Source organism: Rhodococcus sp. B10 (genome assembly GCF_011770055.1).
In the GTDB taxonomy this organism is placed as follows: domain Bacteria; phylum Actinomycetota; class Actinomycetes; order Mycobacteriales; family Mycobacteriaceae; genus Rhodococcoides; species Rhodococcoides kyotonensis_B.
This window is the reverse complement of the sequence record NZ_JAAFYV010000013.1, coordinates 1-54,923: the sequence shown is the minus strand read 5'-3', so window position 1 is coordinate 54,923 and position 54,923 is coordinate 1. Positions and strand designations below refer to the sequence as shown.

The 54,923-nt window shown below is 63.6% G+C and carries 59 protein-coding genes and 1 pseudogene (1 of these 60 running past the window's edge); 38 read left to right on the top strand and 22 right to left on the bottom strand.

Going from position 1 to position 54,923, the window contains the following annotated elements; translation table 11 throughout:
- The 5 genes in view from RhoFasB10_RS10915 to RhoFasB10_RS10895 are tightly spaced (at most 39 nt apart) and all read left to right on the top strand, a layout consistent with a single transcriptional unit that may run on beyond the window.
- Positions 1-183, top strand: the 3' end of a protein-coding gene (locus RhoFasB10_RS10915) for an ABC transporter substrate-binding protein (RefSeq protein WP_068421717.1). The gene continues 981 nt to the left of window position 1, outside the view; only the last 183 of its 1,164 coding nucleotides appear in the window; its start codon lies beyond the left edge, outside the window; its stop codon occupies positions 181-183.
- A gap of 39 nt (positions 184-222) precedes the next feature.
- Positions 223-1,113 carry a branched-chain amino acid ABC transporter permease gene (locus RhoFasB10_RS10910; RefSeq protein WP_068421718.1) on the top strand — a complete coding sequence of 297 codons (891 nt, stop codon included), beginning with the start codon at positions 223-225 and terminating at the stop codon, positions 1,111-1,113.
- Positions 1,110-2,036, top strand: a complete 927-nt coding sequence (locus tag RhoFasB10_RS10905; RefSeq protein ID WP_068421721.1) for a branched-chain amino acid ABC transporter permease — start codon at positions 1,110-1,112, stop codon at positions 2,034-2,036. The genes RhoFasB10_RS10910 and RhoFasB10_RS10905 overlap by 4 nt, the downstream gene beginning before the upstream one ends.
- Positions 2,033-2,860: an ABC transporter ATP-binding protein gene (locus tag RhoFasB10_RS10900; RefSeq protein WP_167676391.1), complete on the top strand. Its 828-nt coding sequence runs from the start codon at positions 2,033-2,035 to the stop codon at positions 2,858-2,860. Before RhoFasB10_RS10905 ends, RhoFasB10_RS10900 begins: the two co-directional genes overlap by 4 nt.
- Positions 2,844-3,560: an ABC transporter ATP-binding protein gene (locus RhoFasB10_RS10895; protein ID WP_068421726.1), complete on the top strand. Its 717-nt coding sequence runs from the start codon at positions 2,844-2,846 to the stop codon at positions 3,558-3,560. The genes RhoFasB10_RS10900 and RhoFasB10_RS10895 overlap by 17 nt, the downstream gene beginning before the upstream one ends.
- Before the next feature lie 77 nt (positions 3,561-3,637).
- Here the strand turns inward: RhoFasB10_RS10895 and RhoFasB10_RS10890 are convergent, their stop codons facing one another.
- The 11 genes from RhoFasB10_RS10890 to RhoFasB10_RS10840 all read right to left on the bottom strand — a co-directional run bounded on the left by RhoFasB10_RS10890 (position 3,638) and on the right by RhoFasB10_RS10840 (position 12,764).
- On the bottom strand, positions 3,638-3,799 hold the full coding sequence (locus RhoFasB10_RS10890; protein ID WP_167674225.1) for a hypothetical protein: 162 nt from the start codon (positions 3,797-3,799) through the stop codon (positions 3,638-3,640).
- On the bottom strand, positions 3,796-5,088 hold the full coding sequence (locus RhoFasB10_RS10885; RefSeq protein ID WP_240931027.1) for an AMP-binding protein: 1,293 nt from the start codon (positions 5,086-5,088) through the stop codon (positions 3,796-3,798). The genes RhoFasB10_RS10890 and RhoFasB10_RS10885 overlap by 4 nt, the downstream gene beginning before the upstream one ends.
- Positions 5,085-5,471 (bottom strand): MaoC/PaaZ C-terminal domain-containing protein, encoded by a 387-nt coding sequence (locus tag RhoFasB10_RS10880; RefSeq protein ID WP_167676389.1) that lies wholly within the window; start codon positions 5,469-5,471, stop codon positions 5,085-5,087. The genes RhoFasB10_RS10885 and RhoFasB10_RS10880 overlap by 4 nt, the downstream gene beginning before the upstream one ends.
- A complete protein-coding gene (locus RhoFasB10_RS10875) occupies positions 5,468-5,932 on the bottom strand; it encodes a MaoC family dehydratase N-terminal domain-containing protein (RefSeq protein ID WP_167676387.1) in 465 nt (154 codons plus the stop codon). Before RhoFasB10_RS10875 ends, RhoFasB10_RS10880 begins: the two co-directional genes overlap by 4 nt.
- A complete protein-coding gene (gene dctP, locus RhoFasB10_RS10870) occupies positions 5,929-7,224 on the bottom strand; it encodes a TRAP transporter substrate-binding protein DctP (protein ID WP_346764378.1) in 1,296 nt (431 codons plus the stop codon). The genes RhoFasB10_RS10875 and dctP overlap by 4 nt, the downstream gene beginning before the upstream one ends.
- Positions 7,217-8,698 carry a TRAP transporter large permease gene (locus RhoFasB10_RS10865; RefSeq protein ID WP_068421732.1) on the bottom strand — a complete coding sequence of 494 codons (1,482 nt, stop codon included), beginning with the start codon at positions 8,696-8,698 and terminating at the stop codon, positions 7,217-7,219. The genes dctP and RhoFasB10_RS10865 overlap by 8 nt, the downstream gene beginning before the upstream one ends.
- Positions 8,695-9,246: a TRAP transporter small permease gene (locus RhoFasB10_RS10860; RefSeq protein ID WP_068421734.1), complete on the bottom strand. Its 552-nt coding sequence runs from the start codon at positions 9,244-9,246 to the stop codon at positions 8,695-8,697. Before RhoFasB10_RS10860 ends, RhoFasB10_RS10865 begins: the two co-directional genes overlap by 4 nt.
- 90 nt (positions 9,247-9,336) lie before the next feature.
- On the bottom strand, positions 9,337-10,092 hold the full coding sequence (locus RhoFasB10_RS10855) for an SDR family NAD(P)-dependent oxidoreductase (RefSeq protein ID WP_240931026.1): 756 nt from the start codon (positions 10,090-10,092) through the stop codon (positions 9,337-9,339).
- Positions 10,077-10,835: a crotonase/enoyl-CoA hydratase family protein gene (locus tag RhoFasB10_RS10850; protein ID WP_068421735.1), complete on the bottom strand. Its 759-nt coding sequence runs from the start codon at positions 10,833-10,835 to the stop codon at positions 10,077-10,079. Before RhoFasB10_RS10850 ends, RhoFasB10_RS10855 begins: the two co-directional genes overlap by 16 nt.
- Complete coding sequence (locus RhoFasB10_RS10845; protein WP_068421741.1) at positions 10,832-11,596, bottom strand: SDR family NAD(P)-dependent oxidoreductase; 765 nt, start codon at positions 11,594-11,596, stop codon at positions 10,832-10,834. Before RhoFasB10_RS10845 ends, RhoFasB10_RS10850 begins: the two co-directional genes overlap by 4 nt.
- Positions 11,597-11,609: 13 nt before the next feature.
- The gene (locus tag RhoFasB10_RS10840; RefSeq protein WP_068421744.1) at positions 11,610-12,764 is read right to left on the bottom strand and encodes a thiolase family protein; all 1,155 of its coding nucleotides are present in this window, start codon (positions 12,762-12,764) and stop codon (positions 11,610-11,612) included.
- A 142-nt stretch (positions 12,765-12,906) separates the two neighbouring features.
- Between RhoFasB10_RS10840 and RhoFasB10_RS10835 the strand changes: the two genes are divergently transcribed.
- Genes RhoFasB10_RS10835 through RhoFasB10_RS10795 form a run of 9 tightly spaced genes read left to right on the top strand, consistent with a single transcriptional unit; the run spans position 12,907 to position 22,834 of the window.
- A complete protein-coding gene (locus RhoFasB10_RS10835) occupies positions 12,907-14,076 on the top strand; it encodes an acyl-CoA dehydrogenase family protein (protein ID WP_174551353.1) in 1,170 nt (389 codons plus the stop codon).
- Between the two features lie 31 nt (positions 14,077-14,107).
- A complete protein-coding gene (locus RhoFasB10_RS10830) occupies positions 14,108-14,878 on the top strand; it encodes an SDR family oxidoreductase (RefSeq protein ID WP_068421750.1) in 771 nt (256 codons plus the stop codon).
- 21 nt (positions 14,879-14,899) lie between these two features.
- A complete protein-coding gene (locus RhoFasB10_RS10825) occupies positions 14,900-15,925 on the top strand; it encodes an LLM class flavin-dependent oxidoreductase (protein ID WP_068421753.1) in 1,026 nt (341 codons plus the stop codon).
- A complete protein-coding gene (locus tag RhoFasB10_RS10820; RefSeq protein ID WP_068421756.1) occupies positions 15,922-17,565 on the top strand; it encodes an AMP-binding protein in 1,644 nt (547 codons plus the stop codon). Before RhoFasB10_RS10825 ends, RhoFasB10_RS10820 begins: the two co-directional genes overlap by 4 nt.
- A gap of 15 nt (positions 17,566-17,580) precedes the next feature.
- The gene (locus RhoFasB10_RS10815) at positions 17,581-18,747 is read left to right on the top strand and encodes an acyl-CoA dehydrogenase family protein (protein WP_068421758.1); all 1,167 of its coding nucleotides are present in this window, start codon (positions 17,581-17,583) and stop codon (positions 18,745-18,747) included.
- Positions 18,748-18,760: 13 nt separating this feature from the next.
- Complete coding sequence (locus tag RhoFasB10_RS10810) at positions 18,761-19,651, top strand: CoA ester lyase (protein WP_068421759.1); 891 nt, start codon at positions 18,761-18,763, stop codon at positions 19,649-19,651.
- Entirely contained in the window at positions 19,652-20,158 is a 507-nt protein-coding gene (locus RhoFasB10_RS10805; RefSeq protein ID WP_068421766.1) for a MaoC family dehydratase, read from the top strand.
- 1 nt (position 20,159) lies between these two features.
- Positions 20,160-21,632 (top strand): aldehyde dehydrogenase family protein, encoded by a 1,473-nt coding sequence (locus tag RhoFasB10_RS10800; RefSeq protein ID WP_167676385.1) that lies wholly within the window; start codon positions 20,160-20,162, stop codon positions 21,630-21,632.
- Complete coding sequence (locus RhoFasB10_RS10795) at positions 21,632-22,834, top strand: CoA transferase (protein WP_068422216.1); 1,203 nt, start codon at positions 21,632-21,634, stop codon at positions 22,832-22,834. Before RhoFasB10_RS10800 ends, RhoFasB10_RS10795 begins: the two co-directional genes overlap by 1 nt.
- On the opposite strand, the gene RhoFasB10_RS10790 is transcribed toward RhoFasB10_RS10795, so the two are convergent.
- Entirely contained in the window at positions 22,824-23,417 is a 594-nt protein-coding gene (locus RhoFasB10_RS10790; RefSeq protein ID WP_084423564.1) for a TetR/AcrR family transcriptional regulator, read from the bottom strand. The genes RhoFasB10_RS10795 and RhoFasB10_RS10790 overlap by 11 nt on opposite strands.
- Before the next feature lie 166 nt (positions 23,418-23,583).
- On the opposite strand from RhoFasB10_RS10790, the gene RhoFasB10_RS10785 reads away from it, so the two are divergent.
- The 8 genes from RhoFasB10_RS10785 to RhoFasB10_RS10750 are packed head-to-tail and all read left to right on the top strand — an operon-like array spanning position 23,584 to position 30,801.
- Positions 23,584-24,825: a CoA transferase gene (locus RhoFasB10_RS10785; protein ID WP_068422219.1), complete on the top strand. Its 1,242-nt coding sequence runs from the start codon at positions 23,584-23,586 to the stop codon at positions 24,823-24,825.
- Entirely contained in the window at positions 24,822-26,021 is a 1,200-nt protein-coding gene (locus RhoFasB10_RS10780) for a CoA transferase (protein WP_254303394.1), read from the top strand. The genes RhoFasB10_RS10785 and RhoFasB10_RS10780 overlap by 4 nt, the downstream gene beginning before the upstream one ends.
- Positions 26,018-26,614, top strand: a complete 597-nt coding sequence (locus tag RhoFasB10_RS10775; protein ID WP_068421778.1) for a MaoC family dehydratase N-terminal domain-containing protein — start codon at positions 26,018-26,020, stop codon at positions 26,612-26,614. Before RhoFasB10_RS10780 ends, RhoFasB10_RS10775 begins: the two co-directional genes overlap by 4 nt.
- Positions 26,611-27,048 (top strand): MaoC/PaaZ C-terminal domain-containing protein, encoded by a 438-nt coding sequence (locus RhoFasB10_RS10770; protein ID WP_068421780.1) that lies wholly within the window; start codon positions 26,611-26,613, stop codon positions 27,046-27,048. The genes RhoFasB10_RS10775 and RhoFasB10_RS10770 overlap by 4 nt, the downstream gene beginning before the upstream one ends.
- Positions 27,045-28,199: a thiolase family protein gene (locus RhoFasB10_RS10765; RefSeq protein ID WP_167676384.1), complete on the top strand. Its 1,155-nt coding sequence runs from the start codon at positions 27,045-27,047 to the stop codon at positions 28,197-28,199. Before RhoFasB10_RS10770 ends, RhoFasB10_RS10765 begins: the two co-directional genes overlap by 4 nt.
- Positions 28,196-28,603 carry an OB-fold domain-containing protein gene (locus tag RhoFasB10_RS10760; protein WP_167676383.1) on the top strand — a complete coding sequence of 136 codons (408 nt, stop codon included), beginning with the start codon at positions 28,196-28,198 and terminating at the stop codon, positions 28,601-28,603. The genes RhoFasB10_RS10765 and RhoFasB10_RS10760 overlap by 4 nt, the downstream gene beginning before the upstream one ends.
- 18 nt (positions 28,604-28,621) lie before the next feature.
- The gene (locus RhoFasB10_RS10755; RefSeq protein ID WP_240931025.1) at positions 28,622-30,007 is read left to right on the top strand and encodes an MFS transporter; all 1,386 of its coding nucleotides are present in this window, start codon (positions 28,622-28,624) and stop codon (positions 30,005-30,007) included.
- A 2-nt stretch (positions 30,008-30,009) separates the two neighbouring features.
- On the top strand, positions 30,010-30,801 hold the full coding sequence (locus RhoFasB10_RS10750; protein WP_167676382.1) for an SDR family NAD(P)-dependent oxidoreductase: 792 nt from the start codon (positions 30,010-30,012) through the stop codon (positions 30,799-30,801).
- A gap of 31 nt (positions 30,802-30,832) precedes the next feature.
- Here RhoFasB10_RS10750 and RhoFasB10_RS10745 read toward each other — a convergent pair whose 3' ends face one another.
- Complete coding sequence (locus tag RhoFasB10_RS10745) at positions 30,833-31,597, bottom strand: glucose 1-dehydrogenase (protein WP_068421792.1); 765 nt, start codon at positions 31,595-31,597, stop codon at positions 30,833-30,835.
- Between the two features lie 73 nt (positions 31,598-31,670).
- On the opposite strand from RhoFasB10_RS10745, the gene RhoFasB10_RS10740 reads away from it, so the two are divergent.
- The 8 genes from RhoFasB10_RS10740 (at position 31,671) to RhoFasB10_RS10705 (ending at position 37,639) form a co-directional block, all read left to right on the top strand.
- Positions 31,671-32,822, top strand: coding sequence for an acyl-CoA dehydrogenase family protein (locus RhoFasB10_RS10740; RefSeq protein WP_084423565.1), 1,152 nt, complete (start codon positions 31,671-31,673; stop codon positions 32,820-32,822).
- 165 nt (positions 32,823-32,987) lie between these two features.
- A complete protein-coding gene (locus RhoFasB10_RS10735) occupies positions 32,988-33,395 on the top strand; it encodes a nuclear transport factor 2 family protein (RefSeq protein WP_068421795.1) in 408 nt (135 codons plus the stop codon).
- A 10-nt stretch (positions 33,396-33,405) separates the two neighbouring features.
- Positions 33,406-34,962 carry an AMP-binding protein gene (locus tag RhoFasB10_RS10730; RefSeq protein WP_167676381.1) on the top strand — a complete coding sequence of 519 codons (1,557 nt, stop codon included), beginning with the start codon at positions 33,406-33,408 and terminating at the stop codon, positions 34,960-34,962.
- The gene (locus tag RhoFasB10_RS10725; RefSeq protein ID WP_167676380.1) at positions 34,959-35,399 is read left to right on the top strand and encodes a hypothetical protein; all 441 of its coding nucleotides are present in this window, start codon (positions 34,959-34,961) and stop codon (positions 35,397-35,399) included. The genes RhoFasB10_RS10730 and RhoFasB10_RS10725 overlap by 4 nt, the downstream gene beginning before the upstream one ends.
- Entirely contained in the window at positions 35,396-35,809 is a 414-nt protein-coding gene (locus RhoFasB10_RS10720) for a MaoC family dehydratase (RefSeq protein WP_167676379.1), read from the top strand. Before RhoFasB10_RS10725 ends, RhoFasB10_RS10720 begins: the two co-directional genes overlap by 4 nt.
- 17 nt (positions 35,810-35,826) lie before the next feature.
- Entirely contained in the window at positions 35,827-36,666 is an 840-nt protein-coding gene (locus tag RhoFasB10_RS10715; protein WP_068421806.1) for a mycofactocin-coupled SDR family oxidoreductase, read from the top strand.
- A gap of 11 nt (positions 36,667-36,677) precedes the next feature.
- Positions 36,678-37,142 carry a nuclear transport factor 2 family protein gene (locus RhoFasB10_RS10710; RefSeq protein ID WP_068422230.1) on the top strand — a complete coding sequence of 155 codons (465 nt, stop codon included), beginning with the start codon at positions 36,678-36,680 and terminating at the stop codon, positions 37,140-37,142.
- The gene (locus RhoFasB10_RS10705) at positions 37,139-37,639 is read left to right on the top strand and encodes a pyridoxamine 5'-phosphate oxidase family protein (protein WP_167676378.1); all 501 of its coding nucleotides are present in this window, start codon (positions 37,139-37,141) and stop codon (positions 37,637-37,639) included. The genes RhoFasB10_RS10710 and RhoFasB10_RS10705 overlap by 4 nt, the downstream gene beginning before the upstream one ends.
- Here the strand turns inward: RhoFasB10_RS10705 and RhoFasB10_RS10700 are convergent.
- The 3 genes from RhoFasB10_RS10700 to RhoFasB10_RS10690 form a co-directional block, all read right to left on the bottom strand.
- The gene (locus RhoFasB10_RS10700; RefSeq protein WP_167676376.1) at positions 37,627-38,142 is read right to left on the bottom strand and encodes a nuclear transport factor 2 family protein; all 516 of its coding nucleotides are present in this window, start codon (positions 38,140-38,142) and stop codon (positions 37,627-37,629) included. The two genes, RhoFasB10_RS10705 and RhoFasB10_RS10700, sit on opposite strands and share 13 nt — an antisense overlap.
- A gap of 65 nt (positions 38,143-38,207) precedes the next feature.
- A complete protein-coding gene (locus tag RhoFasB10_RS10695; RefSeq protein WP_068421815.1) occupies positions 38,208-38,621 on the bottom strand; it encodes a nuclear transport factor 2 family protein in 414 nt (137 codons plus the stop codon).
- Positions 38,622-38,630: 9 nt separating this feature from the next.
- Positions 38,631-39,752: an NDMA-dependent alcohol dehydrogenase gene (locus RhoFasB10_RS10690; protein ID WP_068421817.1), complete on the bottom strand. Its 1,122-nt coding sequence runs from the start codon at positions 39,750-39,752 to the stop codon at positions 38,631-38,633.
- A gap of 134 nt (positions 39,753-39,886) precedes the next feature.
- Here RhoFasB10_RS10690 and RhoFasB10_RS10685 point away from each other — a divergent pair, with 134 nt between their 5' ends.
- A complete protein-coding gene (locus RhoFasB10_RS10685) occupies positions 39,887-40,300 on the top strand; it encodes a hotdog domain-containing protein (RefSeq protein ID WP_068421820.1) in 414 nt (137 codons plus the stop codon).
- Positions 40,297-41,547 carry an MFS transporter gene (locus tag RhoFasB10_RS10680; protein ID WP_346764377.1) on the top strand — a complete coding sequence of 417 codons (1,251 nt, stop codon included), beginning with the start codon at positions 40,297-40,299 and terminating at the stop codon, positions 41,545-41,547. The genes RhoFasB10_RS10685 and RhoFasB10_RS10680 overlap by 4 nt, the downstream gene beginning before the upstream one ends.
- Here RhoFasB10_RS10680 and RhoFasB10_RS10675 read toward each other — a convergent pair.
- Positions 41,516-42,085 (bottom strand): nuclear transport factor 2 family protein, encoded by a 570-nt coding sequence (locus tag RhoFasB10_RS10675; RefSeq protein WP_157105209.1) that lies wholly within the window; start codon positions 42,083-42,085, stop codon positions 41,516-41,518. The genes RhoFasB10_RS10680 and RhoFasB10_RS10675 overlap by 32 nt on opposite strands.
- Before the next feature lie 95 nt (positions 42,086-42,180).
- Here RhoFasB10_RS10675 and RhoFasB10_RS10670 point away from each other — a divergent pair, with 95 nt between their 5' ends.
- On the top strand, positions 42,181-43,329 hold the full coding sequence (locus RhoFasB10_RS10670; protein WP_068421826.1) for an ABC transporter substrate-binding protein: 1,149 nt from the start codon (positions 42,181-42,183) through the stop codon (positions 43,327-43,329).
- A 7-nt stretch (positions 43,330-43,336) separates the two neighbouring features.
- Here the strand turns inward: RhoFasB10_RS10670 and RhoFasB10_RS10665 are convergent, their stop codons facing one another.
- On the bottom strand, positions 43,337-44,101 hold the full coding sequence (locus RhoFasB10_RS10665) for an enoyl-CoA hydratase/isomerase family protein (RefSeq protein WP_068421828.1): 765 nt from the start codon (positions 44,099-44,101) through the stop codon (positions 43,337-43,339).
- 129 nt (positions 44,102-44,230) lie between these two features.
- Between RhoFasB10_RS10665 and RhoFasB10_RS10660 the strand changes: the two genes are divergently transcribed.
- The gene (locus tag RhoFasB10_RS10660) at positions 44,231-44,968 is read left to right on the top strand and encodes an FCD domain-containing protein (RefSeq protein ID WP_068421831.1); all 738 of its coding nucleotides are present in this window, start codon (positions 44,231-44,233) and stop codon (positions 44,966-44,968) included.
- Positions 44,969-45,036: 68 nt separating this feature from the next.
- Here the strand turns inward: RhoFasB10_RS10660 and RhoFasB10_RS10655 are convergent, their stop codons facing one another.
- Entirely contained in the window at positions 45,037-45,228 is a 192-nt protein-coding gene (locus RhoFasB10_RS10655) for a ferredoxin (RefSeq protein ID WP_068421835.1), read from the bottom strand.
- A 166-nt stretch (positions 45,229-45,394) separates the two neighbouring features.
- On the opposite strand from RhoFasB10_RS10655, the gene RhoFasB10_RS10650 reads away from it, so the two are divergent.
- Genes RhoFasB10_RS10650 through RhoFasB10_RS10640 form a run of 3 tightly spaced genes read left to right on the top strand, consistent with a single transcriptional unit; the run spans position 45,395 to position 49,312 of the window.
- Complete coding sequence (locus tag RhoFasB10_RS10650; RefSeq protein WP_068421840.1) at positions 45,395-46,675, top strand: cytochrome P450; 1,281 nt, start codon at positions 45,395-45,397, stop codon at positions 46,673-46,675.
- Positions 46,675-47,832: an FAD-dependent oxidoreductase gene (locus tag RhoFasB10_RS10645; protein WP_068421843.1), complete on the top strand. Its 1,158-nt coding sequence runs from the start codon at positions 46,675-46,677 to the stop codon at positions 47,830-47,832. Before RhoFasB10_RS10650 ends, RhoFasB10_RS10645 begins: the two co-directional genes overlap by 1 nt.
- Before the next feature lie 16 nt (positions 47,833-47,848).
- Entirely contained in the window at positions 47,849-49,312 is a 1,464-nt protein-coding gene (locus RhoFasB10_RS10640) for an aldehyde dehydrogenase (protein ID WP_068421845.1), read from the top strand.
- Positions 49,313-49,367: 55 nt separating this feature from the next.
- On the opposite strand, the gene RhoFasB10_RS10635 is transcribed toward RhoFasB10_RS10640, so the two are convergent.
- Both RhoFasB10_RS10635 and RhoFasB10_RS10630 read right to left on the bottom strand, forming a co-directional pair.
- Positions 49,368-51,149, bottom strand: a complete 1,782-nt coding sequence (locus tag RhoFasB10_RS10635) for an NAD(P)/FAD-dependent oxidoreductase (protein ID WP_068421850.1) — start codon at positions 51,147-51,149, stop codon at positions 49,368-49,370.
- A gap of 58 nt (positions 51,150-51,207) precedes the next feature.
- The gene (locus RhoFasB10_RS10630) at positions 51,208-52,092 is read right to left on the bottom strand and encodes an SMP-30/gluconolactonase/LRE family protein (RefSeq protein WP_167676374.1); all 885 of its coding nucleotides are present in this window, start codon (positions 52,090-52,092) and stop codon (positions 51,208-51,210) included.
- A 230-nt stretch (positions 52,093-52,322) separates the two neighbouring features.
- Between RhoFasB10_RS10630 and RhoFasB10_RS10625 the strand changes: the two genes are divergently transcribed.
- On the top strand, positions 52,323-53,927 hold the full coding sequence (locus tag RhoFasB10_RS10625; protein WP_206030776.1) for an NAD(P)/FAD-dependent oxidoreductase: 1,605 nt from the start codon (positions 52,323-52,325) through the stop codon (positions 53,925-53,927).
- 100 nt (positions 53,928-54,027) lie between these two features.
- On the opposite strand, the pseudogene RhoFasB10_RS10620 reads toward RhoFasB10_RS10625, so the two are convergent.
- Positions 54,028-54,923: pseudogene (locus tag RhoFasB10_RS10620) on the bottom strand (pyridine nucleotide-disulfide oxidoreductase); the annotation flags it as partial.

The following is a 54,923-nucleotide window of genomic DNA, read 5'->3' as shown; positions in this document are numbered from 1 at the left end:
GCGCGCGCCATCAAGGAATCCGGTGGCGCCTCACGTGAGGACATCAAGAACGGTCTGAATGCCGTTGCGGCAGCAGGTTTCGACGGTGCCGTCGGGCCCGTGACGTTCGAGGGCAACGACCAACGCGTCGAGGGCGTCGTCGTCGAGTGGGATGGAAGCGCAGAGGGGTTGCTGGCGGAATGACCAACGTCCGACGAGCGCGGAACGAGGTGATCTGACGATATGGGGCAGACACTCGTCGACGCTGCAATTCTGGGATCCATCTACGTACTGTTCTGTCTGGGAATGAGTCTGGTCTGGGGAACCGTCGGAATCCTGAACTTCGCCCACGGCGCTATCTTCATGTTCGCGGGGTTCGTCGGATACCTGGTGGTCAAGGATCAGCAGTTACCGATGATCGGGGTGATCGCGATCTCGGTGGCCGTCGGCGCCTTGTTGTCGACGGCGATAGAGGTGCTTGCCTTCCAGCCGATTCTGAAACGCGCGAAGACGCACCGAATAGCCGAACTGCAGATCCTGATCGGCGGAATCGGCGTTGCCGCAATCCCACTCGCGATCGCGCAGTACGTCACCAAATCCGAGCCGTTCGGCTTCTCCAACAGTTCCTATGCCGTACAGGTGTTCTCGTTCCTCGGCCTGCGAATCTCCAACACCGGACTGATCATCGTGTTGTCGGCGGTGGTGCTGACTGTCGGTATGGCAGTGTGGCTGCGCAAGTCCATGTCGGGTCTCGCTCTGCGCGCGATCGGCGTCGATTCCGAGACTGCCGCGCTGATGGGTGTCGATCGCAGAACATTGTCGCTGTCCACCATGGCGTTCGCCGGCGGACTGGCCGGTCTCGCGGGCGCGCTGCTGACGTACAACCTGGGTGCCATCACACCGGAGAGCGGTGAGACGCTGCTGATCAAGGCGTTTGCCGTGATCATTCTCGGTGGCGTCGGAAGCACCGCCGGTGTTGCGGCCGGGGCCTACATCCTTGCGCTTTCCGAGACGCTCGTCCTCCGCTTCACCGGAGGTGGGTGGGTCGACGCGGTGTGCTTCGGCATGATCTTCCTGGTCTTGCTCCTTCGGCCTCAGGGACTGTTCGGCCGCAAGGAGGTTCGACGGGTATGAGCGATTTCTATTTCTCCCACATCGTCCTTTTTCAGAGCACGTTCACCGTTCTGTTGCTGGCCCTGAGCATTCAGGTCCAACTGCGTATGGGGGTGTTCTCGTTCGCCGGTGCAGGTTTCTACGGCATCGGCTCGTACGGTGCGGCGATCTTCGTCATCCGATACGGTTTCTCGTCGTTCGCGGCCATCGCGGCCATCATGCTCGTCTGCGGGGCGATCGGCTTTCTGCTCGCACTGCTGGTACAGCGGTTGAACGGCTTGTATCTGGCAATGGCGACGGTGTCGTTCGACCTCATCATCACTGTCGTGGCACACAACGGAGGATCGTTGACCGGCGCTTCGGTCGGTCTGTTCGGTGCACTCGCGTTCCCACAGTTGACGATCTGGCACATCGTGGCGATCACGGTTCTGGTGGTCGTACTGCTGGCGCTGACCGAACGCGGGCGCATGGGACGACGGATAGATGCAGTCCGGGAAGATCCGGAGCTTGCGTCGTCGATGGGTGTGAACGTGTCCCGATATCGCATCGCGTCGTTCGTCATCAGTGGCTTCATCGGCGCGCTCGGCGGCGCGATCAACGTTCTACTTCGCACGACCGTAGCCCCGGAAAGCATCGGGTTCCCCCTGGTAGTACTCGGTTTGACGATCATCATCGTGGGTGGTGGGCGTTCGTGGCTCGGTATCGTTCTCGGCGCGATCATCTTCACCTGGTTGCCGTACTACCTGGAAATCGTGGGGCAGTACCAGGCGATCGTCTACGGCATCATCGTCGCGATCGCGGCCGTCTACGTCCCGGGCGGAATCTATGGAACGGTGCTCGACCTGATCCGCAAATCCAAGGCGAAGCGGCATGCAGTTCCGACGGCACCGCCGGACGACCCGACCCCGGAATTGGATCTCGCGAAAGCAGGAGGCACGTCATGAGCACCGACGCCGCATCACGCGCGAGCGCCGTCGACGCCGGAGAAACCGACGTCGTTCTTCGAATCTCCGATGTCGCAGTCCATTACGGCGGAATCAAGGCAGTCGACGGCATTTCGTTCGATATCACGCGCGGCAAGATCTTCGGGATACTCGGACCCAACGGGTCCGGGAAGAGCACCCTGCTGGCTGCCATCACCCGTCTGACCCCGTTGACCCGCGGAGGGTTGACCTTCGAGGGTTCGTCGTTCGCGACGGTACCGCCGCAGAAGGTCGCAAAACTCGGAATAGCTCGTACGTTCCAAACCGTTCGGCTGTTGCCGGACTTGACCGTTCGCGAGAACATCGCGCTCGGAGCCGATCTCGGGGCGGAGACCGGTGGTCTGCGGAGTCTGTTGCTCGACCGCAAAGGCCTGCTGAAGCGGTCTGGCGACGCCGTCGAGGATGCACTGGAACGCACCGGTCTGACGGGAATGGAAGACATTCGGCCCGGCGAACTGTCCTACGGATTGCAACGGCGCGTCGAGATCGCCCGTGCGATCTCCATGTCCCCGAGACTGTTACTACTCGACGAGCCGACGGCAGGAATGAACAAGACGGAACGCCAGGAAGTTTCGTCGTTGTTGAAGAAACTGCGTGAGGAGGGCCTGACGCAACTACTCGTCGAGCACGACGTGCAGATGATGGTGGAGACCTGTGACACGTTGATCGCGATGAACTTCGGTGTCCTGATCGCGCAGGGCAGACCACAAGCGGTCGTCCGTGAACCCAGCGTGCAAGAAGCCTATCTCGGAAAGCGAGGAGCGCAGGATGCTCGAAGTCAGTGATCTGCATGTCAGATATGGGAAGGTCCGTGCAGTCACGAACATCGGCCTGACTGTTCGGCCAGGTCGAATCACGTTGGTGCTCGGCGCAAACGGTGCGGGCAAGAGCACCACGCTGCGGACCGTGGCGGGTCTCGTCGAGCCCGTCCACGGAACCATCGAGCTCGATGGACGATCACTCGTCGGTCTGAAGGCACACAAGGTGGTCCGGCAGGGCATCTCGTTGGTTCCGGAAGGCAGACAGGTGTTCGCATCCCTGACCGTCGCGGAGAACCTCCGGATCGGGGGCTACACGTCGTCCCGCGCGAAACGCGAACAGAACACAGAGCTGGCGTACGAGCTGTTTCCGATCCTGCGGACGCGCAAGGACGGTCCTGCCGGCCTGTTGAGCGGCGGTGAACAGCAGATGCTGGCATTCGGGCGTGGACTGATGTCCGACCCGAAATACATCATGATGGACGAACCATCGATGGGACTTGCTCCGGCCGTCGTCGACACCGTCATGTCGAGCGTGCGCGAGATAGCCGACCGTGGGCTCGGTGTGTTGATGGTCGAGCAGAACGCTGAAGCCGGGCTCCGCGTCGCCGACGACGTCGTCGTGGTCAACCGCGGCGAGTCCGTGTACTCCGGGAGCGCGGAAGAGGCACGGACACATTCCTCGGTGGTCCTCGCGTTCCTCGGTGAAGCGGCACTCGGGGTCTGACGACCCGAAGACGATCCGGCCCGAGTGCGTTGGTGGGCACTCGGGCCGGACAGTTTCTCGACGGGCCACGCGATCGATCAGCTCTGTGTGCCGAGTTCCCAGGCCAGTTCGTCCACGAGGGCATCTATTCGTTCGCAGAACTGGACCAGTATCGGCGACTCGGGGAGTTCAGCCACGCGAGACGCTACGGCATCGAGATGTCTACGTGCCTTCTCCAGTTCGTCTGTCAGTTCGCTCATCGCACTGCCCTCCGGTCCGTCCATCGCCGTGACTTGAAGTGCTGCTCTCCCAGCGTCCCTGGCGGCAGCACCGACACCGTCATCGAGATACCGATGTCCCGCTTCACAGCGTCTGCGATTCGATCGCACAACGCCGGATGCCTGTCTCCGCTTACTTCGAGTTCGAGATCGACTGTCTCGCTGCCTTGTTCGGTGGTGTGGACGGTGGCTCGGTAGTCGAGGACGGGATCGCGCAACACGACGGCATCGACCGCGCTCGGCCAGATGTTCATGCCCTTGACCTTGATCATGTCGTCCGTGCGACCGATGGAACCGGCCTCGAACTCGGGAAAGAAGCCGTCGCGCAGGAGCTTGATGCTGTCACCCATTCCGAACCGGATACTGGGAGTGCCCCGGGTGCGCAGCGTCGTCACGACGATCTCGCCGCGTTCTCCCGGCGGAACCGGTGCCCCGTCGTCGCCGAGAACCTCGATGAAGCAGCGGTGTCCGATCCCGTGCAGGACACCGCGTCCGTGCCCGGAGACAGCGCCGGACCTCGTGGCCATGACCACGCCGAGGGTCTGGGTCGCCCCCCATCCCTCGTGGACTGTGGCGTTCCAGAACTGCTGCATCTCGATGGCCCACTCGACTCCGTATGGCTCACCGGACAAGAGAATCGCGCGCAGCGCACACCCGTCGTGCCGGGGATCGAACCCGATTCGCTTGGCCTCGGCGGTCATGCGATGCAGGTACGACGGCGTGATGGACATCCCGGTGCAGCCGAATCTCGTCAGCATCTCGATCCGTTCGACGGTCGAGCCGGTGAACCCGTTGATCGGCACCATGCCTGCCGCAGTCGCTGTGGCTTGAAAGTAGGGGCCTGCCATCGTCTGCGAGTAGGGAATCGTGAACAGAATCGGCTCACCCGGTCGCAACCCGGCCCAGAAGTACTGGTAGGCACCACCTGTTCCGAGCGAAGCCAGGTCGTGCGACGTTCGACGGTGCAGCTCCTTGCCCACCCCGCTCGTTCCGCTGGTCGAGTGGATCTGTCGTGCGTCGGCCCGCCAGGCGTCGGGAAAGCGTTCCTGGAATCGGAGGTAGTCGAGTTTGCGCACCACCGGTACCGATGTCGTGAACGTGACTGCGTCCGTGACGGATTCGACGTCGACGCCGTGCTCAGCGTAGAACCACCGGTGGAACGGTGACTCGGCCGCGGCCAGACGTACGGCGCGTACGATTGCCGCGTCGACGAAGCTCCGTGCGTCCTGCTCGCTCATCGTCTCGATGCGGCTGTTGGCTCGGAGCATCATGCACCTTCCCAGCGCACCACGGCTGTTGCCGACGCAGCGCGTCGATCGGCTGCTTGAACGAGGACGAGGTCGACCGTCGTCGACGTGTCGCATTCCTGCGTCACGACTCCTCGAACAACGACGTCCTCGCCGGCGAGTACGAATCCCTGGAGCGCAATCCGATTGAGGCTCTGCAGCGTTCCACGTCCACCGGCCCACTCGCCGACGCATCGCTCGAACATGGCGAGCACGAACATGACGTCTGCGTACGCCCCGGGTGCGCCGCCGGCCCGGGCCGCGTCGGGGTCGATGTGGGCGGGCGCGAAGTCGCGGCTCGCCCCGGCCGACATGATCAGTCGTTGGAACGTCAAAGGAAGCCGCACTTCGGGCAACTGCACTGTCATCGTCGGTCCTCGAAGGGAAAGTACCGGTACACACTGCATCGTTCGATCGCGACGACGACGCCGTCCTGCCGGAGGAACGTGAGCTCGAAGTCGACGAACGAACCGTCGCCGACGCTCGTCCGCTTGGGAGTCACGCCGGTGACGCGGTATTCGGTGGTCACGACGTCGCCCGGCCGCAGTGGCTCGAAGTAGTCGAACTCCATCCGATTGGTCATCGACTGTGCCGCGGGTATCCCGCACGCATCCCACGGCAGCGGCGGCAGGACGTCGTCGGGCAGCGTGGCGTCACCCGGCGTCCAGTAGGCCGGCATCGAGAACGACGACAGCATCGCCCAGGGGGCAATCGGATTCACCGGGTCCGAGTACCGGGGATCGGTCATCTCGTGGGCTTCGACGAAACGTCGTATGGCAGAGATGGATACCGCTTCCGCGCCGACGGTGACCGCTACCGGATCGCTCATGCGTCGTCCTGCGGCGCGGTCGGCCGGTGGGCAAGCAGGATCTCGTCGAACACGGCCTCGACATACGGTCCGAGATCGACCGCGTCGTCGTCGTAGAAGTCCGCGAACTCGGTGTAGGTCATCGTCTCGTCGTATCCGAGCTCTCGGACGAGGACACTCCAACGGTCCGCGGTGTCCGACCACTGGGTCAACGACGACGCCGCATCCTCGAGTGCACTCGAATTCTTCAGTGTCTCCAATTGCTCGGCGTTCACCGTCCGAAGTCGATCGCGCGCGTCGGGTGCGAAATCGCTGATCGTCCCTCCGGCGTCCTGGATGGTGTGCACACCCTGAACCATCGCCTCCCATGCCGTTCGGATGTTGGTCTCGAGGAATACGTCGAGCCGATCGAACAAGAGTTGCCGAACGAGTAGTGGCAAGCGTTCCCAGCGGTTCTGATTCAACGCGACCGACCCGAAGGTGAGCGCGAATCCTGCTTCGGGCTCGATGATCACCTCTGGGGTGATGTCGAGATAGCCACCGAGGACCGCATTCTGTATCGACGTAGCCGTGCAATCCACGACGCCGCGTTGCAGACTCTCGTACAGCTCGGAGTACGAGGCGCTCACCGGGATCGCGCCGAGTCCGCTGATCTGCGCACCCTGTGTACGTCCGGCGGCAGCAATCTGCCGTCCGCGTAATTGATCGAGCGTCCGCGCCTCGTCGGTGCACAGCAGCGCCATCCCGCCGCCGTTGTACGACGGCATCAGCAGGTGCATGTCGTTGTCCTCGAACTCCTGTGCGACTTCGTCCGTCGCATAAGCAGATTCGAGCAGCCAGGCGTGCGACTGCAGAATGCCGGCGAGAGGCGACATGTCGCCCAGGAACGACGCGTTGATCAGCGTGTTGACGGCGGGGTATTCGGCCGGCTGGTTTGCGGGGGCGAACCCGTCGATGTCGGTGCGGCCATCGCCGAGCGCGTCGTCGATCTCCGTGGCCCCGGCGATGGCGTTCGCATAGAAGATCTCGAATGTGACCTTGCCGCCGGACCACTCGGTCACCGCGTCGTAGTACACCTCCATCTTGTCGCTCACGAACGACCCCTGTGGGCCTGGAGTTTGAGCGTAGAGGTGGATGGGCTCGATCTCGTCGAACGCGTCACGGTACTCCTCTGCGGTTGCGCCGAACTCGATTCCGGGTCCACCGCCTGCGGGTGCGGAGATCGCCGCACACGATGTGACGACGAGAGACGCGGCGACTGCAGCCGCGCAGGGGAGAGACTTCCTGTAGCCGAACACCGTATTCTTACCCACCCATCTGGCTTGGAAGGAAGGTCGCCACCTGCGGGAAGAGAACCATGAGGACGACGAAGATCAACGCGATCGGCATGACCCAGGCGACGCTCGCGAAGACGTCGCGAAGGCTGATCTTGTTGCCGAGGTTGACTTCCGGGTCCTGGGCGACACCGTGGACTATGTACGACAAGATTCCGACGGGTGGAGTGATGACCGCGAGTTCGCCCATGAAGACGACGAACACTCCGAACCACAGCAACGAGATGTCGAGGTAAGCGAGCGTGGGAATCAGCAGTGGAACGGTCAGCAGCATCATCGCGAGGGCATCCAGGAACATGCCCATGACGAGGTAGACCACCGTCATCAATCCCAGGAACTGCCACGCACTGAGGCCGAGACCCGTTGTCCAGTCGGTGAATCCGGTGGTCAGCCCGGTAAGCGGAAGCATGCGCGACAGGGCAGTGGCGCCGAGGAGCATCAGAAAGATCGATCCCGTGCTGGCAACCGCACTTACTGCTGCTTCGCTCACCGCCGACCACGGACGATCGTGCCGACGTGCGAACAGCGCGACGAACAACGCAACCATCGCGGCAGCCGCGCCTGCTTCGGTCGCGGTGAAGAAGCCGGAGAACATACCGACGACGACGACGAGTACGAGCACCGGTACCGGCCACACCGACGCCAGCGCACGCCATTTGGCAGCTGGCGACGCCACGTCTGTCGAGACCCTTTCGGGCGTCTTGGGTTTCACGACCGCCGCGGCGGCCATCAGCGCGATGCTGAACAGGATCGCCACCGCGATACCGGGTCCGACGCCGGCGAGCAACTGCTCTCCGACGGGAACTTCGGCGATGCCCGCGAAGACCACCAGTGTGATCGACGGCGGAATCAGCTGGCCCGGAAGTCCTGCGGCCATCACCGACCCGATCGCCAGTCGTTTGTCGTATCCCGCTCGGAGCATCTCGGGAATTCCGATGCGCGCGAGGGCGTATGTGGTTCCGACGGTCGAACCACTGACCGACGCCAATCCGGCGCCGGCGAGATTGGTGCCGACGGCCAGACCGCCTGGCATCCATCCGAGCCACGTGCGAGCTACGTCGTACAGCTTCTCGGTCACACCCGAACGCCAGAGGAGCAGTCCCATGAAGACGAACATCGGAACGACGCTCAACGTCCATTGCGCGACGTTGTGGTACGGCAGCTTGCTCACGGTACTCGTCACCACGCCGAAATCGCGCAACGCCCACATTCCGAGAAGGGCGGACACCAGCAGCGCGAATCCGATGTGCATGCGCAGGAAGATCAGGCTCAGCAGCAGAACGATCGACAGCACGCCGATGGTTTCCTTCGAGCCGCCGAGGAACATCCCGACCGACGACCCCGCTGCGGCAAGCACGAATACCGTCAGCGTGACCGATCCTGTGGGAAATCGGCCTGCGCGGACACGTCCTGGAAGGGGACGAGGGCGTTCCCGGGTCGCGACGGCGGTCATCGGGCTGTCTCCGTTTCGGCGGTCGTGGCGGCTTCGGGCTCGACGGCCACAGCCGATCCGGCGTCGTCGATCTCTTTGTTGCGCAACTGTTTCGACGTCAGTACGAGGTACTGGGTGCCGAAGATCGCGAACGTGATCGGGACCAGGTAGGTCAGCGGCCATGCTGCGATATCGGTCAGGCCCGCGGTCAGTTCGATGGCGCGGTTGTGCTGGGCGTGCGCGAACGAGTACACGGCTGCGAGGATGCACACCGCTGCGCAGACGATGCTCGCGCCCGCCGCGACGTAGCGCTTCGATGCTCGGGGGAACCGTGTGAAGAACATGTCGGCCCAGACGTGTTCACCGCGGTGCATTGCAATGACGAAGCCCAGCAGTACCACCAGAGGCATGTACCAGTACTGGACGCGTTCGAGTGTTCCCGTGATCGGCTCGCCGAAGACGGTGCGCGAGAATGCGTTTGCGACGGTGTGTACCATCATCGCGAACAGTCCGACGACGGCAGGAATCTCGACGATCTTGAACAGGCGTTCGCCGGCAGGAGTTGTCAAGGTGGAGTCTCCGCTCGAATGATGTGATGCGGATTACCTTATCCATATTAATGATGCGTAGCAATACAAATGGACGAATCGGGCGACCGTTCAATACTGGCCCGACGCGCCCCCGTCGACCGAGAGCATGGTTCCGGTCAGGAAGGGGACGTCGTCGCGAAGCAGGAACGCTGCGGTGCGTGCGATTTCGTCGGCGCTCGCCATGCCGCGGCCGCCGACGCCCTGTGCGGGGATCGGTTGCCCGTCGCGGGCGAGCAACGCCCGAAACTTCCCGATGATGGGGGTGTCGGTCGACCCTGGGCAGATGCAGTTGACCGCGATCCCGAACTGTCGCACTTCTGCGGCCGCTGTCCGCGTGAGGCCGAGCGTCGCGTGCTTGGACGCGACGTAATCTCCCCGTTTCGGTGCGCCCTGAAGGCTGGCGATCGAACCGGTGTTGACCACCTGGCCGCGTCCCGCGTCGATCATGTGTGGCAGAACGTACTTCAGGCCGTAGAACATACTGTTCAAGTTGATCGCGAGCGTGGACGACCACTCGTCGACGGACATGTCGACTATCGTGCGATTGGCACCGGCGATCCCGGCATTGTTGAAGAACTTGTCCGGCGTGCCCAGCGAGCTCAGTGCCGCTCGGACGTAACCTTCCACCTCGTCCGGCTTCGACACGTCCGCCCGATGCGGCACCACCGTGCCCGCCGCCAGCGATGCGGTCTCCTCGGCGCCCGACAGATCGATGTCCACCGCCAGCACTCGGGTACCACCGCGTGCCAGTTCGAGAGCGACGGCACGGCCGATGCCGCTCGCGGCGCCCGTGACGATGGCGACCGACATCACCGGCCCTTCCATACGGGTGGCCGCTTCTCCTTGAATGCCGTCGCACCTTCGCGGGCATCCTCCGACGAGCGGACGGGCTCGTAGATCTTCCACATCTCGGCGAATTGCTCGTCGTTCGACCAGTCGCGTGCCTTGGTGATGATCTCCTTGGTCGCGCGGACTGCAAGCGGCCCGTTCTTCGCGATCTTCCTGGCCAGTTCCAGCGCGGTGGACAACGCTTCACCGGCAGGGGTCAGTCTGTTGACGAGTCCGGCGTCGGTTGCTTGCTGGGCGCTGATGAAATCGCCTGTGAGGCACCATTCCACGGCGAGAGCACGTGGAACCCGCTGTGGGAGCCTCAGCAATCCGCCGCCGCCGGCGAGTAGTCCGCGCTTGACTTCGGGCAGTCCGAACACCGCGGTCTCCGACGCCACGACGAGATCGCAGGCGAGCACGATCTCGAAACCGCCTGCTACGGCGTGTCCTTCGACTGCGGCGATGAGCGGTTTGGCAGGAGGAGTCTCGGCCAGACCGGCGAAACCGCGTCCCGGTATCGACGGTTTCTCCCCTGCGAGAAAGGCTTTCAGGTCCATACCGGTGCAGAAGCTCTTACCTTCTCCGGCGATGACGCCTGCGACGAGGTCGTCACGTTCGTCGAGCTCGTCCATCGCGTCGGCGATGCTCCGCGCCGTGGCGGTGTCGATCGCGTTGCGCACCTCCGGGCGCGCGATGGTCACGACCTGAACACCGTCGATCTGCTCGATCTTCACGGTCATCGCGGTGCCATTCGGATCGCGCCGTCGAGACGGATGACCTCACCGTTGATCATCGCGTTGTCCACGATGTGCAGCGCAAGTTTCGCGTACTCGTCTGCATCGCCGAGCCGTGCCGGGTGCGGAATCTGAGCGGCCAGACCGTCGCGAATGTCCTGCGAGAACCGTGACAGGATCGGGGTGTCGAAGATGCCGGGAGCAATGCTGTTGACGCGTACCAGTTTTCGGGCGAGATCCCGGGCCGCGACGAGCGTCATGCCCACGACGCCTGCTTTGGCCGACGCGTACGGGATCTGACCGATCTGGCCTTCCCATGCGGCCACGGAGGCCGTCATGATCACGACGCCTCGTTCGCCGTCGACCGGCTCGTTGCGCACCATGCGCGCAGCGCCGAGGCGCAGGACGTTGAAGCTTCCGATCAGGTTGGTCTGGATCAGTGAGGTATACAGCTCCAGCGAGCCTGGGCTTCCGTCCTTCTCGACGACGCGCACCGTACCCCCGCGTCCGGCGCAGTGGATCACGGACCGCAGTGGCGCCCGCGCCTCGGCGAGGTCGAGGGCCGCGTCCACGGCGTCGGGATCGGCCACGTCGGCGGGACCGAATTGCACGAGGTCGCCGAGTTCCTGCGCGACGTCCTTACCCGCGGACTGTGGGAGGTCGACGATGACGGTGTGCACTCCGGCGGCCGTGAGCCGTTTGACCGTCGCGAGCCCGAGGCCGGACGCGCCGCCCGTGACGACGGCGGACGAGTTGCTGAGATCCATGAATTCTGGCTCCTTATCTCGGAATTTCGATGATGGTGGCGTTTGCCATGCCGCCCGCTTCGCACATGGTCTGCAGTCCGTAGCGTCCGCCGGTGCGTTCGAGGTGGTTGATCATGGTGGTCATGATCCGCGCCCCGGACGCACCCAGTGGATGACCGAGCGCGATCGCGCCACCGACGGGATTGAGGACGTCCTCCGACACGCCGAGTTCTTTCGCCCATGCCAGCGGCACCGAGGCGAATGCCTCGTTGACCTCGAACGTATCGATGTCGGCGAGGGTGAGTCCGGCTTTCTTCAGCACCTTCTCGGTGGCAGGAATCGGACCGGTCAACATCAACAGCGGGTCATCGCCGACGACGGCCGACGCGACGATCCTCGCGCGTGGACGCAGGCCCAGTTCCTTCGCACGATCCTCGCTCATGACCAGCAGCGCCGCCGCACCGTCGGTGATCTGAGACGCATTGCCCGCGGTCACCGTCCACTCGAGATCCGGGAACTGTGCACGTCGTTCGTCGGTTCCGAACACTGCCTTGAGCCCGCTCAGCTTCTCGGTCGTCGTACCCGTTCGGATGGTCTCGTCGGCGTCGAGTCCGCCGACCGGCACGATCTCACCCGAGAAGTCGACAGCGGACGCCCGCTCGTGCGAGCGCGCCGAGTAGTCGTCGAGTTCCGACCTCGAGAGAGCCCATTTTCGGGCGACGAGCTCGGCCGAAATTCCCTGGGGAACGAGCGTCGGGAAACGATTGCGGACGCCTTCGCCGAAGGGGTCCGCGTCGCCGTAGGCACTTCCCATCGGCACCCGACTCATCGACTCGACACCACCTGCGATCGCGATCTCGTACGCGCCTGCGATCACCCCCTGGACGGCGAAATCGACTGCCTGCTGGCCTGACCCGCACTTTCGCTCGACAGTCACGGACGGGACGTGCACCGGGAACCCTGCGGACAGGACTGCCTGACGCCCGGGCGTGCCTGCCTGCTCGCCGTTGCCGCCGACGCAGCCGATGACGACGTCGTCGACGAGTCCGGCGTCGAGCTGGGATCGATCGACCAGGTGCCGCAGCACCTGGCCCAGCAGATCTGCGGGATGCAGGTGCGACAGGCCCCCGCCCGACTTTCCCTTGCCCATCGGTGATCGAACGGCATCGACGATGACTGCTCGAGTCATGAAAACCCTCCTGAAGCAGGTTTCTGGAAACTCTTCGAGAGATTGATGATTATGTTTAGCATGAACCTAGTGCCCGACGGTGTGAATCTTGTACCGTGGGTCACACCAGATTAGTATAATCATGAGCATGAAAGGGGTGGACATGTCTGCCAGCACTCTTACGGACGACGAACGCGCCATCAGAGAAGTGGCCGCCAAGATCGCCCGCGAGCGGTATGCGCCCAAAGCGGCACAGTGGGACGCGGACCGAACGGCATTTCCGCTCGAAGAGCGTCGGTTCCTCGGGTCGTTGGGGTTGCTGGGCATTGCCCTCCCCGAGCGATTCGGAGGGGGAGGGGCGCCACTTCAGCTGGCACTGAACGTGATCGAGGAGTTCGCCTACCACTGCCGGCCGGCCGCCTTCCAGATCTTCGAGGCCAACACGGGACCTGCCCAGGTTGTCGCCCGCATCGGCACGGAAGAGCAGCGCGAGCGCTTCCTGCCCGGAATCATTGCCGGCGACATCACGATGGCCGTTGCGATTTCCGAACCGGACGCAGGCTCGGCAGCGACGGACTTGACCACCAAGGCAACGCTAGACGGTGACACGGTCCGCGTCAGCGGAAACAAGCGGTGGATCTCCAACGGTTCCGAAGCCGACGTCTACCTCGTCTATTCGAGGTTGAACGACGCGCCGGGTGCGAAAGGCATCGGCGCGGTTCTCGTCGAGGCGAATCGCGAAGGTGTCAGTTTCGGAGCTCGGGAGAAGCTCATGGGCTTTCGAGGCATCCCATCCGCAGACATCTACTTCGACGACGTCGTGGTGCCCGCGTCCAACATCGTCGTGCGGCCGGGTGGATTCCGAACGCTCTTCACGGCGTTCTCCATCGAGCGCCTCGGCAATTCGACGATGAGTCTCGCGCTGGGACAAGCTGCCCTCGATCAGTCGATCCGCTACGTCCAGGAGCGGATGCAGTTCGGCAAGCCGCTCATCGAGTTCCAGGCCGTCCAGATGACCATCGCCGACATGACGCTTCAGGTCGAGGCCGCGCGGCTGCTGTTGCAGCGGGCTGCGGCGTCGGTGACCGACGGTGAAGAGTTGCCCAACTCGCTGCACGTGTCGCTCGCCAAGTGCACTGCCAACGAGATGGCGAAGAAAGTCACCGATCTCGCGATGCAGCTGCACGGCGGCAACGGCTACACCGAGGAGTTCGGCATCGAGCGCATGCACCGCGACGCGCACGGGTGGGCACTCGCCGGCGGTACGCCGACGATGCAGCGGACCCGAATAGTTTCCGAATTACTGGGACGGTCGTTCGATCAACGCGCTTGAATAGACGAGTAACTTGAGAAGGAGTACAACAATGCAGCGTTACGAAGGCCGCATCGCAGCGGTCATCGGCGGCGGTTCGGGAATGGGCCGTGCGATCAGTCACCGACTCGCCTCCGAAGGCGCGTTCGTCTACGTCACCGACCTCAGCGAGGAGTCCGCGTCGAAAGTCGCCGCCGAGATCGAATCAGAGGGTGGACGTGCCGCAGCGGTCACCGTCGACGCGACGAACAACGACGATCTCCGCGCGTTGTTCGCCCGGATCGAGGAGGAGAAGGGCGTCCTGCACGCGTTGCACGCGCAAGTAGGTATGCCGGGACCCGGCGGTCTCGAGGTGGGCGACGATGCGTGGCAGAAGAACATCGACGTCAACGTCAAGAGTGCGTACTACTCCACGACGCTCGGGTTCGAGTTGCTGAAGAAGGCAGGCGGCAAGGGATCGGTCACGTTGACCTCCTCGACGTCGGCGTTGATCGGTTCTCCGTTCAGCCCGATCTACTCGATGACCAAGGGTGCGCTCGTCCCGTTCGGTCGTGCTCTCGCCCTCAACGGTGCCAAGGACGGCATCCGTGTCAACGTCATCTGCCCGGGGCAGGTCAAGACGCCCATGCTCGCCCAGTTCTTCGGACGCGAGCCCGGTGCCGACGTCTCGGCGTTGACTGCGGACTTCGTCGCCACCATCCCGCTCGGCCGCGGCGCCGAGCCCGAAGAGATCGCGTCGGTCATCGCGTTTCTGAACAGTGACGACGCCAGCTACATCACCGGCGTCACCATCCCCGTCGACGGCGGCCTCACCGCTCAATAGCACAGAAGGAAAGGGCTTTTCATGGTTCAGGTCGGCCTACTGCTCAGCGACGTTCCCAAGTCGGTGTCACCGTCGAGGCAGTTCAACGACATTCTCCGGATCGTCGCGGCGGCGGAGGAGAACGGTTTCAACTACATCGCGATCGGCCAGCACTTCCTGTACGGCGATCTTCGCTGGCTGCAGCCGGTTCCGCTGCTCGCTCGTCTCGCCGCGCACGTCGCGCCGACCACGAAGCTCGTCACTCAGATCATGATCGCACCTCTCTACAACCCGGTTCTCCTGGCTGAAGAGATCGCGACCCTCGACGTCGTGACCGAGGGGCGTCTGATCTTCGGCGCCGGATTGGGTTACCGGCCTGAGGAATTCGACTATCTGCAGATTCCCTACAGGGAGCGCGCAGGCAGGTTCGACGAGTCCCTGCAGATCATGAAGCAGCTCTGGACCCAGGACGAGGTCTCGTTCGAGGGCAAGTACTTCCAGCTCGACGGGGTCAAGCCGCACATCCATCCCGTGCAGCAGCCGCACGTTCCGATCTGGATCGGCGCGCACGCAATGGGAGGCGTGCGCCGCGCAGGCAAGTACGGCGACGGCTACGCTGTGCCACCCGAAACGCCGAAGCACGAGGTGATCGAGCGCTATCGCGTCGTGAAAGAGCTCTTCGAGGCCCGCGGCAAGGAATTCGGATCGCAGCCGCTCCGTCGCAACGTGCTCGTTGCGAACAGCAAGGAAGAGGCGATGGTCGAATACGCGCGCGTCGCCCAAGGTCGTTATCTGACCTACGCCGCAAAGGGTCTCGACGTCATGGCCGGCCGCGACCTTGCGAACCAGTTCGCCGAGTCGGTCTCCGATCACGTCATCGTCGGAACTGCGGACGACGTCGTCGGGAAGCTCACGGACCTGGTGACCACGCTCCCAGTCGACCCACTGCTGCTACGTCCGCAGTGGCCGACGATGGACGGGGACGAGACCATCGCCGCCATCGAGCGGCTCGGCAAGGACGTCGTTCCGTCGATGTTGGCTCTCGAACCCTTCCGGGACTTCTCGTGAACGCGACCTACCGGGATCTGCATCCGAATTTCGCCGACCCGCAGACGTGGACGCTCGATCACGTTCTGCGCACGCACGCGGCCGCGACTCCGGACGCGACGTTTCTGGTGACGCCGGACGAGGGCCTCGAGTTCACCTACGCCGAGATCCTCGACGCCGCCGAACGCATCGCCGGTTCGTGGCACGCCGCCGGAGCCCTGCAAGGTGACCGCGTGGTCATCATGGCGATGAATTCCTCACGCTTGGTGCGTAGTTGGTTCGCCGCTGCCGTCGGCGGCACGGTCGAGGTTCCGATCAACACCAACTACGAGGGTGAGTTCCTTCGCCACCAGATCGTCACCGTCGGGGCACGGTGGGCCGTCGTGGACGACACGTTCGCCGAGCGTTTCGTCGCGATCGCCGATCACTGCCGTGGCATCGAGAAGTTCTGGGTCATCGATACCGGCACGGCGGACAAGGCGGTCGCGCTGTTGCGCGAGAACGGCTGGCAGGCCGAGAAGTGGGACGAGCTGGAGAACGGCACTGCGGTCTCGGTGCCTGCACCGCGGGCGCAGGATCTGGGTGCCATCTTCTTCACCTCGGGCACGACCGGCCCGTCCAAGGGTGTGGCCATGCCGCATTCGCAGCTGTACTTCTTCGCTCAGGAAGTCGTGTCGCTGACCCGGCTGACACCCGCCGATCGCTACATGACGACGACACCGCTCTTCCACGGCAATGCCCAGTTCATGGCCGTCTACCCGGCACTCGTCGCAGGAGCGAGCGCGGTGGTGCATCCGAAATTCAGTGCGAGCCGGTGGATCGACATGGTGCGCGACTCGGGCGTCACGGTCACCAATTTCGTCGGTGTGATGATGGACTTCGCGTGGAAGCAAGCACCCCGCGACAACGACCGCGACAACAAGCTCCGCGCGGTGTACGCGGCGCCGATCGCCGACACGGTCGTCGAACAGTTCAAGGAGCGCTACGGTATCGAGGCGTTCGTCAACGCGTTCGGGCTGACCGAGACGTGCGCCCCGATCCTGACGCCGTACGGCGAGAAGATTCCGCCCGGTGCGGCAGGCAAGGTGGCGTCGGACTGGTTCGACATCAGGCTCGTCGACCCGGAAACCGATCGCGAGGTCCCGGTCGGGGAGGTCGGCGAACTCGTCGTGCGCCCGGTACAGCCGTGGACTTGCAGCATGGGCTACTACGGGATGCCGGAAAAGACGCTCGAAGCATGGCGGAACCTGTGGTTCCACACGGGAGATGCGTTGCGTCGGGACGAGGACGGGTGGTTCTACTTCGTCGACCGGTACAAGGATGCGCTGCGCCGACGCGGTGAGAACATCAGTTCCTACGAGGTCGAGCAGGCGGTTCTCGGACATCCGGCAGTGGTGGAATGCGCCGTCATCGGCGTTCCCGCCGACGTAGAAGCAGGTGAGGACGAGGTGCTCGCCGCGGTCGTGCTCAGCGAGAATGCCGATCCCGCAGCCATTCTCGAGTGGTGCGAAGGACGGATTCCAGCGTTCGCGACGCCGCGCTACGTCCGGTTCCTCGACGCGCTGCCCAAGACGCCGTCGGAGAAAGTGCGTAAGGCGGTTCTCCGCGACGAAGGCGTCACCGCGGATACGTTCGATCGCACTGCGGTGCCGGTCGCCTAGAGCAGGAGCAAGTCGATGGACTTTTCGAGCAACTCGACGCACGACGACATTCGTCAAGCGGTCAAGACACTGTGCAAGGCGTTCCCCGACGAGTACTGGATGGAGCACGACGAGAGTCACGAATTCCCCTGGGAGTTCTACAACGCTGTCGCAGAGGGCGGTTGGCTCGGGCTGACCGTTCCCGAGGAGTACGGCGGTGGTGGTCTCGGCGTGACCGAGGCGGCGATCGTCGAACGCGAGATCTCGGCGTCGGGCGCAGGTATGGGTGGATGCAGCGCAGTGCACATCGGGATCTTCGGATTCGAGCCGATCATCCACCACGGCAGCGAGGCGATGAAGAAGAAATACCTGCCGCGCGTCGTCACCGGAGAACTGCACACGTCGTTCGCGGTCACCGAACCCGACGCGGGAACCGACACCACCAATATCAAGACATTCGCGAAGAAGGTCGACGGCGGTTTCCTCGTCTCCGGGAAGAAAGTGTGGATCACGAAGGCGCAGGAAGCAGAGAAGATGCTGCTGCTGTGCCGCACCAGCCCGCGAGCCGACGGCGACAAGCGCACTGCCGGAATGACTTTGCTGTTCGCCGACATGGATCGCAGCAAGGTGCAGATTCGTCCCATCCCTAAGATGGGACGCAACGCCGTCGATACGAACGAGTTGTTCATCGACGAACTTTTCGTCGCGGACGACGACGTGGTCGGCGAGGTCGGCCACGGTTTCCGCACCATCCTGGGCGGGCTCAACGCCGAACGCGTCATCTCCGCCAACGCGGCGCTCGGTATCGGGGAAGCCGCGTTGCGTCGCGGCACGCAGTATGCGAAGGAACGCGAAGTGTTCGGCCGGCCGATCGGCAAGAACCAGGGCATCGCATTCCAGCTCGCCGAGGCACGTATCAAGCTCGATGCCGCGACCGCGGTCGTCGACAAGGCTGCCTGGATGGTCGACGCCGGTCTGCCGTGTGGACGAGAAGCCAACGCCGCGAAGTACTTGTGCGCCGAAGCGGGATTCTTCGCCGCCGATGCGGCCCTGCAGGTTCACGGTGGGTTCGGCTTCGGCAAGGAGTTCCACGTGGAACGGTACTTCCGCGAGTCACGGCTGATGCGGATCGCGCCGATCTCCCAGGAGATGGTTCTCAACTACACCGCCGAACACGTTCTCGGCCTTCCCCGTAGCTACTGAGAGGACAGCTGACATGCAGCCGTACCGCTCCATTCTGTTCGTTCCCGGCCATCGTCCACGATGGGTGGACAAAGCAGTTGCGTCCGGGGCGGACTGTGTCGTACTCGATCTGGAGGATTCGGTTCCCGCCGCCGAGAAGGAATCCGCTCGCGCCGTCGTCGCGGACTCGATCCGACGCGTCAGGGAAACGAACTCGGACGTCGGATTGTTCGTTCGCGTGAACCCCCTGGCCACCCGTCTGGCGGGAGCCGACCTGGAGTCGGTCGTCGTACCCGGGTTGACGGGAGTGTTCGCACCGAAGATCGAAAAAGCCGTCGACGTCCTGCAATACGATGCCTTGCTCGATCATTTCGAGGCGCGCAACGGCGTCGACGGACTCGAGTACATCGTTCCGGTCGAAACGGTGAAGGCGATCCACAACTGCCTGGAGGTCGCGACTGCGTCACCCCGCGTCGGCGCGATGATCGGGCCGTCGGCCGAACACGCCGACATCGCTCGCGAGGTCGGATACGAATGGACCGCCGAAGGACTGGAGACGCTGTACCTACGCAGCCGTGTTCTGCTCGCCTGCCGCGAGGCCGGGATTCATGCGCTCACCGGACTGTGGGAGGACCTCGAAAACCTCGATGGTCTACGAGCTTTCGCGACGAGGGGTCGGCAGCTCGGTTTCCGCGGCATGATCGCGATCCACCCGTCGCACGTCGAGACGGTCAACGAGGTCTTCAGCCCGACGCAGCAGGACATCGAGTTCTACCGCGGCATGGCGGAGGCGTACGAGAAGGCGGAGGCGCAGGGGACCGGCGCCCTGCGGTATCGCGGACTGCACATCGACAAGGCGCACTACGAAAAGGCCGTCCAGTGGTTGGAGCGCGCCGAAGCCATCACGAGAAGAGGCGAGAAGTAAGTGAGAGGACTGTATTTCGAAGAGTTCGAAGTCGGCAAGCACTACAAGCATGCAATGACACGAACCGTGACCGAAATGGACAACGTCATGTTCACGTCCTTGACGATGAACATCCAGCCGTTGCATCTCGACGCCGAGTTCTGCAAGGGGACCATTCACGGACAGCGGGTCTTCAACAGTCTCTTCACCGTGGCGCTGATCGGCGCGTTCCACGTGCCCGAGCTGACGATGGGTACGACGCTCGGCAACCTCGGCTACGACAAGGTCAAGTTCCCGAACCCGGTGTTCCACGGTGACACACTGCGGGCCGAGACGACCATCCTCGACAAGCGCGAGTCCAAGAGTCGCGACGACTCGGGCATCGTCTGGTTCGAGCACAAGGGATTCAATCAACGAGACGAGCTCGTCTGCCTCCTCGAACGCGTCGGCCTCATGGCCAAGCTTCCGGGAAGCGGAGCCGGCAGGAACGACCTGTCAGGGCAAGACCTGCAGAAGGAAGGTGCGTGAGATGACCGCAGTGGCAGAGGTACAACAGGATTGGGTTCCGAGCACGCGCACTCTGTTGATCGGGGACACCGACGCGTCGCCGCAGGGCGAGACATGGGATGTGTACAACCCGGCCACCGAGGACGTTCTCGCGACGGTCGGGGGAGCGTCGAGCAGCCAGGTCGACGCTGCGGTCGCCGCGGCACGGAAAGCGTTTCCGGCGTGGGCTGCATTGAGCGGCGCCGAGCGGTCGAAGTATCTGCATCGCTTCGCCGACGTACTCGAGAAGGCCGCCGACCGCCTGTTGCCCTCGATCGTCAACGAAGTCGGCTGCCCGGTCTCTCTGGCGTGGTACCTGCAGGTGAAAATGGCTGTCGACGAACATCTTCGGTGGGCAGCGGAGGCAGCGAAGACCGACCGTACGATCCATCTCGGCGAGTACGACAAGCCGGTCCCGACGATGAGCGACGTCGTTCACCAGCCGGTGGGAGTCGTCGCCGCCATCACCGGGTACAACTACCCGCTCAATCTGGCGATCTTCAAGTTCGGCGCCGCGCTCGCCGCGGGATGCACCGTGGTGCTGCTGCCGTCGCCGCGCACTCCGCTGACCACCCTCTTCCTGGGAGACCTGATCAAGGAAGCAGGGCTGCCGCCCGGCGTCATGAACGTCATCGTCGGTGGCGCCGATGTGGGGCAACAGCTCTCGTCGCATCCTGGCGTCGATCGCGTGTCCTTCACCGGCTCCGACGGCGTCGGCGCGAAGATCATGGAACAGGCAGCAGCGAACCTCGCGGGGGTGACGCTCGAACTCGGGGGCAAGTCGCCGAGCATCGTCCTCGAAGGCGTGGACGTCGAGAAGATCGCCGTCGAGATGCATCTCCGCTGGGCACGTAACGGAGGCCAGGGATGCGCGGCTCTGGCCCGGCTCCTCGTGCACGACAGCGTGTACGACCAGTTCCTCGAGGCGGGCGCGTCGGCGTTCGATCAGATGGTCGTCGGCGATCCATGGGATCCGGCCACCAACATCGGCCCGATGATTCGTCCCGATCACCAGGCTCGCGTCAACGGTTTCGTCGACGGCGCGATCGACGACGGTGGCAGGAAGCTGCTCGAGGTCACCAAGCCGTTGCCCGAGAAGGGGTGGTTCGTCAATCCTGTTCTGCTGGGCGACCTTCCGCACAGTGCTCGGGCAGTACAGCAGGAGATCTTCGGCCCGGTGGCCGTCATCGTGCCCTTCAAGGACACCGAAGAAGCCATTCGGCTGGCAAACGACACGGCCTACGGACTCGCCGCCAACGTGTGGTGCGACGACCCGATCGAGGCGCGGCGCGTTGCCGAGCAAGTGCGTGCGGGCACCGTGTGGATCAACGGCGGCGGCGCGATGCGTCCGGACGCCCCGTTCGGTGGGTACGGACGGTCCGGTGTCGGCCGTGAACTGGGCGAATGGGGAATGAAGGAATACCTAGAGGTCAAGCACATTCAGTGGAGGATTTGATGGGTGCCACCGGACCTCTGGCAGGGGTGAAGGTCGTCGAACTCGGCACGATGTACGCGGCACCGACTGCGGGACGCATGCTCCGCGATTTCGGGGCCGACGTCGTCAAGGTCGAAGACCCGACGTCGGGCGACTATGCGCGGCAATGGGTTCCGCAGAAGGAGGGGCTCTCGCTCGGGTTTTCACGACTCAATGCCGGGAAGCGTTCCGTCGGAATCGATCTCCGTGACGCAGAGGGGCGCGCGCTGGTCGAGAAGCTGATCGCGGGTGCCGACGTCGTGATCGAGTCGTTCCGTCCCGGCCGGCTCGAGGCATGGGGGCTCGGGTTCGACGAGCTGCGCCGAAACAATCCGGGCTTGGTGATGGCACGGGTTTCGGGCTTCGGCCAGACCGGACCCAACCGGCTCTTGCCGGGATTCGGCACGGTTGCGGAGACGGCGAGCGGTTTCGCGAACGTCAACGGATGGCCCGAATCCCCGCCGACGTCGCCGCCGTTCGGTTTCGCGGATTCGATCGCAGGCCTCGCCGCAGCGATGGGCGTGGCAATGGCGCTGTTCAAGCGCGAGAAGACCGGTGTCGGTGAGGAAGTCGACGTAGCTCTGTACGAGCCGCTGATGTTCATCGTCGGTGACATGTTTCTCAAGTACACGGCGACGGGAGAGATACAGCAGCGAATCGGCAACTCGACCGGCGCGGCATCACCGCGCGGAATCTACGAGGCCGCCGACGGCAAGTTTCTGTCCATTGCCGCGTCGAACCAGGCCATTGCCAAGCGGCTGTTCGCCGCGATGGGGAAGGCCGAGGTGATCGAGGATCCGCGCTACGCGACCAACGCGGATCGCCTACGCAACAACGACGACGTTCAGAAGATGGTGATCGACTGGTGCAGGACGATGCCGAGAGCCGAGGTACTGAGCACTCTCGAGAAGTTCGAGGTGGTCAGCGCCCCGGTCAACGATGCGTCCGATGTCGTAGAGGACCCGCACTTCCTCGAGCGGACTCTGGTGGAGATCACCGGTAACGACGTCCTCGGCAAGGTTCTGATGCCGGGGCCGGTCCTGCACATGAAGGGCTACGACGGCCCGGTGTACGACGGCGTTCCCGGGATCGGCGAGCATACTGCCGAGATCCTGACGGGCGAACTCGACTTGACCGCAGACGAACTCGGCGCACTCGCGCGTCGCGGGATCGTCAGCGCATAGATCCGAGAACGTGGTCGACCAACGTGCGGGCGTACTCCTCGGAGTGCGCCCGCACTTCGTCGTCCAACGACTTCGGGGTGCTGAGCGTGTGGAGAATGATCGCTCCGAGCAGTGTTTCGAGGAGCAGCGTGACCGAGGTGTCGGCGGGCAGTTCTCCGCGTGCGATGGCCCTGCGGACCATGTCGCGAGCGGCGAGGGTCTGCGAATCCCGGAACTCGGCGAACTTGTCGGTGACGCCGGGAATGGTGTTGCCCTCGATCGCCATGCGAAAGATGGCTCGACCGGCGCTTCCGAGATACAGACCCATGGTGTGGCGGGCGAGCTCCAGGAGATCGGTACGGATGTCTCCCGAGTCCTGCGTGGCTACCACGGCAATGCGGTCCTCGATGGCGTCCTGCAGCAAGGTGGTCTTGTTGGGCCATCGAAGGTAGATCGACGCCTTGCCGACGGATGCCTGCCTGGCAACGGTCTCGATGGAGAACTTGGCCCATCCCCGGGTTCCGAAGATGTCGACTGCAGCGTCGAACACGCGTCGTTCCAGGTCCGGGTCGCGGGGGCGACCCGTCTTGGAATTGTCCGACACTGCCGTCTCCTGTCGCTCGAACATTTTGTGAGCTGAACCACTCGAAACCATTGATTCAGGCCTGGACTGAGTGTACGTTCTCATTTACGGACGAAGAACGTTCAGAAACGTTCCGCCTTCCGATGAATCGGGAAGGCGTTCTCCCTCTTCATGATTGGTGGGCGCAATGGCGCTGTTGCAGCGATACCGCGTGCTCGACTTCACCGATGATCGTGGCTTGCTCGCAGGCCGGATCCTCGCGGATCTGGGCGCGGACGTCGTGCAGGTGGAACCCGTCACCGGCAGTTCAGCTCGTACCGCGGAACCGATGGGTGCGCACGGGTCCTACTTCTGGGATACGTACGCCGCGAACAAACGCGGCATCGCGGTGGACTTCGACGACGCGCAATCGCGCGCGCATCTCGACGACCTGATCGCGCAGGCGGACGTCGTCATCGAGTCCGCGGGCCCGGGCGGAATGGAGTCGCTCGGGCTCGGCTTCGACAAGCTGCACGTTCGACACCCGCGGCTGATCTACGTCTCGATTTCGGCGTTCGGTTCGACAGGCCCGAAAGCACGGTACGCCGCGAGCGATCTTGCCGTGTGGGCGGCGGGTGGCCCGCTCGATCCGCACCGAGAGGGCGATCGTCCTCCGGTTCGTATCTCTATTCCCCAGGCGTTTCTGCACGCGGCTGCCGATGCAGCAGACGGCGCCCTGTTCGCGTTGCTGGCTCGTGAGCGTTCCGGCCGGGGCCAGCACGTCGACGTGTCTGCGCAGGCGTGTCTCGGAACCGCCACTCTCGGTAGGGTTCTGGCCCATACCGCAGGCGATGTGGCGCCCGAGTGGGAGAAGCTCGTCGACGGCCCCGCGAAGAAGATGGACCAGTCCGGCAGTGGGTCCGGTACGGATCCGGCGAAGAAGAAATGGATCTGCGTCGACGGGTTGATCGAGTTCCACCTCTCCGTCGGGCCGGCGTCCGGTGCGTTCACGACGGCGTTCTTCGAATGGATGGCGGCAGAGAACGAGGAGTACGCAGAGTACGCCGCGATCGATTGGCGGACGGTGCCGGAGATGGCGGCTCGCGGGGAATTCGACAGCACTCGGCTGGACGAGGCCCGCAGTGCTGTCGCCCGTTTCCTGGCAGGCAAGACCAAGAACGAGGTTCTCGAGGCTGCGCGGGAGCGCCGGCTTCTGTGCGTGCCGGTCTACGACACCGGCGACGTCGTGTCCAGTCCTCAGCTCGGCGCACGCGGGTTCTACTCGACGGTGTCCGACGCCGCCGGCCGGCAGATCCGACTGCCAGGCGCGTTCGCGAAGATCACCGGGGAAACACTGTCGGTGCGCACGGCGGCCCCGACGCTCGGCCAGCACACCGACGAAGTACTCGGCGAGTGGGTCGGCGACCGGGCGATGGAGAACGCGTCGTGAAGCCGCTGGACGGGGTCAAGGTTCTCGACATGTCGTGGGTCGTAGCAGGGCCGCTGGTCGGGCGGGCGCTCGCCGACGCAGGGGCGACGGTCGTTCGAGTGGAGTCGGGGACCAAGGTCGAGACGGCCCGTCTGATGCCTCCGTTCGAGAACGGCATCGCGGGACACGAGAACTCTGCGCTGTACGGAAACGTCAACGCGGGCAAACTCGGTGTCTCACTGGACCTTCGGGTGCCCGAGGCGCGTGAGGTCGCACGATCGCTCGCGAACTGGGCCGACGTCGTCCTCGAGTCCTACGCGCCGGGTCGAATGAAGAAGTGGGGGCTCGAGTACGAGACGCTGCGCGAGACCAACCCGGGTCTGATCATGGTCAGCAGTTCCATCAACGGTCAGGACGGTCCCTACAGCGGACTCGCCGGGTACGGAAACGTCGGCGCAGCGCTGTCCGGGTTCCAATCCGTGGTGGGATGGGCGGATCGACTCCCCGTCGGACCCTTCGGGCCGTACACCGACTATCTCGCACCACGTTTCGGGCTCGCGGCACTTCTCGCGGCACTGTTGAGACGTCAACAGACCGGCGTCGGAACCTACATCGACATCTCACAGGTCGAAGCAGGCGCGTATCTCCAATCTCCCTACCTGGCCAAGTATTTCGCGGAGGGCGATGTGGTCGAGCGTCGTGGGAACTCCGACCCCGCACTCTCCCCGAACGGGGTGTATCCGTGTGCGGACAATCGTTTCATCGCGATCACCGCAGGCGACGACGACCAGTGGCGCATGTTGGCCACGATCATGAATGTTCCGGACGCGATCGACGAGTTCGGCGCTGCCGGTGACAGAATCGACCGCGCCGACGAGGTCGACGACCTCGTCGCCGACTGGACCGCGCGTCACCGAGCGCAGGATCTCGAAGACCTGCTGCAGCGCGTGGGTATCGCAGCCCACGTGTCGGCCGACAGCCGGGCTTTCTGTGAGGATCCGCAGCTTCGTCACCGTGGTCACCTCGTGGAACTGAATCATCCTCTGCACGGGAGGGTCACCGTCGAGGGTCCGCGGTACCAGCTCGGCGACACACCGCTGAGTGTCGACCGTGCCGCGCCGGTGTGCGGCCAGGACAACGATTACGTATTGCGCGACATCCTCGGCTTCTCGGCCGAACGAATCGACGCACTGAAAAACGAAGGGGCACTGGCATGACCGCAGAATTGACGGATACCCGTCCGTCGTGGGTGGCGGAGTGGGACGAACTCGTCGACCGCGTCGGCGAAGACTTCTCGGACGGCAGTATCCGCTGGGGCGGTGACCCGGTGGAATCGGGTACCGTCCGCCGATACCTCGAACCGCTCGAGATCGACAGTCCGATCCACCACGACGAGAACGCGGCTCGCGCAGCGGGTTTCGAGGGCGTCATCGCCCCGGCGACGGGTCTTCTGTCGTGGGCGATCGCCGCGATGCGAAACCCGGGCGAGGAGACGCTCTACGGCGACGAGGCGCGCGACGCTCAGCCGACTCGTAGTCCGATCAACAACGAGGACCCCTATCCGGGACCCACGACGAGCGGATTTCTCACGGCGAGCATGGAACTCGATTTCGTGCGTCCCGTCGTTCTCGGCGAGCGACTCGGCAACCGGGGGCGGCGTCTGATCTCGTGCAGCCCCAAGCAGACATCGTTGGGACGCGGTGCATTTCTCTCGTGGGAGAACGACATCGTCAGCGACCGCGGCGACGTCGTCGCCCGAGTCCGCAATGTCGTGTACGCCTACAACCCAGTGAGCGAGGAAGACAGATGACGACATATTTCGACGACGTCACCGAAGGTGAGCAGTTGCCGGTGCCCGAGTACCCACTGTCGATGTATCGACTGGTGATGGCCGCGGGATCGAACCGCGACTTCAACTCCATTCACCACAACTCCGAATACGCGAAGGCGTCCGGCGCGCCCGAAGCGTACGCGAACGTCCTGTTCCTGATGGGGATGTGGGAGCGCGCGGTGCGGGACTGGGCAGGCGATCGCGCAGTGATCGGTTCGGTCAAGGGATTTTCGATGAAGAAGTTCAACCTGGTGGGGACGACGACCACCGTGCACGGAACCGTCGTCGCCAAGGAGCTTCGTGGCGACAAGGGCGTCGTCACCGTCGAGTTGGTGAGTCGTAACTCGGGTGTCGTGACCGTCGGTCCCGGCACGATCGAAGTCGAACTGCCACTGCAGGAAGTACGCGTATGACGGCGTCCATTGCCGGTCTCGGCATCACCGAGATGGGCAGAATCTACGGGAAGACGGCAACCAACTTCGGCGCCGACGCGGTGCGCAGAGCTGCTGCCGACGCGAGCATCGAACTGAACGAGATCGACGGTCTGCTGATCAGCGGTGGTGTCACCGACGAGCTCGGCCTTCCGCTCGCGCAGGAGTTGGGACTCACGGACCTCGCGCTGCTGTCGGTCATGCAGTCGTATGGTTCGACCGCGGGCGCCATGGTCCAATTCGCCGCTCTCGCAATCGAAGCAGGGCAGGCAACTACTGTCGCCTGCGTGTTCGCCGACGCGCCGCTCAAGGAGCGCGTGTCGACGGGTGCGTCGTACGCCCAGGCGAATTCCAGTGGAGTCGGGTGGGAAGGAATTCTCGGTTCGACCGGTGTCAACAGCGCCAACTCGCTGTACGCACTCGCCGCCAACCGACACATGCAGACCTACGGGACCACCTCCGAGCAGCTCGGTTCCGTTGCCGTGGCGCAGCGCGCGTGGGCCGCCCTGAATCCGCTGGCGCAGATGCGTGATCCGATCACGCTCGCCGACCATCAGGAATCTCGGATGATCAGTTCGCCGTTTCACCTGCTCGACTGCTGCCTGGTTTCCAACGGTGGTGTTGCGGTCATCGTCACCAGTGGGGAACGCGCGCGGGATCTTGCTCAGCCGCCCGTGGACATCCTGGCATCGGCGCAATGCCATCCGGGTCACTTCATGCGTAGGAACGAAGACTTCGGATTGGTCAGCGGCGCAGCACAATCGGGGCCAAAGGCCTTTGCTCGAGCGGGTCTGACGCCGCCCGACATCGATGTGGTCGAGCTCTACGACTGCTACACCTACACGCTGATGATCTCGCTCGAGGACTACGGCTTCTGCGCCAAGGGTGCAGGCGGGGAGTTCGTGTCGACACCGGGCGTTCTCGGTCCCGACGGCTCGCTCAAGGTCAACACCGGCGGTGGACAGTTGTCCTCGTACTACATGTGGGGAATGACGCCGTTGTCCGAGGCGATCATTCAACTTCGGGGTCAAGCCGGTGCGCGTCAGGTCGACAAGCACGACACCGCGCTCGTGTCCGGTAACGGCGGCGTACTCGATCACCACTCGACTCTTCTGTTGGGAGCAGGCCGATGACTGCAATGCTGTCGATCCCGCTGACCGCGGTACGCCGAGACGCGCAGACGGCGGACTTCTTCGACGGAACCGCTCGCGGGCAATTTCTCCTCCGCGAGAAGATCTCCACCGGAGAGCTTTTCACGCCGCAGACTGCAGTAACCGACGAATCCGACTACCGCTGGGTACCCGCCAGTGGCCGCGGACGAGTCATCTCCTGGACGACCGTGTACGGCCGCAACGCCGAACGAGAGGTCGTCCCACAACATGTGCTCGCCGTCGTCGAACTCGACGAGGGCCCCTGGTGGTGGACCCGCCTCGTCGCCGACTCCGACGTCACGACCGGCGCGTCCGTCCACGCCGAATTTCACAAATCCGGCGCAGCCGACGAGCACGAGTTCGTGCCCGTTTTCGTGCTCGACTGAACCCACACCCTTTTCGGAATGGAACCCAAGATGGACGTTCTGACCGCGATCAAGAAGTCGCCGATCTCCCGATATCAGTACAAAGTGCTCGCAGCCTGTCTGCTCGTCATCACCATCGACGGGTTCGACGTGTTCGTGATGGGCTTCGTTCTCCCACATCTGCCCGACGGATTCTTCGACGGCAACGCCGAGAAGGGCTACCTGCTCAGTGCAGGCCTGGCAGGCATGGCGGTGGGATCGATATTCCTCGCCCCTCTCGCCGACAGGATCGGGCGACGGCGTCTCATCCTCTGGGGCTTGGTGATCAACCTCGCCGGATTGGTCGCGTCGGCGATGTCTCCGAATGTGGAAGCCCTCATCGCCGCCCGCTTCGTCACCGGAATCGGTATCGGCGGTATGGCCGCCAGCCTGATCGTTCTCGTCCAGGAGATGTCGTCGGAAAAGCGCAGAAACACCATCATGGGTGTTTATTCGATCGGCTTTCCTCTCGGTAGCCTCGTCGGCGGTGGTATCGGCGCGCTGCTCGTGGCTGCATTCGACGGTGCGTGGCAGGTCATGTTCGTCTTCGGTGCGATCATCACGGCGGGCGCCGTCGTCGTCACGGTCGCCATGATCCCGGAGTCGGTGGACTTCCTGATCAACAGGAACACCCCTGAAGCCGACGCTCGAATTCGGTCGTTCGTCGCGAAGCTGAACAACCCCACGATCGACCCGAATGCCCGGCCTGCGCTGGCTCCGGTCGTCGAGAACAACGCGTCGGTGCGCGGTCTGTTCGCCGGCGGAACGTACTACCGGACATTGCTCACCTGGGTGATGTACTCCTGCTTGATGTCCGCGTTCTATTTCGCCAACACGTGGACACCCCAATTGGTCAAGGAGTCCAGCGGTAGCGCGGACCTGGGCACGACCGCCGGACTGATCCTCAGCTTCGGCGGACTGGTCGGCGCCCTCGTCTTCGGCGCCTGGACGCTGAAGATCTCGGCCGGCCGTCTGTTGTGGACGTCCATGGCCATCGCTGCGGTCGCGATCCTCGCGTTCGCATCGCTGTTCGGTCACCCGGGCATCGCAATCGCGTTGACCGTCGCCGTCGGCCTGTTCACGTACATCGCGATCACCGCGGCCGCAGCCGTCGTGCCGTTCCTGTACCCGGTCGGGGTGCGTTCGACGGCGATCGGGTGGATGCTCGGGATCGGTCGTCTGTTCTCCATATCCGCTCCGATCGCCGTGGGTTACGCGTTGGCCGTGTTCGCGCCGCAGACTCTGTACTACTTCTCTGCTGTACCGATGGCGGTCGGCGCTGTTGCCACGTATCTGCTGTGGAAGCACACTCGCGGCGAGAGTGCGCCGACGACCGCTGTGGCCGAATCGATTTCGGGGCACCCGCCCTTCGTGAAGGAAGGCTGAGCATGCAGGACAAGAGGGTTCTCGTCACCGGCGGTGGCTCGGGAATCGGACGGGCCATCGCGGTGGAGGCGGCTGCACAGGGAGCCGAGACCGTCGTCGTCGCGGACATCTCGGCAGAACTGTTGGCCGAGACCGAAGCTCTCGTTGCGGCAGCGGGGGCCAAGAGCGTCGTACTTCGTGTCGACGTGTCCGAGAGCGACCAGGTCCGGTCCATGATCGACGACGCGGTCGCCGCGGCGGGTGGGCTCGACACGCTCGTGAACAATGTCGGCGTCATCGACACGGGCTTCGTGCACGCGGATCGAGCGAATGTCGTGGACCTCGCCGAGGACGTCTGGGACGCCGTCATGACGATCAACGTCAGGTCCATGTGGCTCGCGACGAAATATGCTGCGCCGCAGCTTCGTACGTCCGATCGAGGGCCGTCGATCGTCAACGCGGCGTCCGTCTCCGGCATGATGGGGTACCGGACTGCTGCCTATTCGGTCAGCAAGGCAGCGGTGATCCAGTTGACCAAGGTCACGGCGATCAACCTGGCGAACGAGGTCCGGTGCAACAGTTTCAGCCCGGGTAGCTTCAGAACGTCGATGTCGCAGCGGCACATCGACGCAGCCGCCGACCCGATCGAACAGGAACGGAACATGAGTGGGGCGCACCTGATCCCGCGGTTGGGCGATCCGGTCGAGGCCGCGCGGGTGGCGTGCTTCCTCGGGTCGGACGCCGCGTCGTTCATCACGGGCGCCAATGTCCCCGTCGACGGCGGGACCATGGCGTGGCGGGGTCTGCGGGCCTGATCGGCCGCCGTCGAGGGTACAGGCGTTTCGCTTACATTCCGCCGTCGACGGTGATGATCGAACCGGTCGTGTAGCTGGACGCGTCGCTGGCGAGATACAGTGCAGCGCCGACGATTTCGTTCGGATCACCGCCGCGCTTGGCCGCGAATGTCTCGGCACGCTTGGCGAACGCGTCCATGTCCCACGCGTTCGAGACGTCGGTGAGGAAGGTGCCCGCCATGATGGCATTGGTCCTCACCGACGGACCGAACGTCTTCGCCAGCCCCACGGTGATCGCGTTCAGTCCGGCCTTGGCAGCGGCGTAGGGGAGGACATCCGGCCTGGGCTTCGTCGACGCTGCGCTCGAGATGTTGATGATCGAGCCGCCGTTGCCCTGGGCCATCCGCGTTCCCACCAGTGCGGCCAACCTGAACGGTCCCTTCAGATTCACCCCGAGGACCTTGTCGAACAGAGTCTCGGAGATGGTGTCCACGGAGTCGTAGAGCGGCGACATACCAGCGTTGTTGATCAGCACATCCACCTTCCCGAAGTGCTCGTACGACGCGTCGACGAGGTCGTCGAGTGCGTCCCATTTCCCGACGTGGGCCGCAATCGGTAAGGCACGCCTGCCCGTCGACTGCGAGATCTCTTTCGCGGCGAGCTGGCAGGATTCGAGATCCCGACTCGCGATGATCACGTCCGCACCTGCCTGTGCAAGACCGAAGGCCATTGCCTTACCGAGACCACGGCTTCCGCCCGTGATCAGCGCTACGCGTCCGCTGAGGTCGAATTGGGCGGGGGCGTCGTACTCGGGCATGTATTTCTCCTGATTCGGACCACGGACTGCAATTGATGAGTATGGTAATCATAGATACATGAATGGAGGCGCTGTGTCGGAATCGGAACAGAAACTGTTCGACCTACCGAGTAAGTATGTCGAACTACAGGCTGAAGCACGGGCACTTGCCGAATCCGTCCGTGACATCGCCGATCGGGCGGACGAGTCGGACAGCATCGATGTCGACGTGCGGAAACGGCTGCAGGCGACCGGGCTCGCCGGAGTGACGGTGCCGAAGGCGTTCGGGGGACGGTTCGAGGCGGTCGACTCGCTGGCGGTCACGGTGGTACGCGAGCGGCTCGCTGCGGAGTGTGCGCACCTGGACTCGCTGTTCGCGATGCAGGGGATCGGCAGCTACGGGCTTGCGGTCGGCGGAACACCCGCCATGCAGGAGTACTGGCTACCCAAGGTCGCGAACCTCGACGCGATCGCCGCGCTGGGGCTCACGGAACCACACGTCGGTTCCGATCTGAAGGCGTTGACGACGTCGATCGAGGAAGTCGACGGGCAGCTCGTGGTCAACGGGCACAAATCGTTCATCACCAACGGCGGCGACGCCGACTTCTACAGCATCCTCGGGCGGGAGGGTGACGGTTACTCGCTGGTCCTGATTCCCGCAGACGCTCCGGGCGTCACTACCGAGCGCCCTCATCAGATCATCGCACCGCACGTGTTGTCCGACGTCGTCCTGAACGATGTTCGGGTACCGCTCGATCATCGAATCGGTCAGCCGGGCAAGGGCTTCTCGCTCGTCCTGGCTACTCTTGCCACGTTCCGTGTGTCGGTCGCCGGCGCTGCGGTCGGGCTGGCGGAGGCTGCCCTGAAAGAGGCGCTACGTCACGCGAACGCGCGAGAACAGTTCGGTGTCAGTCTTTCTCGTCTCGGCTCGGTGCCCGAGCATCTGGCGTTGTGCTGGACGGACATCGAGATGGCCAGGTCGTTGACCTACCGGGCCGCTGCCGCGTCGGCGCGCGACGCACGTGCCAATCTGCACCTGTCGTCGATGGCCAAGGTCGCGGCAACGGAAGTCGCGGGCCGTGTGGTGGATCGGGCCGTGCAGGTGATGGGCCGCTACGGCATCACGCGGGGAAGCGTCATCGAAAGGCTGTACCGAGAAGCGCGCCCGATGCGCATCTACGAAGGATCCACCGAGGTCATTCTCGATTCGCTGGCGAAGCAACTCGTCAAGGGAGACGTTCTGTAGGTCGGCTACTGCGTAGCTCTCACACCGCCCACGTGTGATCCACCGTGGGCGGTGTCGTCGTGCCCTGACATGGGCAGCCCGTGGCCGAAATCGCCCTTGACGCAACGGAATTGATGAATATGATTGGCCTTGATGTGACAACCATCACGTAGCGAGGAGCCTGTCATGACGTCCCGCCCTGGAATCGAGAACACCCTCAGCCGCTATGCGCTGGGGTACGACGATCATCATCCCGAGATGATCGAGGCGTCCTTCACCAAGGACGCGGTGTTGTCCATGAAGATCGCCGACGGAGATCCCATCGGCCCGTTCGAGGGAATCGACGCCATCATGGAGTTGATGAACGGGTCGGCGCATGCGCAGTCCGACCAGCGGCGGCACCTGACGACCAATATCCTGATCGACGACCTCGATGCCGAACACGCGAAAGTCGTGTCCTACCTGTCGATCGTCTCGGTCGCCGACGGAGCCCTGACCGTTCTGTCGTGCGGCAAGTACGAGGACGAGTTCACCGAGGTGGACGGTACGTGGCTGATTTCCAAGCGGCACATCGCCCTCGACCTCCCGTACTGAGGTAGACGACGTGCTCAATCAAGGACTCATACCGGCCAAGTGGGCGGCGCTGACGCCGAACAAGCAGGCTGTCTTCGACGTTCCGAACGACCGACGAATCACGTTCTCCGAGCTCGACGAGCGCGTGCGCCGGCTCGCCAACGGTCTGCGAGGGTTGGGGCTGGACAAAGGCGATCGCGTCGCGGTGCTCACGCGCAACAGCGTCGAGTTCCAGGAACTCTACTTCGCGGTGGGCCGAGCGGGACTTGTTCTGCAGCCGCTGAATTGGCGCCTGGGTACGAAGCAGATCATCGGATTGATCGCGGACGCTCGACCCAGGGTGATCATCACTTCGTCGGAATGGTCCGAGGTCAGAAATGACATGCAGAGGACGGTCGACGTCGACCACTGGCTCGAATTCGGACCCGGTTCCGACGGCTCCTACGACGAACTCCTGGCACGATCGAGCGCCGAGGAGCCTGTCTGGACACCGTCGATCGGCGGCGACGATCCCTTCTTCATCCTCTACACCGGTGGTACGACGGGTGAATCCAAGGGCGCGATTCACACCCACACCAGCGCGGCCAACGGAATGCTGAACCAGACTGTCGCAGAACGCGTCGTCCCCACCGACGTCTACATGCTGACCGGGCAGATGTACCACATTCCCGTCGTGCTCTCGATGAACTACATGAAGCACGGATGCCCGGTCGTGCTGGTCAATTTCGAGGCGCAGCAAGCGCTGGAGATCATCGAGTCCGAGAAGGTCTCGGCATTTCTCGGGATCACGACGATGCTGAACTGGATGATGGCGGTACCGAACTTCGCCTCCTACGACCTGTCGAGTCTGCGCAATATCCAGTACGGCGGAGGACCGATGCCGTCGACCATCGTCCGGTCTGCTCTGGAATCGTTCCCCTGCACGCTGATTCAGGGATACGGTCAGACGGAGGGCACGACGATGTCCTTCCTGTCGCAGGAGGATCACCTCGCGGCGGTCAAGGGGCACGATGTTCATCGGCTGAAATCCTGCGGGCGTGAGGGTTTCGTCACGACCATTCGAGTGGTCGACGCGTTCGGTGACGAAGTTCCGCGCGACGGCAGGACGCCGGGTGAGATCGTCGTTCGGTCCGAATCGAACATGATCGGATACCTGAACCGTCCGGAGTTGACGAAGGACACGTTGCGAGACGGCTGGATGTGGACCGGTGACATCGCGACGTGGGACGAGGACCGATACATCTACATCGTCGACCGCGCCAAGGACATGATCATCTCGGGCGGCGAGAACATCTTCAGTGTGCAGGTCGAGGAGGCGATCGGCGCTCATCCGTCGGTGCTCGAATGCGCGGTCATCGGCATTCCGGACGACGAATGGGGCGAAGCGGTCAAGGCCGTGGTCGTGCTCAAGCCCGGAACGACTGCCTCCGAGCAGGACATCATCGATGTCGCGAAGAAGAACCTGGCGTCGTACCAGAAGCCTCGGTCCGTGGACTTCGTGTCGGCTCTGCCCAAGGCGCCGACAGGGAAGATCATGAAGCGCGATCTACGCGCACCCTACTGGGAGGCTGCGGGCCGGACCGTATGACCGAGGACGAACTGACCGGTCTCGTCGGCACACGGATGCCGGGAGGGGTGCGGACGTTGGAGAAGTGGTGGGTCGCACTCGTGCTCGACGCCATGGAGTGTTCACCGAGCGACGGCGCTGCGCACCCCACGTTCGTGTTCCTGGTCGCAACCGGCTCGATGGGATGGACGTGGAACGAGTTGTTCGCGGTGTTCGACGCGACCGAGGAGGACGGGCCCATGTTCGGCGAGACGGACACCGAAGTGCATCGTCCGCTGCAGGTCGGTGCTACCTACACCGTGCGGGGCGAGATAGTCTCCGCCGCACGCAAAGTGGGAAAGAAGACGGGTGTGTTCGACATCGTCGGCTATCGCCTGGACGTCGTCGAGGAGTCCGGTACGGTCGCGGCGAGTACGACCAACTCGATCGTGTTTCCCCGTCGTGGAGCGTCGACATGAAACCGACGGTAGGACAGACGCTTCCGACACGGACGATCGAATCGGTGAACGCCGAGAAGATGAAGCTGCTGTCGGCGTTGATGCGCGATCCCAACCCGATCCATTTCGACGTGGCCTCCGTCGAAGCGCTCGGTATGGGGTCGAGAACAGTCAATCAAGGACCGAGCAACATGGCCTACGTGCTGTCGATGCTGGGGGAGTGGGCAGGCGGAACCGATCGAATCACGCACTATCGCTTTCGATTCCTCGGCAACGTCTTCGCCGGGGACAGGCTGGAGGCGTCGGGAACCGTGACGTCCGTGGAGGACGTCGACGACGGACTCGCTGTGCAATGTGCGCTGTCGTTGACCGTCGTCGGCGGACACGAGGTGCTCACCGGAACCGGAACGGTTCGACTGGGCAAGGTTTGAACACGAAAGGAGGGCATATGTCAGGTCGTCTCGAAGGCAAGGTCGCGTTCATCACCGGCGCCGCACGTGGCCAAGGCCGAAGTCACGCACTCAGGTTGGCGCAAGAAGGTGCCGACATCATCGCCGTCGACATCTGCGAGGACATCGACACCGTCACGCCGTTCTACAGGCTCGCCACCGAAGAGGAACTCGCCGAGACGGTGAGCCAAGTCGAGGCTCTCGATCGCCGCATCGTCGCTCGGCGAGCAGATGTCCGTGACGTCGACGCACTGCAAGCCGTGTTCGACGAGGGTGTCGCCGAACTGGGCCGCATCGACATCGTCGTCGCCAACGCCGGCATCGCGACGTATGGATTGTCGTGGGAGCTCACGTCGGAGCAGTGGAAGGACATGATCGACGTCAATCTCACGGGAGTCTTCCACACCGCCAAGGTGGCCATCCCCACGCTGATCGCAGCAGGTCGCGGCGGCTCGATTGTCTTCACCAGTTCGATCGGTGGGCTCAAGGGCATTCAGCACGTGGCGCACTACGTGGCAGCCAAACACGGCATCGTCGGCCTCATGCGCACGATGGCCAACGAACTGGGACCACACAGGATCCGCGTCAACACTGTGCACCCGACCAACGTCGACACCCTCATGATCCAGAATCCCGGCACCTATTCGATGTTCGCACCCGGGGATCCGGAACCGAACCAGGACAAGGCGATGCCGGGATTCATGTCTCTGAACACGTTGCCGGTGCCGTGGATCGACCCCGTCGACATCAGCAATGCCGTGCTCTATCTCTCCAGTGACGAAGGTCGATACGTCACCGGTGTCACCCTGCCCGTGGACGCGGGCGCCTACGTCAAGTGAAAGGACACACCATGACCATTGCTTCCGAAGGTCTCGTTTCCGCGGACCTCGCCTATCGTGCTCAGGCCGCGCTGTACAGCTACGCCTGGGCCGCGGATTCGGGTGATCTGGACACGCTGCGCGACATGGCAATCGAGGACATCGCCGTCACCCAGTCCACCCAGGAGAAGCAGGGCCGAGAGGCCTTTCTCGACATCTATCGGGCGTTCGCCGCCTCCGATACCGAACTCTCACGCCATGTCGTGACCAACACGGTGGTGACGAACGAAGGTGACGGCGTCCGTATCGACGCGTACTTCGAGGCCACCCTGTTCACCTCCGGGAGCACCTCACGCGTCTTCGGCCGCTACTCCGACTCGCTCGTCGAGGTCGACGGCTTTCTGAAGCTGAAGCACAAGCGTATCTTTGTGGACCGCGTAATGGCACTGCCCGTCGCCACCGACGCGTTCGTGCCCTACGGCTCCGACGAATCGTGAGTCGCGTCGGGATCGACGACAACGAGAACCTGGAATCGGTCCGCGCGTCCGAGACCGGGCGTGCGGAACTGATTGCGGCGCAGACCGAATGCACGTTCGCGTTCACCACCGAAGCGGGCTGGCCGGCAGGCGTCGTCATGAGCTACCTGTTCACGCGCGACAGGTTCTGGCTGACGGCGGCGGCCGGGCGCGCCCACGTCCGCGGAGCTGTCCGCGATCCACGTGTCACGTTGGTGATCTCCAATGCGGGAACTGCGTTGCCGGGCCGTCGCATGGTGTCGATTCGCGGTACTGCCACCGTTCATCGGGAGGCCTCGGTGAAGAGCTGGTTCTATTCGGAGTTCGCGCAACATCTCGCGCCCGACGATCCCGACGCCTTCGCTGCACTTCTGGACAGCCCGGAGCGGGTGGTTCTGGAGGTCGAACCCGTTCGTGTTGCCGTCAGCCATGATTCGACCAAGATGCCGGGCGACGGCCGCGGCGGTCAGGTGCGGTAGGTGTTCCAGGTGGGCGCGGATTCGGGATAGTCGGCTTCGGCGTACCGAGTCTGCGGCCACCTGATGCGTTGGTTCGTACGGAAGCTCGACGCCATCGCCTCGACCGGGACGGCGTACATGAACGACACCTCACGATGCTCGAATCGCCATCCGTCGGCGAATCGGTAGCGGTCCGAGTAACGAAACGCGCTGAGCATCAATGTGTCTCGTACTGCCAACTCTGCGTGGCCGGTCATGCGGCCGCTGGCTGACCCGTCGTCGTGCACGGTGATCAGGTGAATCTCGGGGGTGTGCAGCATGGTCGTGTAGCGATCCATGCTGTCGACGTAGAACGCTCGCAGTTCGTCGCGACCGGACATCGTTCGGCCCCCGACCGTGAACGTGGCGTCGGGTGTGTACATGGCGAGAACCGCCTCGATGTCGTGATCGTCGACCGCGATCGAGTAGGCGCCGGCTAGGTCTCGAATCTCGTCCTTGGCCATCAGTAGGTCCAGGGGGTTCATGTGCCTCCTTGCACCGCGACGCGGCCCGTACGCATGGTGACTCGCGTACGGGCCGCATCCGACGACTATGCCTCGAACCCGTCCATCTGCGGTGGGGTCAGAGGTGAGATGACGCGGGAGGATATCTTCCACCCGTCGCTCGTGAGGACGTACGTGTCCTCGTTCAGGGCGATGGCCTTGAACGCGGCACCACCTTTCGTATGTCCCTCGGAGAACACGTAATTGGTTCCGTGCGCCTCGCTGTCGGAATCGAAATGCACGATGTGGTTGGTGATGATGTGGAACTGGTCCTGTACCTGCGCAGCGTCACGTTCGAAGAAGTCCAGGATGGCGTCGTGTCCCTCGTACCGAGCGAGTCCGACGGGAGTCGCGTCCCACACGGCGTCGGTGGCGAACGCGCTCAGCGCCAACTTCGGATCGAACTTGTCCAAACCCAGTGCATAGGTGTGGGTTACGGAGATGATCTCGTCGACACTCATGTCGGCCTCCTAGTCGTCGTACACGATGACGCCGCGGATGTTCTTACCGTCGCGCATGTCCTGGATCGCTTCGTTGATCTGCTCGAGCTTGTATGTCTTGCTGACCAGTTCGTCGAGCATGAACTCGCCGCGGCGGTACATGTCCGCGATCAGGGGGATGTCGCGACGTGCCGTCGTCGTTCCGTACAGGGTTCCCTGCAGGCGCTTGCCGGACATGGCGAAGGTGAACAGGTCGAAGGGAACGTCGCGCTGGGTGACCGGGGCCGCCGACGTCAGCACCAATGTGCCACCGCGCCGAGTCATCTCCTGAGCGGGATTGAGCAGGTGACCGTACGCGATGTCGACGGTGATGAGCACCTTGTCCGCGCCTTGGCCGTTCGACAGGGAGTCGACGAGTTCCTTGGCCTGCTCCAAGTTCTCCACCGTGTGCGTTGCGCCGAAAAGCTTTGCCTGATCACGTTTGTACTCGACGGGGTCGACGGTGATGATGTTCTTCGCGCCCTTGTGGCGGGCTCCCTGCACGGCGTTCATACCGACGCCACCGGTTCCGATGACGACGACGGTTTCACCGAGTGCGACTTCGGCGGCGTAGACCGAGGATCCCCAGCCGGTGGGTACGCCGCATCCGATGAGCGCGGCCTTGTCGAGCGGAATGTCCTTGCCGATCTTGACGCACGAGTCGATGTTGACGACGACGTACGGCGAGAAGGTGCCGAGGAACGAGAACGGGCCGACGCCCTGACCTCGGGCATGGACACGGTGGGTGCCGTCGGGTGCGAAGCCGGCGAGTACTCCCGCGCCCATCTCGCACATGTTCGATCGTCCGACCGTACACATCTGACAGTGCCCGCACGACGGAAGGAAGGAGAGCACGACGTGATCGCCTACCTCGAAGCCCGTGACGTCGGGGCCCAGTTCCTCGATGACACCGGCGCCCTCGTGTCCCCCGATGATCGGGGCCCAATCGAGCGGAATGTCTCCGGTGTCGACGTGGTCGTCGCTGTGACAGATTCCCGACGCTGCGAGCTTGATGCGTACCTCACGGCTCTTCGGTGGGTCGATCTCGATCTCTTCGACACTCCAGCCGGAACGGGTGCCGGGTTCCCAGATCAATGCTCCGATTGTTTTCACTGATGCTCCTGACGATGTGAACGATGGTTCCCACGGATGCGCACGTCATGATGTGACCCCAGTCACCATAACCATGATAATGATTAGTGTAAAGACTCGAATGATGGAGTATCAGCACGGACAGAGGAGTAACCGTGAGCGAACATCCCACCAGCCAGACGTTCCGTCTGTCGTACGGCGATTGCGATGCCATCGGCATCTCGTACTTCGCGATCAACTATCCGTGGATGGAGCGAACGTACAGCGTCTGGCTGCACTCGTTCGGCATCGACAGTCACACGATGGTCGACGCCCTCGGCGTGGGAACGGTCGGATTCTCTTCCGAATGCACGTATCTCACACAGTGTCACGTGTTCGACGAGATCACGTGTGGCATGGAACTCGACCATCTCGGCACGACGTCGTACGTCGTCGGATTCCCGTTCACCCGGGGTGGCGAGCGTGTCGCCTACGGCAAGATCAAGTACGCGGTACGGGGACCTGACGGCCTCAAGGCGCCGATTCCCGATGCACTGCGGTCTGCGCTCACCTCGCTCGACCGCCCGTGATCGCCGGCGTGGTAGCCGAGTCCGGATCACGGCGGGGGCGTCGATTGTTGGGCGCGTCGGCGTCCGCGGCGTTCGCTGCGCTGGTCGTCGGTTCCAACGTTCCCGGTTCGATGCTTCCGATGTATGCCGAGCGAATGTCGTTGTCCACGTTCACTGTGTCGGCGTTGTTCGCGGCCTACCTCGTCGCGCTGGTCGTGACGTTCACGGTGATGGCGCGAACGCGCCTGACGCGCCGAGCATGGTTGTTGCTCCCGGCGGCTCTCGTCGGTGGCGTCGTGGCCGACGCGGCGCTGATCGCAGGCGGCGACGACGTCGTGTTCCTCTTCGTCGGGCGGTTCCTCACCGGCACATGTGTCGGCGTCGCGACGGGTGCCACCGCCACGATCGCCGTCGCGGCACGCGGCGAGAAAGGCCGGACGATCGCGGCGTCGGGCGCAATCTTCGGGTCATTCGTCGGTCTGATTCTGGGAGCCGTTGTCGCGGAGAACTTTCCGGGACCGACGGTGACCCCCTATGTGATCCACATGTCGTTGCTCGTCGCCATCGGTGTGCTTCTCGTCATCTCCCTCGCTCGTGCTCGGACTCTGCTACGAGACGAGCTCGGGCCGGGGCCGCTCCGAACGGACGGGCATGCCGACACCTCCGCGCGCGCCCGCGCGGCCGGCTACGGAATCGGGCTTGCCGGTTGGGCCATCGGTGGGCTCGCGGTCGGAATTCTCCCGACCGCGGTCCGGGAGCAGACGGGCGGCACGTCGCTGCTCGTCGGCGTGTCGGCGCCGATCGTGCTGTTGCTCGTCGCGTGGCTGGCGCCCCTCGTGTTCGCGGCGCGCCACACTGCTCTGCCTCCGAGTGTGTCGCTTGCGCTGATTGCCCTCGGCGCGGTGGCATGCGCGGCGGGTGTCGTGTCGTCGAGGTTGGAGCTCGTCGTGATCGGTTGTCTCTCCTGGGGTCTCGGACAAGGCTTCGCCTATTCGTGCGGTCTGCGATTGCTCACGCGGGGTGTCTCGGCGGTCGAACAGGGGCGCGTCGCCTCCAAGTACGCGTCGTTCTGCTACGGACTGACCGCGATCCTGACGTTGACGACGGGTGCTGTCTCCACGGGATGGGGGAGCGCAACGGGAATGGCCACGGCAGGCGCAGTTCTGGTCGTTCTGTGTTCCGTCGTCGCGTTGCTGGGTCGTGGGCGGTGGGAAAACGATGGTGACAACGCAGTACTCATGGTTCGTAGCCAGGTCGGAACCGTCTGAGCCACGACGTGTCGGCGCCGCGCAGTGTCTCGGGCCAATCAGCTCGCCGTAGGTCGCCGTAGGCTCGCATGCTACGTGAATCACCCAGTCCCTCTTCGTATTCGGAAACCGGAAGATAGTACATGTAGGACATCAGTCGATCGTGTATCCGCCACACGCCGTCCACGCGTCGATAACGGTCGCGATACCGCAGGGCGGTGACCATCGGAACGTCGTTCCTGACCAGCTCCGCATGCCCGACGGCGATGCCGTGCGCCGAGTTTCGATCCTCGTCGAATCTGACGACATGGCCGTGCGTGACGTGATTGGTCGGCCCCAACGCGTCGAATCGGCTCTGGAAGGTTCGCACTATCGCGTCCCGGCCATGTGCGTCGAACACCCCGTCCGCCGAGCGCATCGTTGCGTCTTCGGTGAACACCGCGGTGATGCCGTCGACGTCCCGCTCGTCCATCGCGAGACAGTACAGAACGGGTAATTCGGCTATCGCCGAACGTGATTCGAGCCGATCGAGCCTCAGCAGTATATCGATGTCGGTCACGGCGGTTGTTCCATTCTCGGGACGCGGTGCCCGTCGACGCCTCATGATGTGGTGGTCATTATATGCGCATCATTACCAGCAAAAGGGTGAATTGAATGAGGATGAGACTTGCTCCGCTGTTCGCGGGTGTCGTGCTCGTCGCAGCGGGCTGCGGAAGTGGCGCGGGCGGTGACACCGCGTCGGGCGAGATGCCGTCGGAAATCAAGGTGTTCTCGGTGACCGACAAGACCGGAACGCTGTCGTATGCGGGCACCAACCAGTTGAAGGGCATCGAGCTGGCAATCGAGGAGATCAACGAGCAGAACTACCTCGGCGAGTCCACGATGGTTCTCGAAAGCCGTGACTCTGCAGGAGAGGCGCAGACGGCGGCGAGTCAGGTGACCGAGGCCACCGTCGATCCCCGCGTGGCAGCGATACTCGGTACCGTGACGAGCGCGCAGACCGTCGCAGTGGCACCTCTCGCCCAAGCCGCCAAGGTGCCGATCGTCTTCACCCAATCCGGCAGCGACGGAACGTTGGTCGGTGAATACACCTATCGCGCAACGGCTCCCATGGCGACGTACTACGACCAGGCGGGCGAGTACCTGCAAACGCAGAACGTGAAGTCGCTCGGAATTCTGTACAACAGTGCCAACCCGACGCTTGCGCAGTTGTCGGAGGGGACTATCCCCGACATGGGCGGACGATACGGCTTCACCGTCGCGTCGACCTCGGCGGTGCAGAACACGACCCAGGACTTCACCGCCCCTATTGCGAAACTGCTCGCGGACGATCCCGACGGTATCGCGATCATGATGAACGGCGCTCAGAACGCGACGGCTGTCTCTCAGCTTCGTCAGGCCGGTTTCGACGGGACCCTGGTCACCCACACCGGTTCCGGGGCAGGCAATCTCACGCCTGCAGGGCCCGCGGGCGCAGGGATGACATGGCCGACGGACTTCACTTATCACGGCACGAATCCCGCGACTCAGGACTTCGTCGAGGCGTACCGCACCAAGTACGACGGTGAGAATCCGAACAACTATGCAGCGGAGGGCTACGACGCCGCCTGGATGATCGCCCGTGCCATCGAGAAGTCGGGTGGCGCGTCACGGGAGGACATCCAGAACGGCTTGCAGCAGGTCGTGGCCGAGGGATTCACCGGGGCCGAGGGCGACGTCACGTTCGAAGGAAACGACATGCGCGTGAAAGGCGCTCTCGTGCAATGGAACGGGACCGAAGAAGTACTGCTGTCCGAGAAGTGACGGACTGCTACTCCGGATCGGGGAAGACGGCCTTCCTCTTCTCGAGGAACGCCGTCGCACCCTCGATCATGTCGGGGCTGCCGACGGCCTGGGTGAGCATCCCGAGTCCCGACGAGAAGGAGTCGCGCGCCGCGTTCCACCAGAGGTTGGAACTCGTCTTGGTGATCTCCAGGTATCGCGGACTCAAGGCCGAGATCTCGTCGCACCACTCCTGGACCGTCGCCTCGAGCTTGTCGTCGTCGACGACCTCGTTGATCAAGCCCATGTCCAGCGCCTGCTGTGCGGAGTATCGGCGACACAGCATCGACAGTTCTTTGGCGCGCTTCTCGCCGATCTGCACTCCCATGACGTTCGTGGCGCCGGTGACCGGTGCGCTTCCCACCCGCGGACCGGTCTGGCCGAACGTGGCCGAACGTGCAGCAACCGCCAGATCGCACGCAACGATCAATTCGTTGCCTCCGCCCGCGGCCGCACCGTTGACCGCGGCGATGACCGGGCGCGGGCACGTGCGGATGGCGTCGAACAGCCGTAGCGAACCGCGGTAGAGCCGGCGCATCTCCTTCGGCGTCGGTTCGCTGAGTTTGGCCAGAGAACCACCGGCGCAGAAGCTTCCACCCGAGCCGGTGATGACGACCGAGCGGTAGCCCGACGCGTCGTCGAGGGCGTCGGCGATCGCGGCGGACATCTCGGGATCGAACGCGTTGCGACGCTCGGGCCTGTTCAGCCGAATCCACAGCGTCGCTGGGGTACTTTCGATGATCACGTCGGGCATGAGTCCGTCCTGTTCGTTGGTAGTAGTTCGTGATCCGGGGTATGGGGATACCGCGGTTTCGCAGGTTGCAGGCGCCGCACGGGCCTATTGTTATAATCAATCGCCTCGAATAGCAGGGAGACTCGACCCATGACCGTAGCCAACCGCGCTCCCAAAGCAGCGATGGTGATTGCGCAGCAGATCATCCGCGATACCTTGCGGCAGGGGCTGACCGCCGGGGATCTTCTTCCGCCCGAGAAAGCGATGCTCGAGAAGTATCAGATCGGCCGCGGAACGCTCCGAGAAGCGCTCAGACTCCTCGAGTTCCAGGGCGTCATCGCGCTCAAGCCGGGCCCCAAAGGTGGGCCTGTTCTGCTCGATCCCGACGCGTCGCACCTCGCCAGCACGGTCATCCTGCTGATGCAGTTGAAGAATGCGCCGTTCAAGGCGATCGCCGAGGCCCGCGTCGCGATGGAACCGATGATCTCGCGCCTTGCCGCCGAACGCATCTCCGACGAATCGCTCGTCCAGTTGGGCGGCACCATCGACACCATGCGCGAATCCCTCGACGACCAGTACGTGTTCCTCGAGGCCAACAAGCAGTTCCACGACATCATCGCCTGGTCGTCGGGCAATCCGTTGTTCGGCTACATCGTCGACTCGCTGCTCGGGATCATGGACGGCACGATCATCGGAATCGACTATCCGGCGCCTCGGCGCAGTGCCATCATCACCGCTCACCAATCGATCTACGACTCTCTGCTCGTACGGGATCCGGATTTGTCCCAGGACCGTATGGCCAAGCACATCAACGAATACGTGCGCTACGCCGAGCGGAAGTTCCCCGACGTCATGGGCTCGGTCATTCAGTGGGATCGCGCGTTGTAGACGCCTCGCGTACGTGAGTGCGAATGTACAGCGGGCTATACATTCGCACTCACGGGTGGCGAAGCCGCCTACTCGACACTGATTGCCCGTTCCGGGCAACTGTCGGCGCCGGCCCTCGCTTCGTCGATACGGGTCGGCTCCTGGCCTTCGGGTAGTACATAGGCGTGGCCGTCCTCGTCGCGTAACGCGAAGACCTGCGGCGACGTCATCTGGCACAGTCCGTGCCCCTGGCACTGGAACTCGTCGACCGAAACGTTCACGACTCCTCCTTCTGGGCTGTCCGAAGGGCTGTTTGTTTACAGCCATTCCAGTGATCTCGACTATATGCTGTCGCTGCTGTGATGTTGACAACATCGGAATCTAGTATAACCATTATCAGCGCAGTGCATGAATTGGTCACGAGATTTCGCGGGAGGACATTCAGCCATGACGGACAGCGGGGGCAGGTGCCCGGTCATTCACTTCGATCACAACTCGCAAGAGCATTCCGCAGATCCTGTCGGTTCCTACCGGGCACTGCGGAACGCGGAAAAGCGAGGGTGGTCGGAGGCGCACGGCGGCTACTGGGTCCTGTCCGACTACGACGCGGTGTTCGACGCCTCACGTGACGACGACACTTTCTCCTCGGCGCGTTCCGAGTACGGCGGCGAAGGGCTGTCGGTCGTAATTCCGAAGACGCCCATGCACTTTCACATTCCGATCGAGCTCGACCCGCCCGAGTTCCGCAAGTATCGCAAGATCGTCAATCCGATCACCTCGCCCGCCGCGGTCGAGAAGATGAAGGACCTCGTCGAACATCACACGACGGCGTTCATCGACAGTGTCATCGAGGCAGGGGAGTGCGACTTCACCTCCGTCATCGGGGTGCCCGCGATCGTGACGGTCGACTGGCTCGGGCTCGGGATCGAGGACTGGAAGACTTATGCCGCAGCGCATCACGAGGCGCTGGCAGGTGTTCCGGGCAGTCCGCACTACGAACATGCGATGAAGGTCGACTTCCCGTACCTGTCGGAGAAGATGCGCACGGTCATCGCGGATCGCCGCGCGAACCCGACCGACGACGTCATCAGCTACCTCGTCCAGCAGGAAGTGGACGGGCGGGTGCTCGACGACTTCGAGGTGTTCGCCATGGTGGAACTGCTCGTTGCAGGCGGCACCGGAACCACGGCGTCGCTGGTCAGTCAAACCCTGGTGTGGCTGGCCGATCACCCCGACGTCCGGCAACGTCTCATCGACGACCCATCTCTCATGGACCACGCCGTCGAAGAGTTCCTGCGCTTCTTCTCGCCGACGCAGGCACTGGCGCGTACGGTCACCGAGGACGTCGACTTCAAGGGTTGCCCGATGAAGAAGGGCGACCGCGTGCTGCTGTCGTGGGCGTCGGCCAACCGGGACGAGGCGTTGTTCGAGAATCCCGACGAGATCGACATCGAGCGATGGCCCAACCGCCACACCGCATTCGGCATCGGAGTGCACCGCTGCTCGGGGTCGCATCTCGGTCGCCTGATGGCGAAGACGTTGCTGACGCAGATTCTCGAGAGAATGCCCGACTACACCATCGAGACCGACAAGCTCGAGCGCTACCCCCATCAGGGAACGAACATGGGATGGCAGAGAATTCCCGCTCACTTCACGCCCGGCGAGAAAAGACTCGCCGACGGTGAAGCCGTGGCCGCGGCCACCGCACCTGCGGCGCCGATGTACTGATGAGCAGAGTAGTCGTCGTCGGCGGGGGGCTCGCCGGCGCGCGTACCTGTGAAACGTTGCGGTCGAACGGTTTCGAGGGCGAGATCGTTCTTCTCGCCGCCGAACGGCATCTTCCGTACGACAGGCCACCGCTCACCAAGGCCGCGTTGAGAGGCGATTCGAACACGCGGCTGCGCACCGACTACGAGGCGCTGAAGATCGACGTTCGCGTCGGGGTCGCCGCGACGGGCCTCGACCTCCAGTCCAAGAAAGTCGAGACGGCCCAGGGCGCAGTCGAATACGACACCCTCGTCATCGCCACGGGCGCCGCTCCGATCATGCTGCCCGGTTCGAGCCGCCAGCTCGCGATACGCACCGTCGACGACTCGCAGAAACTGCGCGAACTTCTGAAGCCCGGCGCGAAAGTCGTTCTCGTCGGCGCGAGTTGGATCGGCGCCGAGGTCGCGACGGCTGCACTCGCAGCAGGGGCCGAGGTCACGTGCGTCGAGTACGGACCTGCACCCTTGGCGAACGCGCTCGGTGTGGACGTCGGCACACGGTTCGTCCCCTGGTGGGACGCAGTCGATCTGCGCGTCGGGGTCGGCGTTCGCGAAGTCACGGACACCGGAGTCACGCTCGACACCGGTGAGGACGTGTCCGCGGACGTCGTGGTCGCAGGCATCGGAGTTCGGCCGGACGTGAGCTGGCTGGAGGATTCGGGCCTGTCGATCGCGCGCGGTATCGAGGTGGACGAGCACCTGCGCACCTCGGACCCCCACGTCTTCGCAGTCGGAGACGTGGCAGTTCGGTGGTCACCTCGGTCGAATCAGTCACTGCACGTGGAGCATTGGGACGATGCCCGCACCGGGCCCGACGCCGTTGCCCGAACGATCGTCGGTCGCGAGCCCGCCGTCCACGATCCGGTTCCGTACTTCTGGAGCGACCAGTTCGGTCACAAAATTCAATACGTCGGCCACCACAGCGCGACGGACGCCGTGGTCGTTCGTCACGGCGACGACGACAAGTGGGCAGCTGCCTGGCTCGACGACAGTGGTGTGCTGACAGCACATCTGAGCATCGACACACCGAAACTCATGATCGGGGCCCGCGCCGCGATCGCCGCAGGCACACGTCCGGATGCCACCGCTCTACGCGATATCACCCAACCGCTCAGCTGACAGAGGAGAAGAATCGATGACCGCGACAGTCCCAGCTTCGACGACCTTGAAGAGCTACGACAAACTATTCATCGGTGGCACATGGGTGGAGCCGTCGAGCGACAAGGTGATCGAGGTGGTCTCACCCATCACCGAGGAACTGCTCGCGACGGTCCCCGATGCGCAACCTGCGGACATCGACAAGGCAGTTGCGGCCGCACGCAAGGCGTTCGACGACGGTCCATGGCCGCGCATGACGGCCGAAGAGCGAGCGAAGTACCTCGTGCGCATTCAGCAGGAAGTCGAGAAGAGATTCGACGCGATGGCAGCGGCGTTCACTGCCGAGATCGGCGCTCCTGCGGGCGCGAGCGTCGCGTTCCACAACAACGCGCTGAAGATGTGGGGTGACGCATCGACGCTGCACGAGCGGTTCGAGTTCGAGGAAGAACGCAGCTGGGCCGACGGCCACGGCAAGCTCGTTCGCGAACCCATCGGAGTCGTCGCGACGATCATCCCGTGGAACGGTCCGGTTGCCACGGCCTCGTTGAAGATTGCTCCTGCGCTCGCGGCCGGATGCACCGTCGTGCTGAAGCCGGCTCCCGAGGGGCCGGTCAGCATGATGCTTCTCGCCGAGGCTCTCGAAGCGGCAGGGTTGCCCGAAGGTGTCATCTCCCTCCTTCCCGGCGGTCGCGAGACAGGCGAACATCTGGTGCGGCACAAGGACGTCGACAAGATCTCCTTCACCGGATCGACCGCCGCCGGTCGTAAGATCATGAGTCTGTGCGGAGAGCGCATCGCACGAGTGACGCTCGAACTCGGCGGCAAATCAGCGGGAATCATCGCCGACGACATCTCTCTCGACAAGGTCTTTCCCGCCCTGGCGTTCGCAGGCATCGGCCACAGCGGTCAGGTGTGCGCGGCGATCACTCGCATCGTCGTTCCGCGTCATCGTCAGGACGAGGTCGTCGACACCATCAAGACCATCTTCGAGTCGGTCTCCGTCGGTGACCCACGGGACGACAGCGTCGCGATCGGACCGCTGGCGGCCGAACGTCAGCGCACCCGAGTCCTCGACTACATCGAGGTCGGCAAAGCCGAAGGCGCGCGACTCGTCACCGGAGGCGGGCGACCGGCAGGACTAAACAAGGGCTGGTACGTCGAGCCGACGCTGTTCGCCGACGTCACCAACGACATGCGCATCGCTCAGGAAGAGATCTTCGGTCCCGTCGTCGTCGTGATTCCGTTCGACAGCATCGACGAGGCTGTCGCGATCGCCAACGACTCGGACTACGGACTGTCCGGTGCCGTCTACGCCGAGGATGCAGCATTGGCGGAGAGCATTGCCCGACGCGTCCGCACCGGCCAGATCTCCATCAACGGCTGGGACATGTGCGTCACTCAACCGTTCGGTGGATACAAGCAGTCCGGCCTCGGACGCGAAGGAAACGTCGAGGGTCTGAGCTCGTTCCTCGAGACCAAGCTGATTCAGTTCGCCGACTAGGCGTGTCGACGAAGAAGGGCCCCTCTCGCGAGGGGCCCTTCTTCGTTTCCTTCGTTCACGCAGGTACGGGACTCCTCGGAACCGAGGGATGTAGTCCCTCCACCTTCGCCTTGATCTGCAGAGCCAGAAACTTTCCGTAGTAGCGAGCCATGGCGAGGTTGCCACCCATGAACCAGAGACCCGGGTGCCCGGATTCGCGCCAGACGCCCTGCAGTTCGCCTTCCGCGTCGAGACCCCACACAGGACCGCAACGGTGTGCGACGTCCTCGCCCAGGAGGCGTCGCGCCGTCTGCAACATCCCCTTGAAACCGGTGGCGAAGACGACGATGTCGGCACTCAGGGATGTTCCGTCGGTCAGGTGGACACCGTGTTCGGTGAACCGTTCGATCTCGACGCCCGAGCGAATGCCGATGTCGCCCGCTGCGATCAGTTCCGAGCAGCCGACGTTGATGTAGTAGCCACCGCCCTTCTGCAAGAACAACATCAGAGCGCCGGTGCCGTCGATTCCCGAGCTGAGCAGGAATCCGGCTCGGCGAAGGCCATCCAGAAGTTCTTCGTCCAACTCGGCCATCGCGGCGGTGGTGTTTCGGTGGATGTCCGGGACAGCTTTGAACGGAAAGGACGCGCCGAGCAGGTCGGCGGTCTCTGTGGGTGGGCCCGTCTCGTCGTACAACCCGGCCATCGCGATCTTGGAGGCGTCGACGCTGACGACGTAGGAGGGGGACCGTTGCAGCATGGTGACCTCGGCGCCACGCTCGAACAGTTCCTGCGCGATGTCGTGTCCGCTGTTGCAACTGCCGACGACGATTGCATTCTTGCCCTGAAGATCACCGCTGCTCGCGAAGCTACTCGAGTGGGAGATGCTCCCCGCGAAGAGCTCCGAGTCCGCAACGGTCGGCATATTGGGTTCGGTACCACTGACGCCGGTGGCCAGTACGAGGTGCCGAGGGCGCAGAGTTCTTTCGGTGCCATCGGAACGACGGACGGTCACGGTCCACGCGGCGGCATCGTCGTCGTACGTACTCGCCACCAGTTCCGAGCCGGTCCACACGTTGAGCTCCATCGTGGAGGCGTAGAACTCCAGCCAATCACCGATCTTGTCCTTGGGCGTGTAGACCGGCCACGTGGACGGAAACGGGAGGTACGGCAAGTGGTCGTACCAGACCGGATCGTGCAGGACCAGGGAATGGTAACGATTGCGCCAGTTGTCGCCGATGCGCTCGTTCCTGTCGATCACCAGCGTGGCCACGTCGAGCTGCCCCAATCTGGCTGCGAGACCGAGGCCGCCGTGTCCGCCCCCGACGACGAGCACCTCTGGGTCGCCCTCGGCGAACTCCCGTCGGGCGGCACGGTGCTGCTGCCAGTTGCGCGCGATTCGGTTCGCGCCCTGAGCGCCCCCGCGCGGGCGGCGGGCACCGGTGGATTCCTCGTGACCGACGAGCTCGTCCATCGCCGTCAGTAGCGTCCATGCTTTCCATGCCCGATCATCCGTCGATCGAGTGAGTCGCAGTACGCCTCGGCCTCGTGCGGAGTCCGAGTCGACGGCGATGACCGCTTGAATCCAGGCGTCGTCGCCCTGCCCCACGATCGTTGCTCCGCCGACGAGCGACAGGCGTACGTCGCCCTGATCGTGCGCTTGCGCGAGGTACTGTCCGATGCCGACGTTGCCGTTCAGGCTACGCAGATCCCAGCCGAACATGAGCAGATCACGCCACCATCCGTCGGGTCGGAACAAGGCCGCGGCCGCGTCGGCGTCACGAGTGGCGAGCGCGGCGCCGAACTCTTGGATCCACTCCGTCGCAACCGATTCGAAATCGTCGTCATGCGATTCGTTCATTCGAGCCCCTGTTCGTGAGTGTGGTCGTCACGCGGTGTGTTCGTGTCCCTGTTCGGGCCTATGCGGGAATGTCCACACGGACCGACAGAAGGCTTGCGTCGCGCGTGTCCTGACGTGCATGCTCGGACGACGACGGGGCCGCACATGCGAACAGTGTCCTCCCGTCGGCGCCTCCGAGCATGCACGCGAAAACACCTGTCGGAAAGACCTTCTCGTCGACGATCTCACCGCCCTGGACGACGCGGATCAGACGCTGATTCAGGGCGTCGGCCACCCAGATCGCACCTTCGGAATCGAGTCCGATGCCGTCGGGTGCCACGGACGCCGCACTCATCGCATCCCGGACGCTCGTACGGGGGACCTCCGGACCGAAGGCGGCCCATGTTCGACGATTCGACAGTTCCCCGTCGTCGGCGACGTCGAATGCCGTCATCCGATTGCCCATCGACTCGGCGACGACCAGGGTGCGGTCCTTCGTGATCACAGAACCGTTGGGGAACAACAGATCTCCCGCAGCGACGGCCGCGTCACCGTTCGGTGCGACATGGATGAGCACGGCGGATTCGACGTACGAACGGCTGCGAAACTCGAAGCCGAATGTGCTGATGTACGCGTGGCCACGGTCGTCGACGACCATGTCGTTCAGCTTGCCTGTTGCCAGGTGCGATACATCTGCGTGGGTGACGAGTGAGCCGTCGTGTTCGCGTCTGAGCACGAGCCCGTCGACCATCGACACGATCAGCAGGCGGCCGTCCGGCAACCACCCGAGTCCCGACGGCCGGTCCTCCATGGTCGCTTCGACGCGCACGTCGCCGTCGTCGCCTATCGACAACACCTCGTGCGCATACAGATCGGAGACCCAGATACGACCGTCGTGCCACCGTGGGCATTCGAGAAACGCGCGGTCGGTGACGACGGTCGTGATGTCGGCGGTGCTGGTCATGAAGTGTCCTTTTCGTGTCGATCGTTACTGCGTCTGAACCGTCGTCGACGGCGATGGTCTGTCCGATGGCGAAGGAGGCCTTGTGGTTCGCCGTCCCGCTGCGATCTCGCAACGTGGTCCAATTGTGCTACCGGACAACGAGTTCTGTGGACCATGCCATCTCTCCTCGCGCCGATCTCATGGCTGTGTGACCGTTGACACAGGTGTACTATACCCATACCGTGCTAATCATGCGCACTAATGATGCACGTCAGGTCGATGTCGTGGTGGTGGGGGCGGGATTCTCCGGCTTGTATCTGCTGTGGAAACTGCGTGGCCAGGGATTGAATGTTCGTCTTTTCGAGGCAGGTGACGACGTCGGTGGCACCTGGTTCTGGAACCGCTATCCAGGTGCACGGTGCGACGTCGAAAGTGTGGACTACTCGTTCTCGTTCGACGACGCACTCCAACAGGAGTGGACATGGAAGGAGCGGTATCCCGCTCAGCCGGAGATTCTCGCGTATCTCCAGCATGTTGCAGACCGATTCGATCTGCGTCGCGACATCTCGCTGAACACTCGGATCCAGTCGGCGCGCTACGACGAAACGACGAAAGCTTGGACCGTGTACGCCGCTGGACAGGCGTGTGCCACCGCCCGGTTCGTGATCATGGCTACCGGGTGCCTCTCCGTGCCTCAGACGCCGAACATCGCTGGGCTGGAGAGCTTTACGGGCGACGTCTATCACACGGGGAACTGGCCCACGGAAGGGGTCGACTTCACGGGTAAGCGGGTCGCCGTGCTCGGGACGGGTTCCTCGGGAATTCAGCTCATACCGGAAGTGGCGAGACAAGCCGATCATCTCACTGTTCTGCAGCGCACGGCGAGTTTCTCCGTTCCCGCGATGAACGGGCCACTCGATCCCCGATTCGAGGCCGAGGTGAAGGCGAACTACCCGGAACGACGTCGCCGAGCTCGGGCGTCGTCCGCGGGAGTCGAGCGTGGTGACAATCCGCAGAACGCGCTGGATGTTTCAGCCGAGGATCGTGCGCGCGAGTTCGACAGCCGTTGGGGTAAGGGTGGTTTCGCTCTACTGGGTGCCTACCAGGATTTGATGCTGACCGACGACGCCAACGACACGGTGGCGGACTACGTGCGCGCCAAGATTCGCGCGACGGTCCACGATCCTGACATCGCCGAATCTCTGATTCCCCGTGGATACCCCCTGGGGGCGAAACGCATCTGCGTGGACACGGACTATTTCGAGACCTACAACCGTGGCAACGTCACGCTGGTGGACCTGCGACGGACACCGCTGGAGTTGATCACCCCGACGGGAGCGCGCACCACCGAAGCCGAGTACGATTTCGACATAATCTGCTTGGCAACAGGTTTCGATGCCATGACCGGTGCGCTCGACCGTATCGACATTCGGGGGTCCGGTGGCCAGAGCTTGAAGAGCAAGTGGCAGCACGGACCGACCACCTATCTGGGACTCGGCGTCGCCGGGTTCCCGAACCTCCTGCTGATCGCAGGGTCCGGAAGTCCTTCGGTGCTGGCCAACATGGTCACCGCCATCGAGCAGCACGTCGAGTGGACGTCGGACTGCCTCGCGTACATGGACTCTCACGGGTACGAGACCATCGAGCCCACTCAGAAAGCTGAGGACGAGTGGGTGGCGCACGTCAACGAGATGGCGTCGTACACGGTGTTTCCGAAGGCGGCGTCCTGGTACATGGGAGCCAATGTTCCGGGCAAGCCGCAGATCTTCATGCCCTACGTCGGTGGGTGCGTGGAGTACGAGAAGAAGTGCAATGCCGTTGCCGACGAGGGATATTCGGGTTTCGTGCTGAAATGACCCTGTGCGCGACGGAGCCTGCGGCTTTGATCCGGGAGGCGCTTCGCTAGCGCCCGTGCGTGCGAATGTATAGCCGGCTATACATTCGCACGCACGTAGGCTATTCCTGCGACGCGGCAACCATGTCTTCTCGCTCGACGACTTTGACGCGTTCGCGGCCTTCGGGTTCGCCGAGGGAGCGTTCGTGGGCGTCGAGGCGGTACCAGCCGTCCCAGGTGGTGAAGGGGACCTGCTTGTCTTCGAGGAAGTCGATGACGGCTTGTTCGGACGGGTCGGTGGCGCCGTCGAAGTTGGGTGCGTCTTCGAGTAGGCAGGCGACGGTTTCGTTGGCGTCGCCTTTGGTGTGGCCGATGAGGCCGACGGGTCCGCGTTTGATCCAGCCGGTGACGTAGGTGGCGGGTACGTGCTTGCCTTCGTGCCCGGGAGTGGAGCCTGCGGAATGACCCGTGTCGGCGAGCACGCGTCCGGCTTCGTTGGGGATGGTGCCTGCTTGTTCGTCGAAGGGCAGGGATGTGATGTTCTGGGAGAGGTAGCCGACGGCGCGGTAGACCGCTTGGACGTCCCATTCGTTGTATTTTCCGGTGCCGCGGGCGTTGCCGGTGCCGTCGAGTTCGGTGCGTTCGGTGCGTAGGCCGACGACTTTGCCGTTGTCGCCGAGGATTTCGGTGGGGGATTCGAAGAAGTGGAGGAACAGTTTGTGGGGGCGGTCGCCGACGTCGCGGATGGCCCAGTCCTGCAGGGTGTTGGCGACCATGTCGACTTGTTTGGAGCCGCGGCGTGCGGCTTCGGAGCCTTCGTCGTAGTCGATGTCTTCGGGGGCGACGATGACTTCGATGTTGGGGGAGTGGTCGAGTTCGCGTAGTTCGAGCGGGGTGAATTTGGCTTGTGCGGGGCCGCGGCGGCCGAAGACGTGGACTTCGACGGCTTTGTTGGCTTTGAGGCCTTCGTAGACGTTGGCGGGGATTTCGGTGGGGAGGAGTTCGTCGCCGGTTTTGG

Excerpts from the sequence above, each read along its gene's own strand:
- RhoFasB10_RS10700 (WP_167676376.1), bottom strand. The coding sequence starts at position 38,142 with ATGAACCCCCTGGACCTACTGATGGCCAAGGACGAGATTCGAGACCTA.
- RhoFasB10_RS10695 (WP_068421815.1), bottom strand. The coding sequence starts at position 38,621 with ATGAGTGTCGACGAGATCATCTCCGTAACCCACACCTATGCACTGGGT.
- RhoFasB10_RS10795 (WP_068422216.1), top strand. The coding sequence starts at position 21,632 with ATGGGTGCCACCGGACCTCTGGCAGGGGTGAAGGTCGTCGAACTCGGC.
- RhoFasB10_RS10890 (WP_167674225.1), bottom strand. The coding sequence starts at position 3,799 with ATGAGCGAACTGACAGACGAACTGGAGAAGGCACGTAGACATCTCGAT.
- RhoFasB10_RS10635 (WP_068421850.1), bottom strand. The coding sequence starts at position 51,149 with ATGAACGAATCGCATGACGACGATTTCGAATCGGTTGCGACGGAGTGG.
- RhoFasB10_RS10785 (WP_068422219.1), top strand. The coding sequence starts at position 23,584 with ATGGCGCTGTTGCAGCGATACCGCGTGCTCGACTTCACCGATGATCGT.
- RhoFasB10_RS10900 (WP_167676391.1), top strand. The coding sequence starts at position 2,033 with ATGAGCACCGACGCCGCATCACGCGCGAGCGCCGTCGACGCCGGAGAA.
- RhoFasB10_RS10760 (WP_167676383.1), top strand. The coding sequence starts at position 28,196 with ATGACTGCAATGCTGTCGATCCCGCTGACCGCGGTACGCCGAGACGCG.
- RhoFasB10_RS10825 (WP_068421753.1), top strand. The coding sequence starts at position 14,900 with ATGGTTCAGGTCGGCCTACTGCTCAGCGACGTTCCCAAGTCGGTGTCA.
- RhoFasB10_RS10650 (WP_068421840.1), top strand. The coding sequence starts at position 45,395 with ATGACGGACAGCGGGGGCAGGTGCCCGGTCATTCACTTCGATCACAAC.
- RhoFasB10_RS10885 (WP_240931027.1), bottom strand. The coding sequence starts at position 5,088 with ATGATGCTCCGAGCCAACAGCCGCATCGAGACGATGAGCGAGCAGGAC.
- RhoFasB10_RS10755 (WP_240931025.1), top strand. The coding sequence starts at position 28,622 with ATGGAACCCAAGATGGACGTTCTGACCGCGATCAAGAAGTCGCCGATC.
- RhoFasB10_RS10750 (WP_167676382.1), top strand. The coding sequence starts at position 30,010 with ATGCAGGACAAGAGGGTTCTCGTCACCGGCGGTGGCTCGGGAATCGGA.
- RhoFasB10_RS10670 (WP_068421826.1), top strand. The coding sequence starts at position 42,181 with ATGAGGATGAGACTTGCTCCGCTGTTCGCGGGTGTCGTGCTCGTCGCA.
- RhoFasB10_RS10865 (WP_068421732.1), bottom strand. The coding sequence starts at position 8,698 with ATGACCGCCGTCGCGACCCGGGAACGCCCTCGTCCCCTTCCAGGACGT.
- RhoFasB10_RS10845 (WP_068421741.1), bottom strand. The coding sequence starts at position 11,596 with ATGGATCTCAGCAACTCGTCCGCCGTCGTCACGGGCGGCGCGTCCGGC.
- RhoFasB10_RS10725 (WP_167676380.1), top strand. The coding sequence starts at position 34,959 with ATGACCGAGGACGAACTGACCGGTCTCGTCGGCACACGGATGCCGGGA.
- RhoFasB10_RS10850 (WP_068421735.1), bottom strand. The coding sequence starts at position 10,835 with ATGACCGTGAAGATCGAGCAGATCGACGGTGTTCAGGTCGTGACCATC.
- RhoFasB10_RS10905 (WP_068421721.1), top strand. The coding sequence starts at position 1,110 with ATGAGCGATTTCTATTTCTCCCACATCGTCCTTTTTCAGAGCACGTTC.
- RhoFasB10_RS10830 (WP_068421750.1), top strand. The coding sequence starts at position 14,108 with ATGCAGCGTTACGAAGGCCGCATCGCAGCGGTCATCGGCGGCGGTTCG.
- RhoFasB10_RS10645 (WP_068421843.1), top strand. The coding sequence starts at position 46,675 with ATGAGCAGAGTAGTCGTCGTCGGCGGGGGGCTCGCCGGCGCGCGTACC.
- RhoFasB10_RS10625 (WP_206030776.1), top strand. The coding sequence starts at position 52,323 with ATGCGCACTAATGATGCACGTCAGGTCGATGTCGTGGTGGTGGGGGCG.
- RhoFasB10_RS10630 (WP_167676374.1), bottom strand. The coding sequence starts at position 52,092 with ATGACCAGCACCGCCGACATCACGACCGTCGTCACCGACCGCGCGTTT.
- RhoFasB10_RS10660 (WP_068421831.1), top strand. The coding sequence starts at position 44,231 with ATGACCGTAGCCAACCGCGCTCCCAAAGCAGCGATGGTGATTGCGCAG.
- RhoFasB10_RS10770 (WP_068421780.1), top strand. The coding sequence starts at position 26,611 with ATGACGACATATTTCGACGACGTCACCGAAGGTGAGCAGTTGCCGGTG.
- RhoFasB10_RS10640 (WP_068421845.1), top strand. The coding sequence starts at position 47,849 with ATGACCGCGACAGTCCCAGCTTCGACGACCTTGAAGAGCTACGACAAA.
- RhoFasB10_RS10665 (WP_068421828.1), bottom strand. The coding sequence starts at position 44,101 with ATGCCCGACGTGATCATCGAAAGTACCCCAGCGACGCTGTGGATTCGG.
- RhoFasB10_RS10875 (WP_167676387.1), bottom strand. The coding sequence starts at position 5,932 with ATGAGCGATCCGGTAGCGGTCACCGTCGGCGCGGAAGCGGTATCCATC.
- RhoFasB10_RS10715 (WP_068421806.1), top strand. The coding sequence starts at position 35,827 with ATGTCAGGTCGTCTCGAAGGCAAGGTCGCGTTCATCACCGGCGCCGCA.
- RhoFasB10_RS10710 (WP_068422230.1), top strand. The coding sequence starts at position 36,678 with ATGACCATTGCTTCCGAAGGTCTCGTTTCCGCGGACCTCGCCTATCGT.
- RhoFasB10_RS10775 (WP_068421778.1), top strand. The coding sequence starts at position 26,018 with ATGACCGCAGAATTGACGGATACCCGTCCGTCGTGGGTGGCGGAGTGG.
- RhoFasB10_RS10895 (WP_068421726.1), top strand. The coding sequence starts at position 2,844 with ATGCTCGAAGTCAGTGATCTGCATGTCAGATATGGGAAGGTCCGTGCA.
- RhoFasB10_RS10745 (WP_068421792.1), bottom strand. The coding sequence starts at position 31,597 with ATGCCCGAGTACGACGCCCCCGCCCAATTCGACCTCAGCGGACGCGTA.
- RhoFasB10_RS10735 (WP_068421795.1), top strand. The coding sequence starts at position 32,988 with ATGACGTCCCGCCCTGGAATCGAGAACACCCTCAGCCGCTATGCGCTG.
- RhoFasB10_RS10840 (WP_068421744.1), bottom strand. The coding sequence starts at position 12,764 with ATGACTCGAGCAGTCATCGTCGATGCCGTTCGATCACCGATGGGCAAG.
- RhoFasB10_RS10835 (WP_174551353.1), top strand. The coding sequence starts at position 12,907 with ATGTCTGCCAGCACTCTTACGGACGACGAACGCGCCATCAGAGAAGTG.
- RhoFasB10_RS10765 (WP_167676384.1), top strand. The coding sequence starts at position 27,045 with ATGACGGCGTCCATTGCCGGTCTCGGCATCACCGAGATGGGCAGAATC.
- RhoFasB10_RS10880 (WP_167676389.1), bottom strand. The coding sequence starts at position 5,471 with ATGACAGTGCAGTTGCCCGAAGTGCGGCTTCCTTTGACGTTCCAACGA.
- RhoFasB10_RS10910 (WP_068421718.1), top strand. The coding sequence starts at position 223 with ATGGGGCAGACACTCGTCGACGCTGCAATTCTGGGATCCATCTACGTA.
- RhoFasB10_RS10810 (WP_068421759.1), top strand. The coding sequence starts at position 18,761 with ATGCAGCCGTACCGCTCCATTCTGTTCGTTCCCGGCCATCGTCCACGA.
- RhoFasB10_RS10815 (WP_068421758.1), top strand. The coding sequence starts at position 17,581 with ATGGACTTTTCGAGCAACTCGACGCACGACGACATTCGTCAAGCGGTC.
- RhoFasB10_RS10800 (WP_167676385.1), top strand. The coding sequence starts at position 20,160 with ATGACCGCAGTGGCAGAGGTACAACAGGATTGGGTTCCGAGCACGCGC.
- RhoFasB10_RS10720 (WP_167676379.1), top strand. The coding sequence starts at position 35,396 with ATGAAACCGACGGTAGGACAGACGCTTCCGACACGGACGATCGAATCG.
- RhoFasB10_RS10855 (WP_240931026.1), bottom strand. The coding sequence starts at position 10,092 with ATGGAAGGGCCGGTGATGTCGGTCGCCATCGTCACGGGCGCCGCGAGC.